This is a genomic window from Shewanella sp. SM20 (assembly GCF_025654545.1).
Classification (GTDB): domain Bacteria; phylum Pseudomonadota; class Gammaproteobacteria; order Enterobacterales; family Shewanellaceae; genus Shewanella; species Shewanella oncorhynchi.
In genome coordinates, this window is the sequence record NZ_JAKKRK010000026.1 from 1 (window position 1) to 56,923 (window position 56,923).

Below are 56,923 nucleotides of genomic sequence, written 5' to 3' on the forward strand. Positions count from 1 at the left end.
GAAAACCAGTTGAACCAGTTGCACTGGGTGCTGGATGTGAGTTTAGGTGAGGATGCGTGCCAGATATACCGTGGTAATGCAGCGACTAATCTTGCCACGATGCGACACTTTGGTTTGAATATGTTACGCGCTGAGAAGCGAAAAATGAGTATCAGAAGAAAGCAGCGTCAGGCATTGATGAATGAGGCTTATTTGGATGCGGTGCTTGAAGCCGGCATGAGTGTGGTTATTAAATGACCACTCGTAATCTCACCCTGATCTAATAATGCCCCAATATGGGTAATTGTGACGCAGGTCAAAAAGTCAAGGACATAATTACTTTAGCATAAATTGTCGGGAATCAAAGTGTATGCATATTTTAATTATATTGCTTTGACTAATAAAGGATCAAATATGATTACCAGAAGAGGAATGCTTAAAGGCGGTATGGGCGTTGCTGTCGGTACAGTTTATAGCGGAACATTAATAAGTTTTCTGACCGGTTGTGGCAGTGACAGTAATAGCCAAGAGATAGTAGAAGTCATGCCTGGTGGACTCATGGTGGTGAACCCTACGGTTTGTGTTAGTTGCAGACGCTGTGAAATTGCCTGTGGTTGGAACCATGAAGGGGATAGCAGTCCGACACTTGCCCGCGTCAAAGTAGAAAGAAATATGAACTATGGCCCACATGGTGTGCAATTTGACTATGAAATACAACGAGGAGTGTGCGGCGATAAAACCGTTGTTCCTTCCACTTGTCGCCACTGCGAAGTTTGCACTGAAGTTTGTCCACAGCAAGCTATTTCAACGAACGAACAAACTGGCGCCAAAGTGATTGATGAAGAACGTTGTGTCGGATGTGGTTATTGTGCAGATAAGTGTCCTCAGCAAGTCATTAAAGTTGTTCGCAGTAAAATGAAAGCCGTCAAATGTGATTTATGTAACGGTAAACCTGCCTGCGCGCAAGTTTGTCCTACAGGTGCAATTAAATTTTATAACTGGGAAGAGGCTGAAGCTGCATTAGAACAATATGAAAAATATACCGGCTTAGTTTCTTAAATTCAGGAGAAATAATATGAGTGATAAAATAGGTGGTTGGGCGGGTAAAGTCCTCAGAGTTAATTTAACAACTAATCATATATGGTATGAGCCAATCAATAAATATTATGACTATATCGGTGGTATGGGTATTGGTTATAAAATATTGTGGGATGATCATAAGGATAATATTACAGCAATCGACCCAGATAATATTATTGTCTTTTCTGCCGGGCCATTAACGGGTTCAGGCGTTATTTGTACTGGACGAACAACCATTACTTCCCGTAGTCCTGTAATTGAAAAACATCTGATTGCCGATGGTCACTTTGGTGGGCATTTTTCACCCGCAATGAAATTTGCGGGTTTCGATGCGATAGCAATAGAGGGGAAAGCGAGCAGTCCTGTGTGGCTTAAAATTGTGGATGATAAGGTCACGATTGAACCTGCCGATGCCCTATGGGGTAAAGGTATATTTGATACCCACGCTATGATCGCGCAAATGATGGGACCCAATGCACAAGTCGCTGCGATTGGCCAAGCGGGTGAAAACCAAGTGCCTCTTTCTGTCATTATGACTCAGGGCGGGCATTCAGCAGGTGGTCATGGCTCGGTAATGGGGTCCAAAAATTGTAAAGGGATCGGCATTATCGGCACTGGTGCCGTTAAAATCGCCGCCAATAATGAAAAGATGCGTGCCTTAGATGACCATATTTTAGGTATTATCGGTGCCAACAATAATGGTGTCGTTCCTTCAACGCCGCAATCTTGGGCTGAGTACTCAGCACCCATCAGCCGCTGGAAATCTCGGCCCGGTTTGAAGTGGGGCGCTGCCGATCAAGAAATCGATTTAGGCGAAGTGCCATGGAATGAACGCAATCGTATTGGGTTTCGAACTTCGATGGCAGAAAGCTACATAGGTGTGGAATATGCCAATAAGTGGATGAAGCGTACGGGAGGCTGTCATTCATGCCCAATACGTTGCTTCTGCGAGCTAAAAGTCCCTGAATTGAAAAGCAAATACGGTCGTAAAACCGAACATATATCTAACGTCTGTATGGGATTCCTCGTACCACAGTATTTAATGGGCACCAAAAATGGTACAGAAGCACATGCGATGGCGGGCGCTTTAGGGGCTCATATTCTCGATGACTATGGTATTTGGTGTAACTATGGCTCCATTTCTCATCTATTTAAATTCCTAAAAACAAAGGATATGTTTAAGCATTTATTACCTGAAGATGAATTTAATAGTATTCCTTGGGCGCTCTGGGATAACCAAGATCCCGCTTTCTTACTTGATTTTTATCGCCGAGTGGCGTTTAAAGAAGGTGAAATTTCCCATATGGCCGACGGCTTATATGATTTGATCAAGCGCTGGGGTTTAGATGGAACCAATCCCAAGTTAGGTAATTGGGATATTCACAAAGAAAGTGCCACTAAGGTATTCAACAAGAAAACCAATGCTGCCGTGCACCATGCTAGTGAAACCGCGGGTCAGGTGGGTACGTTAATCAACGTCGTCTTTAACCGTGATGCTCAGTGCCATTCCCACATCAACATAGTTAACAGTGGTTTGCCACACGATATGACAGTGGCGATTGCCGAGAAAAAATGGGGTGAAGGTGCATTCGATAAGGTGAATTGGTATACCCCAATCAATGTGGCTAAGATCCGTTTTGCAAAATGGTCGCTGGTGAAAAACGTATTACATGACTCTCTGACACTGTGTAATTGGATGTTCCCACTGCTGGCATCACCGGATAAAAATCGCAACTATGAAGGCGATAGCACCATTGAATCGCAGATGTTCAGTTTAGTGACTGGGATTGAAACCACAGAAACGGAATTGGACTTTAAGGCGGAAAGAGTGCTGCATTTACACCGTGCCTTAACCGTATTGCAAATGAATGAAAGCAATATGCGCGAAGAGCATGATGTGCTCAGTGACTGGGTTTATGATTTGAATCCAGATAAAAACTTCGGTCAAGAGGGCACCATCAAGATGGACCGCGCTGACATGCAAACGGCGCTGGACATGTTCTATGAAGCCTTTGGTTGGGATATTCAAACCGGTGCGCCAACTCGGGCCACGCTCGACAAGTTTAGCCTAGGTTTTGTTGCCGATAGATTGGCGGCGCGAGGCCTGTTACCCAGTTGAACACTATAGTTGGACACTATGATTGAACTTGTCGGTTATATCAGGGTATTTAGCCAACACGGACGCTTAGTCACGGCGGAGCAAATCGCCGCCGTGGCAGGGCTCGAGTGGGATAGTGAGCAAACGGTTAACAGTTATATTCGCCTGATCCTCAATGAGGCTTACAAGGATGTGCAGATGCGTTTGTCGGATAAGCGGTATTTCTTCTATTCCGATAGAAGCATAGTTGAACGTTACGCTGAGCAATGGTTAGCGTTGGAGCGGGGTGAAGCGTTTGAGGCGATTATTGCCCAGATCCGTCGCAATAGTTGCCGCCATACTGAGGTCTATCTGGAGAGTGTACTGACGTTTGCCCCCTATCTTTATGATGAGCCTACATTAGCCAATGTGCGTGAGCAATTACCACAACAGCTAGGGGCCGAGGATATCCATTATGCAGTGGACAATCAGGGGAAAGGTTATTACTACTCTACTCTGGGGTTGAGTCACAGCTATGCGGCCGTCCTCGCTAATTATGATCCTTGTGAATGGTCAAACTGAGATTCTGCTACCTTATTGATATTGATTAAGCGCCTTCGGGCGCTTTTTTATCGCAAATATCTCATATAGCTAGCGTGAAATTAGCTTGCCAGCGTTTGAGTGTACTTTTTGATGATTTCGTCAATTTTACCATTGGCCTTCAGTGTCGCTATGGCTTGATTGATGGCAGGAAGCAAATCGGTATGTTCTTTTCGTAACCTAAACACTAAGTCACCATCAGAATGCACTGCCGCCAGTGCGACAGGGATCCGCAACTGAGTCGACCAATACAACGCCGGGTAATTACCTGCAATAACGGCATCGACTCTGTGTTTATCTAAGGCTTTGATCAGCTCCTGCTCGGAGGTGAAGTCGGCGCGGATAAAATCCTTGTCGTCGTGGTATAAATAACCGCGCACAGTGCCGATTTGTTTACCTTTTATCTGGCCGATATCTTTATATTTACTGACATTTTCTGGCAATGTGACCACATACTCAGTGATTTGCATTATGGGGACCGATTTGACAAACAGCGGCCCTAAATCCTGTTTTTCAAACCAACTTGGGCTGACGATATCAAAGTCGAGTTGACCGGTTTCCAGAGCGTTATTAGTGCGCTTTGGCGGCAGGGTGAGGATTTCACCGTCGATTTTCGCTAAGGATAAAATCATCGGGATAAGCTCTGTAATCATCCCCGGCGCCTCGGCTTGATCACCGATAAAATACGGATACCAAGAATAGGAGCCTGTGATATTGTATTTGAGCTGCTCCGCATAGGCGTTTGGTTGAGCAAAGCAAAGGGCGAACAAGGCAAATCGAACTAAGTGTTTATACTGCAAACATCGCTTAACCATATTGCTTTTATCCTTGTTATCTCTGCTTTAGCTAAGGCCTATCCGATGGCCATTCTACCTAAACTATGTGAATGAATTGTTTATTGGATCACAATCAGTCACATCCGCCATATTCAAGCTATTTTCTGCTTTTCGCTATTACACCTTAAGCCAATAGCTGACACAGGGCAGGTTGCTGATTTTTAGGGAAAATTTGATAGGTTTTATGGTGCTTAATCAAGCTAGTTTTTTTATTGCCTTGGCTGAGCAATAACCCATGGGACAGGGCGATGCGCGTTAGTGTCTGTTCATCGGCGCGGACATATAAGTTGATTGGCTTGATCAGCTGATTGTCTTTAATATGTTGATTAAATTCTTTGGCATCAATCACTAAGCTAGATTGACCATCACCATCGAGTTTCAGCTTGGCACTGATTTCAGTGTCAGTAAAGACTAACCAATCGGCTTGTTTTAAGGTTTCTATCATGGCATTTAATGCCGTGCCTAAAGCGGGTTCAGATGTCTCAACTGATTGATATTGATACACTATCCTTTCTAGTAAACGCTTGAGTTCGGCGCCCGCACCTTGGCTGCGAGCCAAACGTATCCAAGCCGTGAGATCGTCGGCTACCAATTTAGAAAAGCGTTTTTCTTTTAAGGACTCGACCATCCAATTACACAAAAAATGACTTTCCTGCGCAGAGGTGCGCTGGGCTTTCTTGGTCTGTGCTGAAGCGGTTAAATCGGCAAGACCCGCAAGGGCGAGTTCGAGCACAGCTTGGTTATAGGTTTGAGAATTCATTATGACTCCGCCGCGGGCTGAAGTGATGTTATCTATTTGAACTTGGACGATATTGATTGCGGCGGAGCTAGTTTAGCAAAGCGGTCGTTAAACCGATATTTATTCTTGCGATCCCACCAAACTCGCGGCGGTTAAAATCAGCTTTGGCGCGGGCCTCACTTTGTAGTTAGGGTTGATATATTGAAAATGAATTAATCCCTTGTCGTCGCTGATATAAATGGCGGGTACAGGTAAGACTAAACGTTTGGCACCTTCAGGGGTGATCCATAAAGGATTCTCGAGCTTAAGGCGTGCGGTATAGGTTTCAGTCACCTTTTCGCTAGTGTAAAAAGCTAAACCAAAGGCTTGGGATGCCAGCATTTTTTCATCGGAAAGCAGCAGATATTTAAGTTCATTTTTTGCCGCCGAAGCCTTAAGTTGAGCTGGCGTATCGGGTGAAATTCCCACTAACTGAAAGCCCATTTTTAATAACTCAGGCTCAATCGCTTTTAGTTGCCCCATTTGATTGTTACAAAATGGGCACCAGCCACCACGGTAAAAGAAGAAAATGGTTGGTTTTTTCTGGGTTAATTCTGCTAAATCGACCGTTTTGTCATTGATATCTTGCAAGTTTACCTTAGGGATTTGCTGACCATTAAGTAGCGGACTGATGGAAAACTCATCCTTAGCGATGGGTTGCGCAATAGCCGTTAGACTTGTTAGTAGTAAGATGGTTGTGCAGTAAAACCTGTGTAACATCGAAGCGGTTTGCATATAAAGTCCTTAATTTGGTTTTGTTTTCTTCGTTTTTTAAGTCGTTGTTGTTAATATTTCCCTCGTTTTAGAAAAAGAGATATTGCGTAAATCTATATTTGTTATGTCTAACTTGCTTAAGAGTGGTTCGAGTTAGCACTAAACGGGTACGAGCATTAAAAGAGCGGCAATTGCCGAACATTCTTACAAGCCAATGCAGATGATTGCACCAATGTGATACTGATGGGGTTGGTTGGTGAGGTATTTATAACGGTAACCATTTGGATTTTATCGCGATTACAGCGTAGTGTTGGAGTGGTTAAAACGAGTGAACGACAAGCTGATGGGGCAAGCCTTAATTGATGCAGTGGTAAAACACGATATCATTACCGTAAAACAGTTGATCAAACAGGGTGTTGATGTCGAATATATCGACTCACAAAATATGACGGCTTTTATTGCATTGCTGCTAACTGCAATTACTCGATATTCTCATGTTACTGGTTGAAGCTGGGGTCGATGTCCATCATGCCAATAACTTAGGTCACCTTCCTGTTGAGCTGGCCCATTGGCATGGCGAGTTTCATATAGGGAGTTATACCGCCACGAGTCAAAAAATGGTGAAGTATTTGGAGCGCTATGGTGGCGTTCAACGTGGTCATCGATAAATTGTATTGCACTTCAATATTCAATCACGGGAGCTGTAAATGGATAAGGGATTATTTAAAATATTAAAGAAAATCTATTTTAAAAAGTCTTATATCAAAGACGAAAATGGATATATGCAAAGAATAGATAATGGAGACCAGTTTGATTGCGAGTCTGGGACTACACACTATTCTAATGACGGTTTATCTAATGCAGAAATACTAACACTTGAAAAAAGTGGTTATCCTGTTAATCAGATAATCAAATATAGTCATGATGAATGTATTAACGCTTATAAAACGTTGCTTGAGCATCCTCACTTATCGATTGAGAATTTGATTTCGGCATATATATGTGGCTTTTCAAGTTTTCCAAGAGGAAGGCAACCCATATTAAGTTATTTGTTCGCTCAAGCGGTTCCTGAACATAAAATGGTCAGCGAAGGGGATGTTTGCCCCGTTTGCTCAATAAGAAGAAATGTTTGGATAGAAAAAGGACATAAAATATTCAGTTGCTATGCCGGGAGTGTATGGAATGAAAGGTGGTGTGGTAATCTCTTTGAATTAGAGGAGTTTACTGCCATTCCCCCTTGTACTCCTACACCAGAGGATATCAGTATATTGATATCGTTAATCGATATGATCCGTCAAGCTCCTCAAGATGAAACACCCGGAAAATTAGAACAGCGCATCAAGAAAGCTAAAATTATTCCTAACTATGAGAAATATAGTTTTCGCGGACAATTAATGGTATTGGCTGAATTGGGGATTATGCCAAATCCTTATGTAAAACCTTTATATGATGGATTCACCCATTTTACCGATATCTGTAGTGTGAAGTACCCAGGAAGTACTCGATCGGATATTATACTTCCTCTCGCGGGGTGGCGAGGCGAAAATAGTATAAATGAAACAAGGCTTCAAGCGTTATTGGGTAACATAATACGGTGAGATAAAGGTTACCAAGGTTATTATTGAGTGAGTATAAAAAAGCGTCCGGTTATGGACGCTTTAAAATCGCTTTTTTATCAATATTGGCAAACACTGATAATATCAATTAACGGATAATTACTTAAGTTTTTTTGCCTTGCTCGGTGCTTGACCAACTTTCATTTTTACGCGGCGGCCCTGCATGTTTTTCTCAGCAGCAACTTGAGCGCCGACGTTGTCGGTTCTTTGTTGCTTTTTGGCAAAACTGCGGCGGGTTTGCAATTGCTTTAATAGCAATTCGCGGCTGCCAACTTCATAACCTGGCACAGTGACGCGGCGAATCTGTTGGCCAATCAATTTTTCGATATCGGCTAACGTGCGCTCTTCTTCGCGGCTCACAAATGAAATGGCTACGCCAGTTTTACCCGCACGGCCTGTACGACCGATACGGTGTACATAATCTTCTGCGAGGAAAGGTAAGTCATAGTTGACTACGTATTCAAGGCTTGGGATATCAAGACCACGGGCGGCGACTTCGGTGGCAACTAGTACGCGCACATCACCCGCCACAAACTCACGCAGGGCGCGGCGACGACTGCCTTGGCCTTTTTCACCGTGGACCACTTCAGATGGGATACCATCTAAGTTTAATTCTTTGACTAGTGTATCGGCGGCTTCACGGGTCGCAGTAAATACCAATACCTGTTGCCAGTTTTTCTTGCCGATAAGCTCAGAAAGCAGTTCGCGTTTACGGCGTTGTTCAACCGGATAAACTACTTGGCTAACGGTGTCGGCTGTAGTGTTTTGTTTATCAACGCTGATCACTTGCGGTTTAACCATCATGTCGTTGGCGAGTTTTTTCACTGCACTTGAGAAAGTGGCCGAGAATAACAAGTTTTGACGTTTCTTATTTACCGCTTGAAGAATTTTTTGGATATCGGCGCTAAAGCCCATGTCGAGCATTCGATCGGCTTCGTCTAGCACTAAAAAGTCGACGTTCGACAGGCTTAAGTTACAGGCGGTAAGGTGCTCAAGTAAGCGACCTGGGGTGGCAACAATCACATCGGCGCCGCGTTTCAACTTTTGCGCTTGAGTCTCAATCTTTACGCCGCCGTAAATGGTTAAGACACTGAAGTTTAAGTATTTGCAGTAAGCCGTAACGTTGTCAGCCACTTGAGCTGCAAGCTCACGGGTCGGCGTAAGGATCAATACGCGGGCATTCGACTTTAGCGTTTCGCTTGGCTTTTCAACCATCTTTTGCAGGATCGGCAGCGCGAAAGCGGCGGTTTTACCCGTACCGGTTTGGGCACTGGCTAAGACATCTTGGCCGCGGCGGATAGCAGGTATCGCTTGCTGCTGAATAGGCGTCATTTGTTGATAACCGCAATCTGAGATAGCGCGCAAAATCTCGGGGGAAAAACTAAAAGATTCAAATCTCATTTTGGATTCCTATCGTTCACTTATTCAAACATTCAAGCGCCACTAGCCTCTTTATCACTCGTCTAAAGGAGAGAGGTGTACCGGCTGGCTCATTCTTCCACACAGATTTTATAAGAAAAATGGCGGGCGCGGAGTATAGCAAAAATTTCGGTTAAAACCTGTACTTTTTAGTGTTTTGGCATTTTATCTGCATCATTTCATCAGGAGGGGATAAAAGGCTTGGCACTGGTTCAGGTGGGCTAGGTCTTATTGATCTATACAAGGGTTGAGTAAAATATGGACTCAACAATACGGATTAAAGCTCGCTACATTAGAAAATACCGCAACCTAGGCTGCGGTATTTTGGATCTTGTACTTATGTTTAACCGAAGGTGCGCCTCAGGCCGAGGGCTTTTTCGGCATTGTGTTTAAGAAGATGGGCTGCATCACCAATCAAATGGGTTGCGGCTAAGTTCTCGGCGCTGGCATGGGTGATGGAGTGAATATTACTGGCGATCTCATTGACCACTTGACGCTGTTGATCGGCTGCCACTGCATTTTGTTGGGCAAAGGTGTGGATATCACTCACTTCTTGGTAAATGGTGTTTACATTGTCGGCGGACAGTTGAATATCGCTGGCACAACGCTCCGCATGTTGACGGCTTTGTTCCATTTCTTTGGCCCATGCGTTGAGCATAGTGAACATCTTATCGACACTCTTAGAAATACTGTTGGTCGATAGCTGGGTTCTGCTCGATAGGGCGCGAACCTCATCGGCGACCACGGCAAACCCACGACCTTGTTCACCCGCACGGGCAGCTTCAATCGCGGCATTGAGGGCGAGGAGATTAGTTTGCTCGGCAATAGAGTCAATTTCGCCCATCGCATTAGCGACTAGCTCGGCTTCTTTATTTAATTGATGGGCATTGTTGGTGGCATCGGCAACAGACTTTGCCAGTTGCTCCATTTTTTGAGTGTTGGCCTTCATGTTGGCACTGCTTTTAAGGCAGAGATCATAGGCGGTATTGATGCTGGTGGAGGTGAGATGTGTATTCTGCGCCACTTCTGTGATGGTTGAACTCATTTCTTCCATCGCGCCAGAGAGCTGTTCTAGCTGACTTTTTTCTTGATCTAGGCTGACATAGGTTTGCTCGGTCGCGACCACTAATTGATCGGCAATTGCATGTAATTGATTGGCTTGATCTTGGGTGCGCCCAAGTACGCCATTCATTTTGGCCTGTAGCATGATGAGCTGGAAATCGAGGATAGAAGAGGTATCTGCACCCGAGTAAATGTAACGACTGATAGAGTCATATTTGTTTTGCATTTCAATCAGTTTAGCGGGAATACGAAAGGCCTCATCGTAGAAAATGGCGAGGTTTAAACTCATCAGAATCGCCCCTGCGATAATTACGCCCCAGCCCCAAAAGTAGCCAGCGATCAGTAAACCTGTGGAGGCTACAACCGCAGATACGATACGTTTTTGCATTAAACTTAAGGGTTTAGGAATGGATTTGTCTAATTTGAGTCTTTGGTAAATCTCATTAGCTTTCGTGACGTAGGCGACTTGAGGCTGAATGCGCACCGATTGGTAACCGATAATAGTGCCGTTTTCAAACAAGGGCGAAACAAAGGCATCAACCCAATAGAAGCCACCATTCTTACAGCGGTTCTTGACTATGCCGCGCCAAGATTGGCCTGACTTAAGTTTTTCCCACATTTCTTTAAAGGCGGCGCTCGGCATATCCGGATGGCGCACCATATTATGGGCACTGCCAATTAATTCTTGATCGCTATAGCCTGATACTTCGGCAAAGCGGGCATTGACGTAAGTGATGATACCGCGAGTATCAGTGGTGGAAATGAGTTCATCTTGTGGTGTTAAGCGGATTTCTTGATCTGATCTCTGTGTATTAACTATTTTATTCGCTGAGGCGTTACTCTGGCTCATTTAGTGTGTCCATTCAGGGCCGATGTGGTTCATTAGGGTTCAGGACGCGGTGTTAGGCGCGAATTTTCTTGTGCTGACTCTCATCGGAGTAAGCTTGTTATGTGATAAGAGTATCATTTTTGTGTGGGTATAGGAGAGCGGTTTCTCATGGCTGACTGGTGAAAATCAATCGTTCGTCGTATTTATAAGCTATTGCAATATATAAAGTTTTTAAGTAGTGAGAATATGGTGTTAAACAAGCGTTTATCCTGTTAAATCGTTAATTCTAGTATTTTGTATAGGGTTATTCTTTTATGTCTTGAGTGGGTATTTGTCATTCATCTTAAATATAAATTATGTTCGATGATATTGGACTAATGTCGTTGATTCGGCTTGATATCGCAGTATTCATGGAGCGCTTTATTGGCCTTAGTCTATTCTTTAATGGGCAACAAAAAATGGCTTATTTTTCCTTGCTTCAGTGGTGTATCTTGATTTTGCTCTTCTAGTTTATTAGCTCACAGCGGGAATGCTACATAAGAGGAACTTCCCATGGCGATATCACTTAGGCGTGGTGTAACTAAATTAGCCACAGCGTCCTTGGGAACAGCGGCGGCACTGCCACATTGGCGACGTTTGATTTTTGAACGTTTATTTGGCTTTCTAGCGATTCTCTGCGTGCCTGTATATATCACTAGTGTGTATTTATGCGTCATCGCCGATCTCTGGTTTATGGTGGTATTTGATACGCTGGCTTATCTGTTTTTACTGCTTTTACTGTATTTTCCTAAGCTTGCTGATAGTACGCGTTTTGGCTGTGGCTGCTTGCTGGGTTTTGCTATCGGCATCGGTTTTTTAATTGCGATTGGCCCTTCGGGAGCTGGTTTTTTCTGGTTATTTATTTTCCCGCCGTTAGTCGGTATTTTTTTAGGCAATCGAGCCAGCTTATATGCCCAGTGTTTGAATGGGCTAAGTTTGGTATTGATTGGTTTTGCCTATCATTTTAATTGGCTCAATTGGCCTGAAACCCAAGGTTATAGCATCGGTATTTGGGCCGTTGTCGTGGTCAATTTTATCGTGACCAATGCTATGTTGACGTTAACCATCACTTATTTATTAGGTAAGTTGGCTGATGCACTCGATTCAACCTTAGCATCACGCCAAGCTACTGTATTAGGCTTAGCTAAACTCGCCGAATACAGAGATAACGAAACGGGCGCGCATTTGCTACGTATGCGGCAGTATTCGAAAATGCTCGCGTCGCAGCGACTACTGGCTGCCAATCCTCCTGCAGAATTGAACGAAGATTATATTCAAGACATTAGTTTGTCGGCCATTTTGCACGATATAGGTAAAGTCGGTATTGCCGATGCGATTTTGCTTAAACCGGGTAAATTAACGCCGCAGGAGTTTGAGCAAATTAAAGCTCATCCTGTGATCGGGGGACAAGTGCTACGCAGTTTGTTGGAATATGCGCCCCAATGTACTTTTATTCAGATGGGCCGCGATATTGCTTCGGGTCACCATGAAAAGTGGGATGGTAGTGGTTATCCCCTTGGTTTGAAAGGTGAAGATATTCCGCTTTCGGCGAGGATAGTGGCCCTAGTTGATGTTTATGACGCGCTGACTTCTCCCCGATGTTATAAGCGGCCCTTTAGCCACCAAGAGGCTATCGACTTAATTATTGAAGGCAAAGGTCAGCATTTCGACCCTGAATTAGTCGATTGTTTTATTGAAATTCATCAGGACTTTGAAGTGTTGTCTAAAGCATCGCTGGATGATGCTTATCAGCCGATGGCACAACCTACTATGGTTTAGCGACTCATGTTTTTAAATCGTGTTTTGAAATCATGGTTTTGAAATAAGGCGTGGGTTTTAAAACACACAGATAGCGCTAAAAAAACGCCCAATGCTAATTGCCTTGGGCGTTCTATTTTATAGTGTCTAAGTGACTAATATAACGACTTAAATCGCTACTTATCAGCGGAGTGCTAAATTGCTTTAGTCACTTGAGTTAACCAAGCCAGTTCATCACCCGACATTAACGGAGAAAGTGTATTGAATACTTGCTGATGATAAGCATTAAACCAGTCTATTTCCGCTTGCGTTAACAGGCTCTTATCAATAAGGCGCGCATCCATAGGGATCATAGTCAACGCATCGAATTCATACATTTCACGCTCAGCCCCTTTAAGTGCTTCACAGTGTTGCACTACGACGAGGTTTTCTAAGCGAATGCCAAAACTCTCAGCGCGGTAGTAACCCGGCTCATTGGAAAGCACCATGCCGGGCATCAATGCGATACCGTTGACATTTTTACCTATGCGCTGTGGACCTTCGTGCACACTTAAAAAATGACCCACACCATGGCCTGTACCGTGATCGTAATCAAAACCATATTGCCATAAATATTGGCGGGCGAAAGCGTCGAGCTGCTGGCCTGAGGTGCCTTTCGGGAAGCGAGCTTGGTCGAGGGCAATATGACCTTTTAGCACCAGCGTAACCATTTTTTTATGCTCATCGGTCACTTCACCTATCGCAATGGTACGGGTCACATCTGTCGTGCCATCAATATACTGAGCGCCAGAATCCACTAAGTAGATGCTGTCCATTGTCATCATGGCTGGTGTGCCATTGTTGTGATTGTAATGGCACATAGCGGCATTAGGACCGGCAGCTGAAATCGTGTCGAAACTTGGCTCGCGGTAACGCTCATCTTCTAGGCGAAAGCTTTCCAATTTATCCGCAAGGGTGCCTTCATCGTGCATACGATTGGCTGCCACTTCGGCATCGAGCCATGCAAGGAATCGACTCACGGCGACGCCATCGCGGATATGGCAGGCACGTATGCCGGCCAGTTCTGCGGCGTTTTTCTGCGCTTTAGGTAAAGCGACTGGATCGATTCCGGCAATTAATTTTGCTCCTGCCTCACGGGCAATGTTTTGTGCCCAAGCGTTAGCAGAGTTCGGATCGGCCAGCAGTTTTACGTCCTGCATGCTGGCGAGTGTATCTGCAAGAGATGCCTCGCTTTTAAAGCTGACGCCAGCACCAACATGCTCCTCAATGCCCCCTGGGAGTTTGCTTAAATCGGTGAAGAGCTGCATATCGCCATTGGCGTGGAGCAGAGCACTGCCGAGTACAACTGGTAGTCGCGGTACATCATTGCCGCGAATGTTGAGTAGCCAGCAGAAAGAATCTAAGGCGGCGATTAAGGCGACATCACCACCGGCTTTTTTTACTAATGCACCAATTTCAATGCGTTTTTGCAGGCTGGTTTTACCAGCACTCTCGTTGCTAAACAAAGTGATAGGAGCGTTCGACTGTGCTGGCCGATTCTGCCAATACAAATCGATGGGGTTTTGTTCAACTGCAACTAATTCGATTTGGGATTTATTTAAGGTTGCTTTGGCATTTTCATACCAAGCTAAGGTGTGTAAGCGCGCATCGAAACCAACGCGAGACCCTGCTGGTAGCGTGTCACATAACCACTCAATTTGTGGTGTATCGGTTAGGCTTTCATAACTGAAAAATGTGGCATCGACTTGTAAACGAACTTGAACCGTATAGCGGCCATCGGTAAATATTGCGGCTTTATCTTTCAATACGATAGCCATACCCGCCGAACCGGTAAAGTTGGTTGCCCAGTACAAACGTTCGTTATGTGCTGGCACATATTCGCCCAGATATTCGTCGGCACGGGGAATAATAAAAGCATCGAGATTCGCAGATGTTAATTCGTTACGAATAGCACCGAGACGGTTAGCGATTGATTGTGACATATGGGCTCCAATAGAGACTGGCATGCTATGCGAGTCGGTAGGCGAAGATCGCCTAAGGATGAGTAGGTTTATGTTGATTTGAGTTTTAACCGGCTCGGATTATCGCAAGTCTAGCGCGCTAGATGCAAGGGTAGCGAATAAAGGATTTTGTATACAATCGTGAATTTGTGCAGGTAAGACGCTTGAGGTTATGGGGTTTGTTGTTAATTTATTTATGTGATTTTGAGCATGAAAAGTGAATTAAATAAAAGGTTGGTCATGTTTTAATTAGGACTTGTTCCTTAAAAATTAGCAACTTAAGTTTTATTCAATCGCTAACATTTGGACCCTATGCTAACATTTGCCATCTCTACTCGGGGTCAGAGTGGGGCACATGTATCAGTGGAGTAAGCGATGCAAATACTAACAATAGATGTGGGCGGTACCAAAGCCCTGTTCGAACTTCAGCTCGCGGGACATACAGAACAATATAAAATCCCCACAGGTGAAGGTTTTAAAATTGAAGAGTTAAATAATCAAATCGCGGCGTTTGAACGTGATTATGATTTACAGCATTACCAATTAGCTATTGCCGTACCTGGACTGGTACAAAATAATCGTTTGGTTTCTTGTAAATCTTTACCTGGACTCAATGGATTGAGCTTCGATACAGTCAAAACCCAGGGTGAGCTTAAGTTTATCTGCAACGATATCGATGCGGGTATGCAAGCGACTTGTGATGCCAAATATGCCTGTGAGTTATTGGTCATGTGCGGCACTGGGATCGGTATGTCTATTGCCTTTAATGGACAAGTCTTTACGGGAGCGACGGGCGTGGCGGGGGAGTTGGGGCCTTGTCGCGTGATGACAGAATCTGGCGAGTTTAGTTTAGAGCAACTGGCCAGTGGCGATTCAGTGCGCAGCCGCAAAATCTCCACTCAGGATGATTTATATCGCGCGGGCAGTTATCTCGGCATGGGATTAGCGTGGGCGGTTAATTTATTTAATCCCAATCGAATTTGGCTTGCTGGCGGTATGATGAATAGCGCTCCTTACTACAAAGGCTGCCTCGAAAGCTTAAAGCAAATGGCATTGAGCGCGCCCTTAGCTGAGATGAAAATCAATCGTGTCGATGATATGGAAACCTTGGTTTGCCGCGGTTTATCTGTGATGCTCGCAAGGGACTATCCTCGTGCATAAGGATCATAAATAACCCCGCGCATAAAGATAATAAATGTTGCTCGACAATGGTTTGCGCCATGAATGTTTAGTGATTGAGTTTTAGCTGCATAAGCGACGTAAATTGTGAAATATAAAGCAGGACTTATGATGTCTTTGGCATATCGAGTCCTGTTTTTTTATTTTTAAAGTATTTAGATAATCCTCATTACCCAAAGTAAATATTAGCGATAGTTTAATTTGCATAATTCCTTTCTTATCAGATGACTAGTTCTATTTACGATTCTTGCCAATAACACAGTTGATAATATTTTGTTGCAATTTTATTGCGCTTACGCTTATGCTGATATTTGCAATGACAACGTTGTCATTGTGTGTAAAAGGCAAACCAGTTGAAAAACTGGGACGCAAAGCCTCCGGTCTAAGGGTTCGTCTGTACCTATGATAGCGGGGATACCACAGGTTTTTCTTCGTGCAGTTGTCAGTCGTTTTGCATGGTTTTAAGAGAGTGCTGTTTCCTGTCTACGCTTTGTTTGCCTTATTGATTCATATAAAAATTCAATAGGGATATCTCATGTTCAAGACTCAAATTTCAACATCAGCCTTGCTAGTGGCATCAGCACTGGCATCTACCGTGAGTGCCAGCGTTTTTGCAGCGGCGCCCGGTAAACCGACTTTAGGTTGGGGCGAAACTAAGTTCGCTATTATTGAAGTGAATCAAGCGGCTACTGCTTACAATCAATTAGTTACGGTGAAAGATGCCGCCGATGTCTCCGTCAGTTGGAACCTTTGGAGTGGCGATGTGGGCAATAGAGCCCAAGTGTTACTCAACGGCAATGTAGTTTGGGAAGGCCCATCTGGCGCGTCGGGAACCGCTAACTTTAAGGTGAACAAGGGCGGCCGTTATCAGATGCAAGTACAACTGTGTAACAGCGATGGCTGTACGGCGAGTGATGCTAAACAAATCCTCGTGGCTGATACCGACGGCAGCCATTTAGTACCACTCAATGCTCCCCTAAAAGAAAACAACCGTCCCTATGCGAATAAATCAGGCAAAGTGGTGGGAGGTTACTTTGTCGAATGGGGCGTATACGGCCGTAAATTTCCGGTCGATAAGATACCTGCGCAAAACTTAACCCATATTTTATATGGCTTTACCCCAATTTGTGGTGGTGATGGAATCAATGATAGCTTGAAAGAAATCGAAGGCAGTTTCGAAGCGTTGCAACGTGCCTGTAGTGGTCGTGGTGATTTTAAAGTTGCGATTCACGATCCTTGGGCGGCGATTCAAATACCGCAGGCGGGAGTGAGTGAGCATTCAGATCCTTACAAAGGTAACTTTGGTCAATTGATGGCACTTAAGCAAGCACATCCAGATTTGAAGATTTTACCTTCGGTTGGTGGTTGGACCCTCTCGGATCCCTTCTTTTTCTTCGGTGATAAAGCAAAGCGCGATATCTTTGTCGCTTCGGTGAAAGAGTTTCTACAGACCTGGAAATTCTTCGATGGCGTAGATATCGACTGGGAATTTCCAGGGGGGAATGGCGCTAACCCAAATTTAGGTAATGCCAATGACGGTGAAACCTATGTGACTCTGATGCGTGAACTGCGGGCGATGCTTGATGAACTAAGCGCCGAAACGGGTCGTACCTATGAGCTGACCTCAGCGATTAGCGCTGGTGACGATAAAATTCAAAAAGTCGATTATCAGGCTGCTCAGCAGTACATGGATTACATCTTCTTGATGAGTTACGACTTTAATGGTGGTTGGACTAATACTGAACTCGGCCATCAAACCAATCTGTATGAAGCGAGTTGGGATCCCAATACCCGTTACACCACAGCTAATGGCGTTAATGCGCTGTTAGGCCAAGGCGTGACCCCTGGGAAAATTGTGGTCGGTGCCGCTATGTATGGCCGCGGCTGGACAGGTGTCAATGGCTACAGTGGTAATAATCCTTTCACGGGGACGGCAACGGGCAAAGTAAAAGGTACTTGGGAAGCTGGTGTGGTAGATTATCGTCAGATAGCGAATGACTACATGGGAAGCGGTTGGACTTACAGCTATGACGAAACGGCCGAGGCGCCATCTTTGTTCAAGGCATCTACTGGCGATTTAATTACTTTCGATGATGCTCGTTCAGTTAAAGCCAAGGGGCAATATGTGCTTTCTAATCAACTTGGTGGGCTTTTTGCGTGGGAACTTGATGCCGATAATGGTGACATTCTGAATGCCATGCACGAAGGTTTAGGCCATGGTGAAGGCACCACTCCGCCAGTGAATAAAGCGCCCATTGCCAATGCGGGCGTGGATGTGAATGTCACAGGTCCCGCCGATGTGACGCTCAATGGTAGCGGTTCGCGCGATCCTGAAAACGCTGCTTTAAGCTATCTCTGGACTCAAGTCTCTGGGCCAAGTGTTGCCATCGCGAATGCAGATATGGCGAATGCGACTATTCAACTGGGAGCAACCCAAACCGATGTCGCCTATGGTTTTAGCCTTAAAGTCACCGATCCTGAAGGGCTATTTACCAGCGATACTGTGCTGGTGACGAACAAGGCTGATACGCCTAATCAAGCACCTGTAGTGACTCTGGCTCCGACTACGACAGTTGAAGCGGGTAAAATCGTCAGTATAGTGGCGAATGCCTCCGATGCAGATGGTGATGCCTTAACCTACGCTTGGACTGTGCCCGCAGGCGTGTCGGCAACCGGGCAAAATAGTGCCACGTTAGTCGTTACTGGCCCCAATGTTACCGAAGCGACCCGCTATGGTTTGAGTGTGCTGGTTTCCGATGGTGCCTTAGATGCAAGCGCATCGACTAATCTGACCGTGACGCCAAAAGTGGTCGGCGGTGGATGCGATGCAACCGATCCCAATGCCGGTAACTATCCTGCTTGGCAAACCAGTGTGGTATACAACACGGGTAATACAGTGAGTCATAGTCAGTTGGTATGGAAAGCAAAGTATTGGACTCAGGGCAATACGCCATCTCGCACCGCAGACCAATGGCTGCTACTCAGCCAAGTTGATCTCGGTTGGGATGCAGGTGTGGTGTATAACGGCGGTCAAACCACCAGCTATAACGGTCGTGTATGGAAGGCGAGTTACTGGACTAAAGGTGATGTACCGGGTGTTGCAGCAGTATGGGTTGATATTGGCGCGGCAACCTGCCAGTAATCATCCAAAATTTTGACATTATTGGTTAAAAAATAAAGCCCTGCGAAGATTCAGGGCTTTTTTCTTTATTAAGCGTTAGGTTTTTTTATGAATACAGCCGAATGCGTTAAGACAGACTCATTGAAGACTGATTTAATCAATCTTAAGCAGTTCCACATCAAAAATTAACACAGAACCACCACCAATCTTGCCCGTGCTACGGTTACCGTAGGCGAGTTCACTGGGAATAAAAAAACGCATTTTATCGCCAACAACCATAAGCTGTACGCCCTCGGTCCAACCTTTAATCACCCTATTAAGCGGAAATGCGATGGGTTCGCCGCGATCAACCGAACTGTCAAACACAGTACCGTCAATCAAAGTGCCATGGTAATGGACTGTCACTGTATCGCTGGCTTTAGGATGAACTGTGCCATCGCCCTGAGTTAATACTTGATATTGCAAACCTGAAGCTGTGGTGATCACACCTTCTTTGGTTTTGTTTTGTGTTAAAAACTCATTGCCTAAACGGATATTTTCTTGGGCGGCTTTTTGGCCGTTCATCGAGGTAAAGAAGTAAAAAATCACCCCAGCAATCACCACAACGGCAAGTAACATTTTCATATAAAGAGCACCTTAGTTAATTTTTGCCATATTATCAGTTTTTTAGCATCAGATGCTATCGGCACTCGCGTGTGCGTTGAGCGGGATATCTGGTGCTACCAGTTCAAACCGTTAAAAACTCCTTCAAGACTTTATCCTGCTTTAGAGATCGCTTAATCTGTGGGCTTAAGACTCAATAAAAATTCAATAAAAACAAATAAGAACTAGGGCGTGTTGACGTTTTAGTTCAGATAATAAACAAGGAAAGTCTATGTTAAACAAAGCGGCAAAACCTCTGGTCAAACTCGTTGACCGATATTTACCCGATCCTTATATTTTCGTGCTTTTACTTACCTTAGTCGTATTAATTGCTGCTGTGGTCGCTGAACATAAAACCCCGCTGGAAGTCATCAATTATTGGGGCGATGGTTTTTGGACGCTGTTAAGTTTTTCGATGCAGATGCTGTTAGTGCTGGTGGCAGGATTTATGTTGGCAAGCTCGCCGCCGATTAAAAAGATGCTCGATGCCATTGCTGGATTGGCTAAGTCGGCACCACAAGCCATTATTTTAGTGACTTTGGTGTCACTGGCCGCCAGTTGGATTAACTGGGGTTTTGGGCTAGTGGTGGGTGCGTTATTTGCCAAAGCCTTAGCTCGCAAAGTAAAAGTGGATTATCGGCTGCTGGTCGCCAGCGCCTATTCCGGCTTTGTGGTTTGGCATGGTGGGCTTGCGGGTTCGATCCCATTAACCATAGCGACGGTGGGGCATTTCTCTGAATCACAAATCGGTATCATCCCCACCAGTGACACCATTTTCGCGAGTTATAATTTATTGTTAGTGGCAATTCTGTTTGTGGTCATGCCCTTAGTGAATCGCTTTATGTTGCCAGAAGAAAAAGACAGTGTTTATGTTGACCCAAGCGCCCTTGATGACAAAGACGCTGAACTTGATGCTTCGGCGTTAGAGCTTAACTCTGCAAATGTGAGCGAGCGTCAGTCTGAAAGCCGTCCTGCGGATAAGTTAGAAAATAGTCGTTTACTCGGCTGGAGCGTCGGTGGCGCTGGGCTTGTATACTTAGGTTATTACTTTTGGGTGCAGGGCGGCAGCTTAAACCTCAATTTAGTGAACTTCTTATTTTTATTCCTCGCCATACTGTTACATCAAACACCACGCAGTTTATTAACCAGTTTGAATGAGGCCATTAAGGGCGGCGCAGGTATTGTTATCCAATTTCCCTTTTATGCGGGCATTATGGCTGTGATGGTGCAATCGGGTTTAGCTCAAAGTATTTCGGAAGGTTTTGTGGCCATCGCTAGCGCCGAGAGCCTGCCATTTTGGAGCTTTATCAGTGCAGGAATTGTGAATATTTTTGTGCCATCGGGAGGTGGCCAATGGGCGGTGCAGGCACCGATTATGCTACCCGCCGCACAGGCTTTAGGTGCAGATGTCGCTCGGGTCGCAATGGCCGTTGCTTGGGGAGATGCGTGGACTAACTTGATTCAACCTTTCTGGGCACTGCCCGTGCTGGCGATTGCAGGCTTAAAAGCGCGGGATATTATGGGCTTTTGTTTAATGCAATTGATGATCACTGGCGTGATTATCAGTATCGCGTTGAGTTGGTTCTAAAGGTAAAGTACAGCCAATTTTGCATTTTAGAGAAAGTGTAGGGCAATTTAAAATTGCCCTTTTTTATTGGCGATGAATGATTAAAACCACTTTTGTGGGTATTGCCGGCGGCAAAGTAAGTTGTGATACAGCCAACCAAAAGCCAGAATGAGCGCAACACCACTGGCGACGGGCATATACAGAAAATCCCAGTGCTGCGCCGTGAGCATAACGACCAGAGGATTCGCTCCCGCGGGTGGATGCACAGTATGAGTTAACATCATGACCGCTATACCTAATCCGACCGCAAGCCCTAAGGCTAGCGGGGAGACTCCTAAAGTATTTAGAATGATCAGTCCAACCAAACTCGTGAGTAAGTGGCCGCAGAGAATGTTTCTCGGTTGAGCGAGTGGACTTTCTGGCAAGGCAAACAACAACACCATAGTGGCACCAAAGGGGGCCATCAACCAAATGGTTTGCGGTGTTAGCTGTTCAAGCGTCGCTAAACTACTGATACACAACGTGGCTCCACACCCTGCGAGCAAGGCCATCTTTAGATTCTGTGGATTGATTCTTTGCATCTTTTCTCCCATTAATGGCTTGTGTTAAGCCCTTATTTTGATAATGAATTGTGGACGTGAATGTTCAGCAAACCATCGCCGCTAACATGCCGTGGTGTTCCGTGTTCACTCTTGATTTCACTATTAACTTAATTTAGTTACCGAAGTAGACAAATTTGTCTACCGATGTGAATGTTCTCACGGGTAGACTGATTTGTCTACTCGTGAGAAGATAGGACTCATATTTGTTAGCTAAAATTTGCTAACGAATGTTTACCAAAGAAGAGGAATGAGTTGATGCAGGGCACTGAGATTCAGACAGGTACGCCATCGGATAAACGGCAGCAATTGGTCACTACCGCATTTAAACTGTTTTATTTTCAAAGTGTGCATGGGGTGGGGATTAATCAGATTTTGCAGGAATCGGCGATCGCCAAAAAAACTCTGTACCACCACTTTGCCAGTAAAGATGAGTTAGTTGAAGCCGTGGTTCGCTATCGTGATGAGGTATTTTATCAATGGCTTAGCGAGCGAGTGAACGCATTGCCAGCGGGACGGGAGGGCATTGGTGGGTTATTTATCGCGCTCGATGATTGGTTTAATCAAAGAGTGCCGCAACTGTGTGAGTTTCGCGGCTGTTTTTTTATCAATGTCAGCGCCGAATTTACTGAGCCGAGCCATCCAGTGCACCAACTCTGCGCCCTGCATAAACTGCGAGTGGCGAGTTTAATTGAACAGCAAGTATCGGCATTGGGCTTGCCAGAAGCTAAGACCCAATTTCTCGTTGCGGCAATAGGTTTACTCAAAGAGGGTGCGATAGTGTCGGCGCAACTAAAAGGTGACACTCAGTCTGCACTGTTGGCGTTGTCTGTGGTAGATCAGTTGATCGATGCCGCGACTCATGCTGCTTAGACTGCCACCCTCAGATGGCGATTCTTAGATAAGGCGCCTTATATAAAAGCCTTTGTATAAAAGCTCTTACATAAAAGCCCTTAAATAAGAGCATTAGATAAACATATCTACGGCGCCAGTTTTTATGCCATAACCCAGTACGGCTAAGTTGGCGACAACGGTGAGCCAAAAGACGTTTCTAAATGAGGCTTTAATGGACTTGTGTCTTAACAGGTTTTGGGCAAATAGAGCGCCGGGCCAACCGCCCATGAGAGCGAGCAGATGTAATGTGCTTTCTTTAGTGCGCCATTTATTACGTTTAGCGGCGGATTTATCAATGGCATAGGCGATAAAGGTGAGCAGGCTTAGCGTGAGGTACATGCCCGCAATCCCGACTGGCAGCATATGTTGCTGTGCTGCGCCGATTAAGCTAGCAAGAAAAATCACCACCAATAACAGCGGCATAAGGCTTGAGCCTGAAGCGGCTGTATTGGATTTTTGAGCGCGACTACTTTGGGCGCGATTGTTTTGTGTGCGACTGTTCTGAGCGCGACCGCTTTGTGCTCGATTCTTTTGCGGGCGATTGGTTTGAGGTGAAGCGCTGTTGCCCGTTTTAGTAGTTTTTTTGTTCGTCATTATCTGGTATCAATCTCGTGTCAGTGTTTTTAAGCTTGCTTATGTACTTGTGTTGTCGTGTATTTTTTAAACGCGAGGTGGCGCCACAGTTTCTCTAGCGGCCCTTGTTTGAAATAGTGTAAGTACAGGCTGGCTAACAGTAATTGCACTACTGAATAAACCAGCGCCATGGCCATGTATCCCCATCTATCTAAGCTCAATAGCAATTCGGGAGCTAAGTGTCTAAACACTAACACGCCAACGATGGATTGCAGAATATAGAGACTAAACGCGAGTTTGCCAACATTTTGCAGCGGAGTCAGTATATTAGGATTATTCTGGCAAACCTTTACTATAATATGGATGTAAATCAGCGCCATAGGAATAGCACTTAGCATGATTAACACATCTGAAAACGCAACGAGAATAGTATTTTTCGTTAAACCTAAGATGGTATCAAGCAGTGATAGCGTTACGCTTGCTAGCACTAACTTTACCAGTACCGATTTGCTAAAACCTTGCTCAAAAGTCCCTTGTTGATACAAGGCCATGCCGAGCAACATCAAGCCAGCCGTAAACCACATTATGGTAAAAGGGATCACTAGTGCCATATAGCCAACTTGCATCAATTGCAGTAATAGTTGGTCGGCATAGCCAGAGGTCCATGCACTGTATTGCTCTGCAAATAGACTCGATTCTCGAGTGAAAGGTTCATCGCTGCCCGTAAGGCTAACCAGCGTAATGATAACTAAGGCGCTTAAAATAAAAATATTCGCTTTGCGCTTAAGGGCTTCAACACTTAAATCTTTGTAACACAAAGCTAAAAATCCGCTGATGCCATAGGTGAATAAAATATCACCTGACCAAATAAAAATGCCGTGGAGTAGGCCAAATACAATTAACCATTTTAAACGTGATCGCAGTAGGGAATAAGCTTCTAGGCCTTTGGCGCTAAATCGCTGATATTGAATAAAAAGCCCGACACCAAACAAGATGGAAAACAGACTGATAAAGCGTGCCTCGATGAAAAAGTTACTGAACACTTTGATAATGTGATCCGACAGCGGCTGTGTTTCATGGGGCGCATAGCCAAAAAAAGTAATGCCCATAAAATAGATATTCATAAAAAATATCCCCAACACGGCTAAGCCGCGAATAGCATCGAGGTTGGCATTACGCTGTGCGGGTATCGTCATTACAACAGGCTGCGTGGAGTCTGATCTTGACCAAGGGTCTTTAGGTAAGTTGGCTGGCACGTTAGCTGAGTTCCTTTCGCTAGTAGACATGTTCCACTTTTCACTGGGATTTGGGAGGGCTAGCCTAGCAGGCGCTAGCCTCCAATGAAATACAGTCAACACAAAAAGTAAAATACAGGAAAGGTAGAAGGTGAACTAGCGCCAACGTAAAAAGTGAAATACAAAAATGCAGAAACGGATTGAGAAGACTGTCGAACCATTACTCGCCGATATCTTCGTTCCAGAGTGTGGGATTGCTGGCGATAAAGTCCTGCATCAATTGTTTGCACTCGGCATTATCGACCACAGTGACATCCACACCGCGCGATTTTACATAGGCTTCAGGCCCTTGGAAGGTAGCGTTTTCACCGACGATGACTTTTGGTATGCCATAAAGTAATACTGCGCCGCTGCACATATCGCAGGGTGATAGGGTGGAATACAAGGTCGCCCTTTGGTACTCGGCGGCGCTAAATCGGCCGGCATTTTCGAGACAATCCATTTCGGCATGCAGTACTGAACTGCCTTTTTGTACCCGTTTATTGTGGCCGCGCCCGACGATTTTGCCATCGATCACTAATACCGAACCAATGGGGATGCCGCCCTCGGCGAGTCCTTGTTTGGCTTCTTCAATGGCTGCCGCTAAAAATTCATCCATCTTGATATCCTTAAAATATGAACCCTGAGTATTGAACTCAGCATAGCACTCGTTTGGGAGACAATCTAAATGGTTTTGATTTGTTGCTTCAATAAGTTCCTCAGGCTATCGAGAATTGGCAGCGAAGCCATTTCTGGCCGATAAATCAGGCAGATATCGGCGGGGATGGTTTGTTTTAATTTAATAAACTTTACCCTAGGCCAAGGCTGTGATGCATAACTTTGTGGCACTATGGATACCCTGTTATCGCCAGCGATGATGGCCATCAAGCTATTGGGCTCGACCATTTCCTGTACTAATTGCGGCATAAATCCTGCGGCCTGACAGCTGGCGATAATCAAATCGCTAGAGGCGGAATTGGCACGGCTGAGTAAGGTAAAAGGCTCATCTTTGAGTTCACTCAAGTCGATGCTTTTGCGTCTGGCTAAGGGATGCTTACTTGCCAGTGCTAACACCATAGGTTCGCTGGTGATGGTTTCGTCGAGAAGGTGCGGCAAATTTAAGGTATCGGCGTAGCGCACTAGGCCAAAATCGATTTCTTGATGTGCTAAGGCGACTTTTTGAGTTTCGGGTGATAACTCTTGAAATATCAGCTCATTATTAGGGCATTGCTTACGAAAGCTTTTCAGTATGTCACCAAATCCCATCCAAAACAGCGAGCTCATGATGCCAATCCGAATATGGTTTCTATCGAGTCGCCCAAGCTGAGCCACTTGTTCCAATGAGGTATTCACCAGCTCGAATATTTGCTCGCACTTCTCTCTTAACAATTGGCCATAGGGCGTGAGTTCGACCTGACGAGTGCTGCGGGTGAACAGGTCAACGCCAAGGAGCGATTCTAACTCTTTGATTTGTGCGCTCAGCGGAGATTTCGATAAATGCAGTTGCTCGGCGGCAGCGGTAAAGTTTTTCACTTCAGCCACTCGATGGAAATACCGCAGCATCTTCAAGGTGACGAGTTCAGGTGCGTTTATCTTGCTCATCTTAGGCTCACTATTTTCAGCTATTGTCCTTTTTATCAGCGCAATAGTGCGATTAATCGCGATTATTTGCAACCCTAAGCCCGCTTATACTGAGGGTCGTTTACTCTTTCATTCCCTTGCTATGAGGTACCTTGTATGAGCCATGATCCCGTTATTAATGCCCTTGCGACGATTCGAGCCCGTAAACCGAATTTCTCTCCCCGCGCCGCTATGATTTTGGGCTCAGGGCTTGGCGCGTTTGCCGATAATTTAGATAATAAAGTGGTGATCCCCTATGAAGAGTTAGACGGCTTTCCTGTGAGTACCGTCGTCGGCCACTCTGGAGAGCTTGTGCTCGGCAGCTTACATGGCATCGATATAGTGTGCATGAAAGGCCGCGGGCATTTTTACGAGCATCAAAGCATGAAGGTGATGACGACGCCTGTGCGTACTTTCAAACGTTTAGGGTGTGAATTGTTACTCGTGACTAACGCTGCGGGGTCATTACGGCCAGAGCTGATCGGCGTGGGATCATTAGTGATTTTCAGCGATCACATTAATACTATGCCGGGTACGCCCATGACGGGCGCAAATGATGATAACTACGGTCCACGCTTTTTTAGCCTAGCCAATGCTTATGATAAAGACCTGAGATCAGAAGCCTTAAGTGTCGCAAAAGCCGCAGGCATTGAAGTGAATCAAGGGGTCTTTGTGTCTTACTCTGGCCCGTGTTTTGAAACCGCGGCTGAAATCCGCATGATGCAAATTATCGGTGGCGATGTAGTGGGAATGTCCGTGGTGCCAGAGGTGATTTCGGCGGCGCATTGTGGTTTGCCCGTGTTGGCTGTGTGCGCTATTACCAATATGGCAGAAGGATTGGGGGACGTGCAGTTATCCCATGAACAAACCTTAAAGTGTGCCAAGCTTGCTGAAGCCGACTTTATCCGTTTAATTGAGCGTTTTACTGCAAGCCATTTTGCTTAATATTTTGCATCACTGGGCTGCTATTTTAATAGCTCGTATTTAAGCATTTCGGATTTAAAAGAACAGATTTAAAAGTTTGTACTTTTATGCGAGCAAGGCGCCGCGCAATTCAGTTCACCGAATGTTTTTGCGAAATACGGCGGGAGGTTAAAAAGTAAAGGGAGCGAAGCTCCCTTTTTTAAATGCTGACATTAAGTGTAAGTCTTGATTCAAAGCGTTTATTTTTGCGGTTTTTCTGAAATCCACAATTTGATATGTCCTTTCACCACAACCACTCCTTGGGTGTCGTAGGCGGTAACGGGGACCAGCATATCGCCAGGAATCCATTGCTCTGGTGTCACTTCGGCGACACATAAAATATCGCTGCCTGCTTTAGCCGTATAATCCAAACTCATGCCCTTAGGGATCCAACGTAAATGTTTTGGAATAGAGGCTTCGGCCATCACGCCCATGGCCATTTCTAGACCATTACAAATCGCAATCACATGCACAGTTTTTATATGATTATGAACGGCATGGCGTTTTTTAATTAAACAGGCGCAATGATTAAGGCGTAATTCAGTGATCAGTGGTTTGATGGTGCCGAAATAGGGCGCCATGCGTGAAACCATGATTGAAAACAGTTTTTGGCCGAAGGGATAACGGCGAGTTTTGTGGTAGAGCGCAAGCACTTTATTAGGTTTTTGTTCTGCAGTGCTAGAAGAGTCTGTCTGGCTCATGGTCATCCTTAATAATGGTGCAAAGGGGTGTTGTTATCTTGAGCCTGTTCCAAGTTGAGCTTGGGTTGCTCTGGTCGGATGAGTGTAACATTAGGATAACAACAAATACCAGTCGGCTTAATTAAGTAAACTTCATTTCGCGGTTTTAAGTGTAACACCGTATAATTGCGGCCAATTTGTCGTGTAGCGGCAATGGCATGTTGATTTAACTACAAGGACTCACAGTGAAATATTTGCTGACGTATTTTAAGGGAATGGCCATGGGCGCTGCTGATGTTGTGCCTGGCGTTTCGGGCGGCACCATAGCGTTTATTACCGGTATTCTCGATACTTTGCTCGATAGTGTAAAACGCATTAATCCTTCCCTTTGGGGCGTAATCAAGTCGCAGGGCATAAAAGGGGCATTTGCCCATATTAATGGTGGCTTTTTAGTGAGTCTGCTGGCGGGGATCCTGACCAGTATTTTTACCTTTGCGAAGCTGATTTCTTGGTTATTGGCGGTACATCCCATCCCGATCTGGTCGTTCTTTTTTGGGCTTATTCTTATCTCTGTCGTGCATATGCTTAAGCAAGTGAGTGGTTTCACTGTGGCACGTTTAGGGTTATTTGCTCTTGGTGTGCTGGCTGCATGGGCGATTACTGTACTGAATCCGGTCGCGGTAGAAGCCAGTTACATGAATATCTTTTTCGGCGGCGCGATTGCGATTTGCGCTATGGTATTGCCGGGAATTTCAGGCAGTTTCATCTTATTATTGTTAGGGTTATATCCTGTGGTCCTCGCTGCCGCTAAAAATATTCAGCTGGATATTTTGGCCTGTTTTGCTGCTGGTGCCGTGATGGGATTACTGACGTTCAGCCATTTATTGTCGGCGCTGCTGCGTAAATACCATGATGCCACTATCGTGTTTCTAACCGGATTAATGTTAGGTACCTTAGGTAAAATTTGGCCATGGAAAGAAATCTTAACTTGGCGGACCAACTCCCACGGCGAACAAGTACCTTTGCTAGAGCAAAATATTTCCCCGCTTAATTTTGAGCAAGTAACGGGTCAGCCCTCACAACTGATGTTAGCCATTGTGTGTATGTTAGCGGCGATTGCACTGGTTTGGGGGTTAGAGAAAGTGGGCAAAAGAGATTAGCCCTTTGTTACCTCAACATCATATTCAATAAAAGCAGCGAGATACGCTGCTTTTATTTTTTTGCTCATATGCTCATCTTACTTGAATCAGGTCAGCTTTCGACTTTAGGGCAATGTCATTTTAGCCCTGTTTTGGTTACAATCACAGTTCACATTTAGCGTACTCAGTCGACGTTATGTTCCAGTTTAAACTCAGTGAGAGTTTGCAGTTACGATAAGGATATACTTGTGGATAAAAAACAGGTCTCGTGGGGCGGTGTAGCGCTGGCGATTTTTGCCTTGGGTCATGTGGTTAACTTACTCATAGATAAACAAGATTCTGATATATCGCCCGAATTAAAACAGCAAATTTCTGACACGATATTGGCTCACAGATCACCATCCGCCGCGAATAATTCATTAACGTCCATTCCGAGCAATCTTGAGGTGGCCGACGATTCTACCAAAATCCCTATGCCTGCCCAGTTAGCCCAAGTGAGTCAAATCTACAGTAATCTCAGTGCATTTGCGGCACTCAAGCAAGACGGTACTGTGGTGGCATGGGGCGATGCTGAATGTGGTGGCGATATCAATAATGCCGCAGAGCCTCTGGTTAATGTAAAAGAGTTATACGCGGCGGAGAATACCTGTGGTTTTGCGGCCTTAACCCGTGATGACAAACTTATCCCTTGGGGGATGGGGATGAAGCAAGTGCTGACAGGCGTTCGTTCTTTTGTGTTGGCAGAAGGGCTTTATGCGGCCATCAAACAAGATGGTAGCGTAGTCAGTTGGTCTAATCTGGATTCAACACCAGCCGAACTGCTCTCGGGTCAATATGCTGCGCCTGCGATGACCAATATTGATTTTGTGTTGATTAATAAAGGTGCCTTTGCTGCCTTAAAGCTGGGGGGAGCAGTAGTGACTTGGGGCGATGCCGCTTATGGTGGCGATAGTCGTCACGTGGCCTCTGAGCTTAACCATGTCGATCTGCTCTATGCCAACAATAATGCTTTTACCGCGAGGACTGCGACGGGAAAATTAGTGTCTTGGGGCGGGGTCAGCGATGATCAAAAAGGCCACGAACAACTGGCAAAACTCAGCCAATTAGCGCCTGCCGTGAAAGTTGTCAACACGGATCATGGGTTTGCGGCGCTGCTGGCGGATGGCAGCGTATATACCTGGGGTGAGGGCGAATTGACTGAGTATCACGTCGCGTTTCCAGCGCGTTTATCTACTACAAAACGCGCCAATAAAGTGATTGATATTTATGCAAATCGTGGCGCATTTGCCGCCTTAACCATCAGTCGTCAACTGCACGTATGGGGCAGTAAATTCAATGGTGCCGATACATCAGTCCTACAGGATAAGTTGCAAAAAGTGTACAAGGTTTATCCCTTTGAGGAGGGTTTTGTCGCGTTACGCAGGGATAATACGGCCATTGCTTGGGAAGGTTGGGACTTGGTAGACAAGCAACCACGCTATCAAGAAGTCACTCAGGTGAGCAAAGTGGTGACTTATGAGCGGGAGTTTGCCTTTTTAAAACAGGATGGCACTGTGGTTGATGGCCACTCTGGACCCAAAACTGAAATCACCCAAGCAACGGATATTTTCCCGACAGGCTTAGGGTTTACGGTTAAACGCCAAGATGGTTCGATTGCGGTGTGGATGGGAGGCGAGGCTGCGTTAACATTAGATAAACAAGCCGTTGATTTGAGCCAAATGCGCGACATTCGTAGTAATTTGCTCGATGCCATTGCTTTAATGGCCGATGGCACAGTGCAGGCATGGAATATGATGGGCTTTAGCGGACGAGCTGCGCAATAACAAGCGCAATCACAAGTGCAAAAATAATAAAACGAAAGGGCTAAGGTTATTTACACCTTAGCCCTTTCTATTTAGGCGAGTTTTTTCTCGCTTTAAGCTTGATTGGCTTTGATTTCCCGCAGATAGCGATAAATCGAATGCACTGAAATCCCCAATCGAGTGGCCGCGACTTGGGCACTGTCCTTGAGTTCGAAAATCCCTAACTCATGCAATTGATTGACGATTTCGCGACTCTTTTGTGAAGGTGAAATCGCGGGATTCGCGCGAACCTCATGGTTCACACTGTCGATAGTGCTATGGAGCGCTTCATCGATATTGCGGGCAAACACCTCGGGCGAGCTGGTCAGTTCGCTGCCAAGGAGTTGCTCTGGCATCATAGTGCGCAGTACTGATTGCAGTGGTGCATCCATGTCGCTGTTAATACACAGTAACCCTATGGGTTGATTTTTACTGTTACGGATCACCGTCGTAATTGATCTTAGCGTCTTACCATTGGCACATTTAGTCAGGTAAGAGTTGGAAATATCCTGACCGGTTTTGAGCTTGAGCAAGGCAAGGTTGGTTATTGGAGCTCCGACTTCACGGCCTGTGACATGGCCATTGGCAATTTTGACCACAGACGGATGTTTCGCATCTAGGCTGTGCAATACCACTTCTGTGTGTTGACCATACATGGCAGCGATGCCATCGACGATATTTTCGATGGATTTCAGAATATCCAGATCACTTTGCGTTAAATCTTGCAGTTTCACAATTTCAACCTTTAGTTATTAACCCGCCAATATTCAGCGGGTTAAAATCATCATGCCGACATAATATCGATAATAGTGACATCTGTGGATGACATGCCATTGAGGATCATTTTGCCAATGTTTTTAATGGTTTTCTCTACATCGGTAGCAATAATACCTTGGCCTGAGACATTGTGACTACTGAGCGCCATCAAAAATGAGCGCACGGCCGCACTGGATGAAGTGCTAACCTTCATGGCGCAAGACGCTTTAGCGCCGTCACACACCATGCCAGAGCTGTCGCTGATCACGTTTTGAATCGCGAAACAGGATTGTTCGAACGAGCCACCAGCTAAATACACCATGGCCATAGAAGCTGCTGCGCTGGTGACTGTATTGCCACAAAATGCCGACAGTGGTGGGTAATGGGACTTGATATAAATCGCCCCTAGATGGCTCATAATCAAGGCGCGGGCGAGTTTCTCTTCCGAAACCTTATAGCATTGTGCCGTCAATACCACAGGGATAGTTGCCGCTATGCCTTGATTACCACTACCAAGATTGCTCATGGCGGGCAAGTTCGCCCCGCCCATGCGAGCATCGGATGCTGCAGCAGTTAACATGACGATTTTATTCAGTAAGTCTTCACCGATAATGCCGGCGGCTATGCCGCTTTTCATGGTGCGGCCGACTTCAAGCCCATAGGGATTCGCCATGCCTTCATCGGATAATTTGCCGTTTAGCTCAGAGGCTTCGAGGATGAATTTGATCTCTTCGAAGGGGACTTCTTGGGCGAAGCGATAAATGGACTCGATAGTGATATCCACGCCTTCACAGATGGAACCAGTGGCTTTAGCTTGCGTGCTATCGACACTAAAGACGGATTCGCCGTTGAGGCGCTTCTCGGCGATCAGTGTATGGCCGCCGCAGATTTTCACTAGGGCTTCGCGGTCGCCTTTTTTCGCGATGACACAACAATAGATAAATTCTGCTGTTTCGGTGCGCTCGACCGTCACCTTGCCCGCATCGATAAGGGCCTGTGCTCTGGCGACTTGTTCTGGCTTGATCACAGCCAATACTTCTAAGCCCGCATCCGGATTACCCGCAATGGCGCCTGCTGCAGCGGCAATTGCCAGACCGATTTTGCCTGTGCCAGGCACAAACACGCCCATAGAGTTTTTATAAAGATTGTCAGACACTTGTACTGCAATTGAATCGGGTTCAACACCCAGCAAGGCGCGGGCGACGGCGGCGGCGTAAGCGGCGGCGATGGGCTCTGTGCAGCCTAATGCGGGCTTAACCACTTGTTTAATGATTTGAATATACTGCTGCCATTGGGGTTTCATGAGCTTACAACCTTATGTTAATGCTTAAATTTTAACGTGTGCTATCGCTTCAACTTCTACTTTAACGCCCAGTGGAAGGTCCTTCACCGCAAAACAGCTACGAGCTGGGCAGTCGGTTTTAAAATAGGTTTTATACACTTCGTTAAAGGCGGCAAAGTCACTGATCTCTGCAAGATAACAAGTGGTTTTAAGAATCGTGTCTAAGCTGCCACCACCTGCTTCGAGCACGTATTTGAGATTCTCTAATGATTGAATCGATTGCTCAGTAATCCCACCGTCAACTACGCTGCCTTTCTTTTTACAAACAGGGAGTTGGCCAGAGGTAAAAATGAGGTTGCCATAGGCTGTGCCATGGGAATAAGGGCCAATGGCCGCGGGAGCACGTTCTGCGTGAATAATAGTTTTCATTGTCTCTCCAACTTGCAAATAAAATTGAATGCCTAGGTCGGCGTATGTGCAACATTATTTGTATTTTTATGTTTTATTGCAATTATTTTTTAATGAATTTCATTTTACACTGCGGTTTGTGCGCTATTTATCTCGTTTTCAGTCAAGTTGTGAGCTTTAACTCTTTGTTCAACAAAAGTTGAGTATTTTGATTGCTGAGTTTGTTTTGTTCAAATATATTTGCACAAAATAATACCAACTAGGTAAAGGTGAAATGATGGATGCAACAATTACTGCTGCACAGTGGAAAGCAGATACCCGCTTCGATAGTACGGATTGGGGCTGGATTATCATGAGTATCGGAATGGCGATTGGCGCGGGGATCGTATTCTTGCCTGTGCAGGTCGGTTTGATGGGGTTATGGGTTTTCTTACTGTCTGGCATTATTGGCTATCCTGCCATGTATATGTTCCAACGGTTGTTTATCAATACCTTAGCGGAATCTCCAGAATGTAAGGATTACCCGAGTGTGATTTCGGGTTACTTAGGTAAAAACTGGGGTATGTTGTTGGGTGGTTTGTATTTCATCATGTTGGTTATTTGGGTGTTCGTTTATTCAACGGCCATTACAAACGACAGTGCTTCATTTTTGCAAAGTTTTGGGATCACCAAAGCGTTATTGTCAGAAAATCCTTTCTATGGTTTAGCCTTGATCTGCGGTCTTGTTGCTTTAGCCTCCCGCGGTGAGAATCTTTTGTTTAAGATCTCTACTTTTATGGTACTGACTAAGTTGGGCGTTGTCGCCGTGTTAGGGTTATTGATGGTGGATAAATGGGATATCAATAATATCGGCGCTATCCCAGCAACGGGAGATTGGTTGAAAGATGCGGTCGTTATGCTGCCCTTTACGCTAACATCGATTCTGTTTATTCAAAGTTTAAGCCCTATGGTGATTTCATACCGTTCGCGGGAAAAATCCCTTGCGGTAGCGCGCTTTAAAGCGATGCGCGCCATGAACATTGCCTTTGGCGTCTTGTTTGTCGTGGTGTTCTTTTATGCTGTGTCATTCACCCTAGCAATGGGACATGATCAGGCTGTGCGTGCATCGGAAGAAAATATCTCGGCTCTTGCTATGGTTGCCCAAGGTATGCAGGGACAAACACTTAAATTGCTGAGTTTAACCTTGAATATTTTTGCGGTGATGACGGCTTACTTTGGCGTATATCTCGGTTTTAGGGAAGCTTGCCAAGGTTTGACCATGAACATGCTGCGCCGTTATATGCCTGAAGATCGTATCAACAAAAAGCTTGTTGGTTACGGCATTATGATTTTTACCATTCTATTATCTTGGGGCGCGATTGTGTTGAATGCGCCAGTGCTGAGCTTTACGTCGATTTGTAGTCCAATTTTTGGTTTAGTCGGTTGTTTGATCCCCGCTTATTTAGTGTACCAAGTACCTGCATTACATAAGTACAAGGGTGTGTCGCTGTATATCATTATTATCACAGGCTTATTGCTGTGCGTATCTCCCTTCTTAGCGTTTAGTTAACACGGATGTTTAGTTAACACGGATAAAGTGGTACAAAAAGATAAGCTTTAAGGAATTAAAAACCGGTATTAAGTGTAAACTCAATACCGGTTTTCTATGTTGAGCAATCATTTCGATAATGCTCTATGGTCAAAGTTTGAATTGAGATGTGGCGTTTTTTAGTTCATCGGCAAAATCGACTAATCCCTCAGAAACATTGCGAACCTGCGACAGAATTTGTAATGTCTGTTCGAATGAAGCGTTCATATTGACGACGTTATCGACCACTTGGGAAGCGACCGAGGCTTGTTCTTCCGTTGCCGAGGCAATGTGGGTATTCATACTATTGATACTGACAATCTGCTGCTGAATTGATTTCAGCGCACTCCCTGTATTTTGAGCATTGGTTTCATTTTCCGATGACTTCGACATCGCCACATTCATGGTATTGACCGAGGAAATGGCCGCCGTTTTAAGGTTTTGTAACACATGGCGAATTTCAGTGGTTGCATCGGCTGTTTTAGAGGCGAGAGCGCGGACCTCATCAGCGACTACGGCAAAGCCTCGTCCCTGCTCACCCGCGCGGGCGGCTTCGATGGCGGCATTAAGTGCCAACAGGTTGGTTTGCTCGGCAATAGAGGTAATCACATTTAAGATAGAAGTGACATTTTCAGTATCTCTGGCGAGCTCATTGATCGAGTTAGAAGCCGCCTGAATTCCTGTATTTAATTGCTGTGAAATATCGATGGTACGCTGAACGACTGTCATACCTTGCATCGCTTCTTTCTCCGCGACCTGTGCTGCACTGGCGGCTTGGCGGGCATTTTGCGAAATTTCGATGACAGAGTGACGCATGTCTTCCATTGAGACTTGTACTGCGCTGGCATCATGGCTTTGCCGCTGGGTGGCATGCGTCGCATCTTCCATGCGCTGTTTGAGTGAGCGCGAGCTATCAAGTAAGGGATCGGTAACATTCACCACCCTTCGAATAGAATCTCCGAGCAAGCGAAGAAATCGATTGAAGTTACTTGATACTTGGCCGAGTTCATCGCAACCAGACACTTTGAGCTGATGACTAAGATCGCCTTTTCCATCGGCCAGCTCACTCAGTGACTGGGCGACATTACGCGCAGATGAGCTGATAGCGCGTGCTATGGCAATAGTGACAATCAACATCACGATCAGTAAAGCGATGCCGATGGAGAGGGTGAGCCACAAACTTTGCGCAGATCTGTCGCCAGCTTCTTTTATCGATTGTTTAAATTCGAGTACTTTGCTTTGTTTGTAATCTTGTATTTCATTAAGTACAGCTTCATAGGCTTGGGATTTTTCTTGGCTGATCTGGCCAATGTTTGCCATATCAATCGTACCCGCCAACATGCCTTTAGCCAGCTTAATCGTCATGTCGTTATAGCGGGTTAATTTAGCGGATAGATTACTGAGTTTATTGGCTTGCGAGGGATCGACACTATCTAATTGTTGTAGGTTTTTACGTAGAGATTCATACATAGTACCTGCATTCGTTAACAGGTCTTCGTCGGCAAAAGAAACCGATTGAGTGTAAAGTTCATCGAGTTGTTGGATAAAAAACACGTTTTGATTGGCGAGTTCAACTCTTTGGTAAACTTGCTGCTCCATATAATTAAGTGTGGTGCGATTTTTATTTATGGAGATGACACTAATGCTTAAGTTTAAAGCGAAAATGATGACAGCTAAAATAAATATCGCGATAACTTTTTTAAAAATAGAAATATCATTAAAGAAATTCATCCCTTGCCCCCAAGTTGTGCCGAGCTTGAGCTCGGCACTCCAATCTAAAACTCGGCAATAACTTTTACCGAATCATTGGCCTCACTACTATCAATATAGCCAATAATATTGGGGTTCGATGCAACTAATTTTATCATCTCCGCCCCACTAGTGACTTCCTTGGGTGGCGTTCCTTTGCCTGTAAATACTTTTTGTGACCAATATGACTTAAGTTGGCTGGATGACTTGCCCAGCACTTTAGTATCAAAGGTTTCCCTTAAGGGCATTGCACTGTCAAGATTGACCGGCACGGCCTGCGCTCCACCAGGAAAGGTCTTTGTTTTCCCTAGAAAAATATTTTCAATAACCTTTTGGTCGACAGTGTCTGCATTACTGGGATGAACGATGACAACCACACCAGCAAATAGTGGCATTGAGACTAAGCTGAGTAGGATTAAGCAAAGTAACTTATTCATTTCTCTCTCCTAAAATACTAAGTCAATGCCAAGACTGATTGATTTCGAATCCCCTGCGACTTTCATACCTGGGCCACCGTCATCTTTAACGTCATCATACTGAATTTTAAAGGCCGCCGAAGGATGGAAATCCCAACGTATACCTGCAGAACTTGTATGGTGAACTTCACCGCCTTCACCATCATTGAAGTCCGAATAGGAAATGTAAGGCATCACTGAATCGATACGATAGCCGAACGAGAGAAGATAAGTATCTAGATTACTCCCATCGAGATCTAAGCGGTTAAGCTCAGATAAAAAAAGGAAATTCTCATAATCTATATTAACGGATAGGCCATAAAACTTACCCGTACGTTGGTTGCTACCATTCCATTCCTGCTGAATACCACCAATATAACGTTCGTTAGTGTATTGCATATGCGTGAGGCGAATATCTAACCAATCTTTATTGAATTGAACAACAATACCGCCTATATCCTTCCATACTTCTCGGGTATTTTCGAGGAAGAAAAAATCAGATAAAAGCTTATTAGGTTCGCTATCTTCGCTACCGTAATAAACTTGTCCAGACATAGTCCAGTCGCCAATTAAATAGTTATATAAGGCGCTGACACCTGTGTAGTTAAATATTTGCCATGTGTAATTATCTGCGGGTGGACGTATCCAAGGATAAGCATATCCAACATCAAAAAAGTCACTGTAATAGTAGAGCGGTAAGCGTTTTTTACCTCCTTGTACTGTCCAATGATCATTGATCTCATAGGACAGATAAGCCCATTCAAAACTTGCCGAAAAGTCATCAGCCCCCCGGGAAACAACCTGTGCAGTAGCAGATAAACCTTCGAGCAAATCCGCTGAGAATTGAATACCAAATAAGGTATCGGGTTTGAAACTAATATCTTCATCATAGGCGCCAACGAGTGGATAGTCGGCGAGAAAGGTGGGGCCTAAATCAAACTCTGCAACGCCCGAACCTTCGAGAACTTGACCAGCAACAACTGAGGCAAAACCTGAAATGTTGACTTCTGCATAAGCGGTGGAGCTGAGCAAAAGTGAGCAAAGACCTAATGAAAGCTTATGTTTCATAAAAAAGCCCTTTAAGTGAGTATATTCGTTTTTAAGCCTAGAACAGGCACAAACATACGCAAACTTTTATTAAACATTTTTGCAACATAGTGGTCTGGCTCCCATTTTGAAAGATAAGTTTGATATTTTATGAGTAAAAAGCGTTAGGTAATTCGAGCTAACTTAAGTCAAAACTGTAAGTTCAATATTCTAAATTTGGAATGATTACTCAGCCATACCATTAAACTGTTCAGGTGAGACTGTGTTCTCCCTGAAAATTGTTTCGAAAATTCGCCAAAGAATATTATTGATTTTGCTAAATGAGAGACTCAAAGCTTGAGTGAAAAGTGGTGAGATAATTATCTTTATTAACAATATTAGCCAAAGCTAAATGTGGTTGTTATTTAGCCTTTAGATTATAAAAATAACGCAATGGATACTTTTTATTAAACTAAAATTGGGCTTTTTACATAAAAATACTCTAAATCTATCATTGATTATGCTTGTTAAGTCAACGTCGATATTTATTCTATTTCGTGAGTATGCCAGCGCTGTAGTATATTTTCCTGAGTCTTTTTCTCCGATGTAGTGGTTTTATACTGTATGGTTAGCGGCTTGATTGCTGCACAGTGCTATAGCACCTATAATCTTGCTCTCTTATGTTGAGTTTCTCTTCTTTCTAAACATGATCCAATAAAAGGAATGTCATAATGCAAAGACGCAATTTTTTAAAAAGTGCGGCTATTTTGTCGACTGCGGGTTTTATCACGCCAGTATTGGCATCTTCCTCTAAATCGAGTGTCGTTGAACCTAGCTCAAGCGATGGACGCCGCCGTTTTATCTTAACCAACACTTACCATCTTGTTGCTCCTGAAGGCTCTGAGGGCGTGGTTAAGTTATGGATACCTTTACCTGAAGACACGCAATTCCAATTGGTGAGTCAGTTGAATTTTACGGGCAGTTTTAAAGACGCCTATATCAGTTCAAACAACAGTTATGGCGCCAAAACCCTGTTTGCGACTTGGCCCGATGCCAAAGCGAACATGACAATAACGGTTGAGCTTGATATTGAAACGATAGATTGGGAACCCGTTAAAAGCGGCGCCTTAACCCATTACCGCACTCCAGAGCAGATACATTATCCTGCAGATGTTGAACGTTATTTGCTGCCGACTAAACACATGCCGATTAATGGTATTGTGAAGCAAACAGCAGATAAGATCGTTGGCAGCGAGACTGAACCACTGAAGCAAGCACGACTGATTTATCTTTGGGTTAGCGCTAATATGTTTCGCGATAATAGCGTGATTGGCTGTGGTACGGGTGATGTAGCAAGTATCCTCGAAAGTGGCAAGTTAGGCGGTAAGTGTACTGATATTAACTCAGTATTTGTGGCGCTAATGCGCGCAGTGGGGATCCCTGCCCGTGAGATGTTTGGGATTCGCTTAGGTCAGGCGATCAAGATGGGCGAATACTCTAAAAAGGCCTTTGGTAGTGCCGATGACAAAGGGGTTGCCGATGTCAGTGGTGGTCAACATTGTCGCGCTATGTTCTATTTAGCGGGTTATGGTTGGTTGCCAGCCGATCCTGCTGATGTGACAAAAATGCGTTTGACGGAGAAAAAAGAACACAGCGATCCCGCAGTTCAGGCCGTGAATGATTACCTCTTTGGCAATTGGGAAATGAACTGGGTTGGCTTTAACTATGGCCGCGACTTTGATTTATTCCCTACAGCCGAACAGACACCACTGAATAACTTTGGTTACCCGTATGCCGAAGTTGATGGCGATCCCGTGAACTATTATGAGCCTAAAGTGTTTGCCTATGACTACCAGTCAACCGAACAACGCTAAGGGCCTCTTAGCGACTATGGCCGCCGCAGTGGTTGCTGCGGTTGCTTCAAGCCTATGCTGTATTGCACCGCTTATTTATCTGGTGTTCGGGGTGTCGGCCGCAAGTCTGTCGGGGATTGAGCAACTGAGCTGGCTGCAAGTGCCCATGTTGATACTGTCGACTGGGCTGATTCTGATGGGATTTTGGCGGCTCTATTTTGCTAAAAAACCACTGTGTACCGCGACGTTGAGTCGTACTCAGATGCTGTGGCTGTACTGGTTAACTGTACCTGTTGTGCTGGCATTTCAGTCATATCCTTTTGTATTACCTTGGTTATTAGAGGTGCTTGAATGAAGTTAGTGTTATTTCTCGCCTTAAGTCTGTGTTCAGCGTCGAGCTGGGCGGCAAACGTGCTGGTCACCTTAGATGTTAAGGGCATGACTTGTCCGCTGTGTGTCACTGTCGTGAATAAAGCGCTGCGTAAAACCGATGGGGTGATTAAGGCCAAGGCTTCGTTAAAAACGGAGCAAGCCTTAGTGACAGTGCCAGAGGATTTTAATCTAGATAGTTTGCTTAAGGCCGTCGACGAAACTGGGTATAAGGGCAGTATTAATAAGGTAGAAAAACAATCCTAAGCGTCGGTGTCTTTAGTAACGGATTGAGCGACATTATAAAATATCAGTCTAGCTTCAAATGATTAGACTGATATTTCACCGAGAAAATACACTCTGTATCCCACCTGTTACTTCCTTCACTGCCTACTTTTTCCTTTGCGGGTCATTTCTTCGTTAGCTGTAATACACCTCGGGCTCGATACGACGTTGCCGCTCTTCATTTTTCTCCGATGATTCTTTAATCAGATCCAATTTTTGCGCTTGCAGTAATTCTAGTTGCTTGGCTTTTTGTTCTTCAGATAGATTTTCATCGGCTGCAACTTTCGCCATTTCTTCATCTATCTTATTAATTTTATCCCTATCGACTCCTGTACGGTTATCTAAAATAGCCTGCATGGCTTTGTCCAACCTGTTGATGCTTTTGTCTGGTTCAGGCGTGCCTGCAATGGCTTGCACATTACTCGTGTAGCCTTGTTTAGCGTTAGGGGCCAGATGGCTATAGGTATCGGCAGTCGTTACCGATGCTGCAGAGGAGAGCGTTACAGTATCTTGGCTTATTGATGAAGTTAGATTCGCCGCCGTTATTGAATTTGCACGGGTTCCTAGGCCATTTGTGCTCGGCTCGACTTGCTTGAGTGGCACATTGGCATAACTTTTCGCAAAGGTATTGGTATAACTATTGGGGTTAATTGTGCTCATATTCGACTCCTTTATATATGAATCTGTCCCTTGGCCACCTGCGGTTTAAAATGTTGAGCGGTTAACTAATGGGTGTTGCTGGACGTTTCAATATTATCTGATGACAACTTTGCAATTTGAATTAGCAAGTTATAGGCCAAGTTAGGTTTATTTGTGGTTGATTTATCAGGAGTCACTGTTAAACGATACTTTTAAAAAATATTTATACAAAAACTTGATCCTTGTACAACTATGGTCCGTAATTAGAAGCATAGTGATACAAGGAGTCGACTTATGTACAAGTTTAACCCGCAGCGAATTCAGATTGGGATCAGTGCTTGCTTATTAGGGGAGAAGGTTCGTTTTGATGGCGGACATAAAAATTCGACCTATTGTAATCAAGAGATTAAGCAATTTTTCGATTATGTGCCCATCTGTCCTGAAATGGCGATTGGCTTAGGTGCACCCCGGAAAAGTATCCGACTAGTCCGTGATGGGGAAACCATCTTAGTTCAGAGTGGTGACGGTAGCTTAGATGTGACCGATAAGCTCAATGAATACAGCGAAAATAAGGTTGAAGAGCTCGATTTCCTTGGCGGATACTTGCTTTGCGCTAAGTCGCCAACCTGCGGCATGGAGCGGGTAACAGAGTATAAAATTGGCACTAACAATGGTTCTAAGTCTGGCATTGGTGTATTTGCTCGCAAGTTGATGGAACGATATCCACTATTGCCCGTGGAAGAAGAAGGCCGCTTGCATGACATGGTGCTGCGGGAGAACTTTTTCACCCGCGTTTATGCCTATCACGATTGGCACCTGATGAAACATGAAGGGCTGACTAAGCATAAGTTAGTGAAGTTTCATTCCCGCTATAAATACCTATTAATGGCACACAGCCCGACATGGTATCGCGAGCTTGGTCCGATAGTGGCCAATATTGAGGATCTTGAGCAAAGCGCGACCCGCTACTTTGAAGGTTTTATGACGGCGCTGAAAATTAATGCGACCCGTAAAAATCATACCAGTACGCTGCAGCATATTCAGGGTTACTTTAAAAAGCATTTGAGCAAAGAGCAAAAGACAGAACTGTCTGAAGCGATTATGAAATATCGCCAAGGTCTATTGCCGTTATTAGTACCTATCACGCTCATTAACCATTATTTACGCGAATTTCCAACACCTTATATTGAAGAGCAAGTGTACTTAAACCCTCATCCTGAGGCGTTAAAGCTGCGCTATGCCTATTAACGTTTACCTAATCGCATTCAGTTGATTTTAGCTTTTGATTTAGTGAGTTATTACTGAAATATGAAACAAACTATAGAGAACACGGCCCACACAGAACCCAATGGTGAGATATTACTCCCCATCGGTGAAGTGTCGGCCTTAACTGGCGTGAATGCCGTGACCTTAAGGGCATGGCAGCGTCGTTTTGGTTTAGTGATCCCTGCACGTACACCCAAGGGACACAGATTATATACGAGTGAAAATATCCAAGAAATCCATGAGATTAATGCATGGCTAGCTAAAGGTGTTGCGATCAGTAAGGTTAAACCTTTGCTGATGAGTGCTGCTAAATCTTCATTTACAGAAATAGTTCAAACTCAAGCCATTGATTTATGGTGCGAGCAAGTCACTGCGCTCAATACGGCATTATTCGATTTCAATCAGCACAAATTACAGCAGATATTAGATGATGCATTTGGCTTATATCCTTTCCAATTGGTGAAAGAAAAGTTGCTACAACCTTGGCTTAATCAACTCGAGGACTTAGTGAATGAGCGGCTCGATGCCGAGTTGATTATTGCTTGGTTAAAGAGCGAGTTACTTAACCGAGTGGGTGGACGTCATGCCTTTAATGGGCAGGCCGTGACGGCGAGAATCGCTCTGGTGAGTCTATCCCGTGGGGCACATACCTCGCTTAATTCCACCCGCACTAACATTTTATTTTCTCTACTTCTATCGCTCGAGTTAGCGTCGCTGCGGGTATCGGTTATTGATCTTGGCGAGCAAGCCATGGGCAGTTTACCTTTGCTGCGAGGCAGGCTTAACGTCGATGCACTTTTGCTTATTCCCGACTCAAATCATTCGGGTTCTGAACAGACTGAAATGCTGACTGTATTGGAACAAATGACTTTCCCATGCTGGTTTATGGGGCCTTTTGCGCCAACGTTAAGCTTTTTATCTGCTTTTTTGGCGTCTTCGACGACGGACTTGATTGGGAAAATACCATCTCGTTTAGCGGGGAAGGTGAATAGAAGTCGTAAGCACAGTGGAAAGATGAATACCGTGAATCAAAGCGAGCAGATAAATAGCGAGAAAAACAATGACATTAGCTAACGATTCAATGCCAATAGATTCAATTCCAATAAAAGTGCAGGGCAATAATGCACTGATGTGGTTTCGCCAAGATTTACGCCTTGCCGATAATCAGGCATTAACCGCCGCTTGCGATTGGGCGCGGGAGAATGGCGTGGCACTTAAGGCCATTTACATTGCTACGCCAACCCAGTGGCAGCGCCATGACGTTGCGTCAATTCAGTTGGATTTTATCGAACGTCATATCAATCTACTTGCCCAAGGGCTGGCGAGTCTTGGTATTGGATTCGAGTTAATTCAGTTAGATACCTTTGCTGATGTACCTGAGTTTATCGGTCACTATTGCCAGCAACAGGGGATTGGTCGAGTGTTTGCTGGTCGCGAGCCTGAGATTAACGAGCAACAGCGCGACCAAGCCTGTATTCAATCGGGGATTCCTCTGGTGTTAACCGATGAGCATTGTTTGCTTAAGCCGGGCACTGTGCTGAATTTGTCCGGCGACATGTACAAGGTTTTCACTCCTTTTAGCCGTAAGTGGCGAGAAATTGCCGCCCGCTATGCCATTTTGCCGCTTCCTGTTCCGGCGCCACTTGGACCTGTGTTGGCCGAGCCAAAGCCGCTTTTGTTTAACAATGTCACTAAAGTGTCGAGTGAACTTTGGGCTGCGGGAGAAGGGCAGGCAAAGCGTTTGCTCTCGGCATTTATTCAGCAGAAAGTGCAGGATTATAAGCAAGATAGGGATTTCCCCGCGATTGATGGTACTAGCTCAATTTCACCCTATCTGGCCATTGGTGTGGTTAGCCCAAGACAATGCGTTGCCGCGCTGCTGCATCAATTCCCTGAGGTGATTGTCGACGACACTAGCCCTGCTCGTACTTGGTTAAATGAGCTTACTTGGCGTGAGTTTTACCGTCACTTACTGGTGGCATTTCCCGGTTTATCTAAGAATCACAATTTCAATCGTCAAGCCGACCATGTGCAGTGGCGCAATAACCCGCAGGAGTTTGCTGCTTGGTGTGAAGGTCGTACTGGCTATCCGATTGTGGATGCCGCAATGCGCCAACTCAATCAAACGGGTTGGATGCACAATCGGCTGCGTATGGTGGTGGCGAGTTTCCTGACTAAACATCTGCTGATTGACTGGCGCTGGGGGGAGCGTTATTTCCGCCAAAAACTGATTGATGGTGACTTAGCCGCGAATAATGGCGGCTGGCAGTGGTCTGCTGGTTGTGGCTGCGATGCTCAGCCTTATTTCCGTATTTTTAATCCTATAAGCCAGAGTGAAAAATTTGATCCAGATGGCAGCTTTATCCGTAAGTATTTACCAGAGCTCGCATCTTGGGGAATTAAGCAATTACATCAACCCAGTACAGCGCAGACACCGTCCTTGTTTGAACAGCCGTTATTCAACACTAAAACGGCTTATCCAAGTGCGATTGTCGAGCACAGTGCAGCAAGAGCAAGGGCATTAACCGTATTAGGCGTATTGAAAAAGGCCACGGCCCAATAAATAGGATCAGGAGCAATAACAAGATGATAAACCAAGCGACGACTGAGACTAATACGCTTGTTGATGATTTTATTCAGCTTTATCAAGCTTTGAATAAAGATAACTTGCATCTGTTAGGTCGGGTTTACGACGACAGTATTAGTTTTACCGATCCTATGCATCAAATCACAGGGCTAGCGTCGTTAACTCAGTACTTCGCGAAGTTATATAAGAATGTTAAGCATATTCAGTTTGAGATCAAAGAAGTACAGCAGGATGCGAATCAAGCCGCGCTGTTCTGGCAGATGGAATATAGCCACCCTAAGTTGAATAAAGGCGGACTTATCCGTGTTGATGGCATGAGCCAACTTAAATTCAACGACAAGATTTATTTTCACAGGGATTACTTCGACTTAGGGCAAATGTTGTATGAGCATTTGCCTTGCATGGGCGGGCTTATCCGCTTGCTCAAAGACAGGGCGGCAAAGTAATGGACGCTGTTAAGCCGATGAAAATAAATACAGTGCTGATTACAGGTGCAAGCTCAGGCATTGGGTTGCAACTGGCGCAGGATTATTTGTCCTTAGGTTGGCACGTCATTGCCTGTGGCCGCTCGCTGCAAAGGTTAGAGGCGTTAGCCTTGAATGAACTAGTCGGTGCTACGTTGTTTATCTTCGATATATCCCAGCGCGACCAAGTTCATCAAGCTGGCCAAAATGTAGCTGAGCTATTGGCGAAAACAGATTCTCAGCTCGATTTGGTCATTTTGAATGCGGGCAGTTGTGAATATATTGATGATGCTAAGGCTTTCGATGATGTGTTGTTCGAGCGCGTTATCCATACCAATCTAATTGCAATGGGATATTGCCTCGGGGCATTTTTACCTTTAATGCCTAGGGGTTCACGTATTGGCTTAATGAGTTCTAGTGCTATTTATTTACCTTTCCCTCGCGCTGAAGCTTACGGCGCCTCTAAAGCTGGCGTGCAGTATTTAGCCTCGAGTCTCGCGCTCGATCTTGCCAAGAACGACATAGGCGTGAGCTTGATTTGCCCTGGTTTTGTGGCGACACCATTGACCGCAAAAAATGATTTTTCTATGCCAATGCAAGTGAGTGTACAAACCGCTTCTAAGGCGATACGTAATGGGCTGAAAGGTGGCAAGCGCGAGATCCATTTTCCGCGACGCTTTACTTATCTATTGAAGTTGATGTCGTTTTTACCTGCCTTTGTGTGGCAAAAAATGATTGCAAACGATACTCAAGCCAAGCCGCTAAAGGACAAGAGTTTATGACAAATATCGCCATCGTCGGCACCGGCATTTCTGGATTAACCTGTGGCCATCTATTAAGTGAGTCGCACAGGGTTACAGTGTTTGAGGCCAATGACTATATCGGCGGCCACACGGCGACAGTCGATGTGGAGCATCAAGGGCAAACCTACGCTATAGATACAGGTTTCATCGTGTTTAATGACAGAACGTATCCACGATTTGAACGTTTATTGGCTCGCCTTAATGTCACCATATTACCGACTGAGATGAGTTTTAGCGTGCACAATGCTCTGACTGGGCTTGAATACAACGGCCACAATTTAGGCAGTTTGTTTGCCCAAAAGCGTAACCTCCTGAATCCACGCTTTTGGGCCTTTTTAAAAGAGATATTGCGCTTCAATAAAGGCTGTAAGGCACTCTATCAACAGGATATTTATCCCGAAGGTAACTTAGGTGATTATTTAGACAATGAACACTTCTCACCATTTTTCGCTGAGCATTACATTTTGCCCATGGGCGCGGCGATTTGGTCTTCGAGCATAGAAGATATGCGCGCGTTTTCGTTGAAGTTTTTTATTCGTTTCTTCCAGCACCATGGCTTATTAAATGTCAGTGATAGACCCCAGTGGTATGTGCTAAAGGGTGGCTCGCGTAGCTATATTCCTGATCTTATTGCGCCCTTTAAAGACAATATCCGCCTTAACTCACCCGTGACAGGTATTGAGCGCCATGGCCATGGGGTGAAGTTACAAGTCCACGGTGAATGGTTGGAATTTGATGAGGTGATTTTAGCCTGTCATAGCGACCAAGCACTGCGGATGTTAAACGATCCTACGCCAACAGAACGCGCCATTTTAGGCGACCTCAGCTACCAGAATAACGATGTGGTGCTGCACATGGATACACGTATTTTACCGAAGCGAAAAGCCGCTTGGGCGAGTTGGAATTATAGGTTAGATGGTAATCTAAAACGTCCAGCGTCAGTGACTTACAACATGAACATACTGCAACAGTTGCCAGCCAATGCGCCGACCTTTTGTGTCACCTTGAATCAGTCAGAGTTGATTGATGAGTCGAAAGTGATACGCCGCTTCAATTATGCCCACCCAGTGTTTAACGAAGCCAGTCTTAAGGCTCAGGGCCGCCGTGAGGAAATATCCGGGCAAAATCATACTCATTTTGCTGGCGCCTATTGGCACAATGGTTTCCATGAAGATGGCGTTCGCAGTGCACTTGATGTGTGTGCCCATTTTGGTGTCAGCCTATGACAGAGCTCAATAGCGGTATTTATTACGGCACTGTATCCCACAGCCGTTTTACACCGATTAAACATAGCTTTAGTTATGCCATGGCGCTGTTGGCGATTGATTTAGATGAAGTCGATAAGATCAGTGCCATGGGGCGAGTTTTTGCCAGCCAGCGCCGCGCTTTACTAAGATTCAATCCTAAAGACTATTTAACTTCTTTTACGACTAAATCCAATGACAGTGGTGAAGTGGCTGTTGTCGATCCGAGCGCAGCTGCACTTAAGAGTCGCGTATTGACTCAAGTGGCAGCGTTAGGCGCAGATAAACTGTGCGATCGAGTTTTGTTTGTGGGTCAGATCCGCCATTTGGGCGTGTATTTTAGCCCAGTAAATTTCTACTTTTGTTATCAAGATCAAACGCCTTTATACATGTTGGCCGAGGTGAGTAACACGCCTTGGGATCAGCGCCATTGCTATTTAGTCGATTTAGCCGCGCCAAAACCTTCTGACAAAGTGTTTCACGTGTCTCCCTTTATGACTCTCGATATGCGTTATCTCTGGCATGTGTCTGCGCCGAGTGAAGACTTAAACATCGGTATTGAAAACAAGTCGATGCAAGAGAATGGCAAAAAACTGTTTAATGCCAATTTAGTGATGAAACGCCAACCGATCACGGCGGCCAATTTACGGACGCTTTTGTTTCGCTTCCCTTTTATGACTCTCAAGATCTTCTTCGGGATTTATTGGCAAGCGCTAAAACTCTTTTTTAAACGTGTGCCCTTTGTGCCGCATCCAGCTCAGATGGAGAAATAACATGGAAAATACGGCTTCGCAAACCTCAGTCACCACAGGGAAACTGCCCGACAGTATTGCGCGTAAAGTATTGCTTAAGGCGCTGGAAAGTCTCCCACATGGCTGCTTGACCTTGGTTGAGGGCGACAAGAGTTATCGTTTTGGTGAGAGTCATACCGATTTACACGCCACGCTTGTGGTTAAACACCCGAGTTTTTATCGTCAAATCATGCTTTCAGGCTCCATTGGCGCGGGTGAAGGTTATATTCAAGGCCATTGGACGAGCCCAGATCTCACCAAAGTCGTACAACTGTTTGCCCGTAATTTAGCCTTACTCGATAAGATTGAAGCCAAATTCTCTTGGTTAACTGGCACGATAAACCGTGTGAAGCATGTGCTGAATCGCAATTCTCAAGAGGGCTCAAAGCGGAATATTCTTGCCCACTATGATTTGGGTAATGCTATGTATGAGCAATTCCTCGACCGTGAAATGTTGTATTCGAGCGCGCTTTATCCCCATGAGGAAGCCAGTTTGCAGGAAGCGCAGTTGTTTAAGCTGATGACTATTTGTGAACGACTCGATTTACAGCCAGGTCAAACCTTGCTTGAGATTGGTACTGGCTGGGGCGCGCTGGCTATTTATGCGGCTAAGCATTATGGCGTGCACGTGACAACAACAACGATTTCAGATGCGCAATACGCCTATACCAAAGCCCGTGTCGAACGCGAAGGGCTAAGCGATAAAGTGACGCTGCTGACAGAGGACTATCGCAATCTCACTGGGGAATACGACAGGGTTGTTTCTATCGAGATGATTGAAGCTGTGGGGCATGAGTATTTACCAGGCTTCTTTAAAAAGCTGGAAACATTGTTAAAACCCAATGGGCGCATGCTGCTACAGGCGATAACGATTGCCGATCAACGTTACGACAGTTATCGCAAAAGTGTGGATTTTATTCAGCGTTATATTTTCCCCGGTGGCTGCTTACCCTCAGTGAGCCAAATGGTCGGTCACATTGCCAAACAGACGGACATGGTGGTCTGGTCGCTCAATGATATGGGGCTCGATTACGCTAAAACCTTAAAACATTGGCATGAGAATTTTGATCATGCGATAGGCGAAATCCAAGCTTTAGGTTATGGCGATGATTTTATTCGGATGTGGAAATTTTACCTAAGTTATTGTGAAGGTGGATTTTTAGAACGTACCACAAGCACAGTGCATTTAGTGGCTGTGCGTCCGGACTATCGCATTGCTAGCCATCATCTCCCAAGCCATAGCCCTAATGCGACGTAATTTGTTTTGATTAAGCAGTCACTTTAGTGGAAATAACCATTTTCGTTGGAATGAGCCGCTTTGTTTACAGCAAGATAAAAGTGAGGCAAAGATGAAGTCCATGTTAGCTAACTCTCGGGTTCCTTTTAAACATCAGGGCTTTATTCTCTATAACGCCTTGAGTTTTCAGGCTGTATGGTGGTCTAGTGTACTTTGGCTTAACACCTCTCTGTTGTTAACTATCCCTTTGTTATTATTTCACTTTATCCTGCTAGCTTCCTTAAGTAAGCCCGGGTATCGCAAAGTTGATTTGCTATTGATGCTAAAGGTTGCAGCCTTAGGAATAGGCGTAGATACAGTACTCTCTGTTTTAGGGGTGTTTGAGTTTGCTCTTTTCCCTTGGTGGCTTGGTTGCCTGTGGCTGCATTTTGCTTTGACTCTGAATCATAGTTTGGCCTTTATGCGACCTTTACCGCTGATATTTCAGGCGTTACTCGGGGGCGTATTTGGTGGGTTAAGCTATTTGGCTGGCGCACAATTTAATGCCGTGAGTTTGCCCTATGGCAATGTTATTTCTGCTGTGGTGTTATTTTTGGTTTGGCTAGTCTTGCTGCCATTTTTAATCCAACTTGCTAATCCCTATGGATTTAATCGAAGCACTAAAGCGCGTTCTTTTACTGTGTTTGGGCGTTAATTATTGAGTTGTAGGAATTGATCGCGGTTAAGTCATTATGCCGTTTTTAGTTAAGTACCTGTTGTAAGACATTATGCAGTAAAAGGGGGATCCCATGTCGTCAGTTCGTAATCGTAGCCCAAATCTTGGTTTTTCATTTTTGAATTCAAGCTGCTTAAGTATATTGGCCCTCAGTTTATTGGCCGCACCTTTAAAAGCGTTAGAGGCGAAAACGCCTGATTTTGAAAACATTACTATCGAACTGAATGATGCCACCGATGTGACGCAGACTTTTCAGGAAGTGGGCCGCGGAGAAATGGATTGGCTGTGGTTTAGTTTGTATAAGGCCAGACTGATGACGGTAAATGGCCGTTATCAACAGGGGCAATATCCTCTGCTGTTAGATATTGAATATTATCGAGATATTGAGTCAGAGGATTTGCTCGAAGCGACAAAAGATCAATGGAAGCATCTAGCGTTTGCCGAAAATGATATCCAACGTTGGTTGGGTTTATTAAATGCGACTTGGCCCGATGTGAAGCAGGGCGACCATTTAAGTTTTAAGGTGATAGATGGACAAACGAGTCAGTTTTTCTTTAATCATCAACCACTCGACATTATCCATGATGCTAATTTTGCTGAGGCATTTTTAGCGATTTGGTTATCGAAAGCCACTAGTCGTCCTAGTTTGCGGGCGCAATTACTCGGAGAAAAACCATGCGATTGTTGAAACGGCTTGTCGGCCGAAAGTTATTTTTAGGTTTAATAATGATAGGGCTGTTGTCGAGTTGTTCATCGGTGGAAGTGACTGATTATAAAGACACTCATCCGACATTGGTTTTGGAGTCATTTTTTAATGGACCATTAAAAGCCTCTGGGGTCGTACAAGATTTTAGTGGAAAAGTAATCCGCAAATTCAATGTCATTATGGAAGCCAGTTGGCAGGGAAGTGAGGGGGTCATTAATGAATGGTTTGTGTATGATGATGGTGAAACTCAAACGCGTGTATGGCGCATTAAGGCACTAGGGGAAGGGCGATACTCAGGAACTGCAGGTGACATTATCGGGACTGCCGATGGCCAATCTAGCGGCAGTGCGCTACGTTGGAAATACGATATGTTATTGCCTGTGGATGGTGAGGAATATCAAGTTCATTTCGACGATTGGATGTTCTTAGTGAATGATAATACCATTATAAATCAGAGCGATATTATTAAGTTTGGCATCACAGTTGCTAAAGTCACTTTAGTTATTCAAAAATAGTCTCAGCAATTTTTAGTTAAGTTGGCTTACCCCAGCTTGTCTTGGATTCACTCTGTTGATTAAGGCTTAAATGTTGATTAAGACTTAAATTGGCTTAAACAGTATAGCTTGGCTAATAACCCCCTTTTTTCTGCATTAAAGTGTTGAAGTCAAACCAAAGTTGCAGCTAGGCATTTTTGCTAGTGGCATAAGTGATATATGGGGGTAAGGTTATTGCAACCCATTGTTTAAATTTAATTAATCTGAACTTAAGTCTAAGTCTAAGTCTAAGTCTAAGTCTAAATAGATAGGGGGTAGTCGATGAAAAAACACGTTGTTTTATGGGGAGTATTTTTAAGTCTGTCGTTAACTGCTTGTTCATCTTTTGACTTTAAGTTTGAGGATCATTCTGAGAAACAAGTCGATCCTCATCAACCCGCAAGCGATCCTATGGTGCAAGATAATGAACGTCGTATTCGAGATGCGAGAAAAGACGGTCAGTTAGAATCCGATTTTCTAAAACCTAGGTATCCAGTTAAGTTTAAATAAGAAAATGCCTTAGGAACTCACTTCAACCTCAATACTTAACTATCAATAGCAAGTATTAAGGTTGCTAGGGGAGAGGCGAAGAACTAACCCGCTTGACGACTGTTATCTATCGATTTTTTGTCATAATATTCAAACGGAAACAGATTACGAATCCTTTGCTTTACATTGTCACTCACGTTGGCAGAAATATGTAAGCGTACATCTCCTGATTTTTCAGCCCTAACAGTACAAGTCAGTTTTTCGGTTTTAGCGATTTGGCGGCATTCCCGTTCGAATCGTTCGGGGATCTTGCCCTTATGCTGAGTCATACGGCCATCTTTAAAATGCATTTCAAAAATAGTCAGACCTTTCTTGCCACCAAATATCAGTTTGTAAACGAGAAATATACCAATAGCGACAAAAATGAGTTTGAAAATATCGGCTGTCATAACGCCTCCTATCTTATGTTTATAGAACCAAGATACTCCCGAGTTAGTTGTTTTAACAGTGCGCTAACGCGCAATTTTGAATTGGCAATAAAATGATTCCAGCCTAGACTTAACTGGCTAAGGAAAAGTAACCCCTCAGTTAAGGAAAACGCCATGTACTTATCAAATGCAGATCGTTGGTCATTATTGTGTAAGAAGCAAATCGATGTTATCGAAAAACTTGCTACACATTTCCCCGAGAGAAAAGCACATCTAAGTGAGCTCACTCAAGGGTGGCGCCATGTTCAACATCAAGTTCAAGCAGGTGATAGGCCTATGCCACTCGAGCTCATCAAATAAGCACGATTGAGTCATTTGGAACTAGATAGTTTGTATAAGAACGCAAAGCCACTCAATAATGAGTGGCTTTTTTATGTGGCGAATATAAAACTATCATTTATAGGGGTAAAGGATGAAGTGATTGTCTGTTGCGTGAAGTCAATAAATTATCTTATACGCTCAATTTGAGCGCTTATTGTGCCAGTATTGAGGGCGCTATCGTTATTATTGAGGAAAGTCAGTTGTGTTTTGCTTTGAAACGATTCAAATTTCATATACAAAAAACAGATACAAAAAAGCCACTCATTGAGTGGCTTCATTGTTTATATAGTGCGGGCACCAAGAGTCGAACTCGGGACCTGCTGAAATTATCGAGAGTAAGTCAGTTGCGCTTTGTACTGAACACTTCAAATTTCAGATACAAAAAAGCCACTCATTGAGTGGCTTTTTTGTTTATATGGTGCCGGCACCAAGAGTCGAACTCGGGACCTACTGATTACAAGTCAGTTGCTCTACCAACTGAGCTATGCCGGCGTAAAGCACAGTAATAAACCCAATCGAATTCATTACCTTAAAAGTGGTGCCCGAACCCGGAATCGAACCAGGGACACGAGGATTTTCAATCCTCTGCTCTACCGACTGAGCTATTCGGGCAACTAAACTAAGCGTTAGTTAACTACTTTGAACTAAGTCGTGAAGACCTTGTTCGTTCGAAGTGCGCGTATAATATAGTGCTCGCTTTAGCTGTGCAAGCCCTTTTTAAGTGACTGATTAACTATTAAACAAAATGCGCTTATTTATTTGATTCTTTCGTTTTACTCTTATTTTACCGCTGAAAGTTTCAGCACTTTAACGCCAATAGGTGTTCCTTATGGCTGTTTATCCTAACTTCCTCATTCATTTATCTGCTATTGGGGAGAGAAAAATTAAGGTTTAAGCTCATCTATTGCAAGCAAGGAGCTGTGGAGCGCAGTGGGTATTGTTGAGTTTTGATTGATGGCTGGCTGATATTTATGGGGTGTAACTAAGCGGAGCAACTAAGAGTAAGCGAGTGGCTTGTTTATTGATATGGTGCTGGTATCAAGAGTCAAACACGAGGCCAACTGTTCTGTTGTTATCGAGGGTAAATCAGTTGCTGTTCATTACTCACATCTTGTGTTTTTATTCAAATTTCAGATACAAAAAAGCCACTCATTGAGTGGCTTCATTGTTTTATATGGTGCTGGTATCAAGAGTCGAACTCGGGACCTACTGGTATTATCAAGAGTAAGTCAGTTGCGATTGGCCACAGACTTTGTGAGTTATTATTCAAATTTCAGATACAAAAAAACCACTCATTGAGTGGTTTCATTGTTTTATATGGTGCCGGCACCAAGAGTCGAACTCGGGACCTACTGATTACAAGTCAGTTGCTCTACCAACTGAGCTATGCCGGCTTAAATCTTTACTGCAATTTTTACTACAGAATAATGGTGCCCGAACCCGGAATCGAACCAGGGACACGAGGATTTTCAATCCTCTGCTCTACCGACTGAGCTATTCGGGCAACTAAACTAAGTGTTAGTTAACTACTTTGAACTCGTTGGCTAAGCCGTATCGTTCGAAGTGCGGCTATATTAGCTAGGGTGTTTGACCTCTGCAAGTGCTTTTTCCTGATAAATCACTCGTTCGGCTGTTTAATGCACATCTTGGGTGTTTTTTATCTCTTATTCTGTGAACTCAGTTCAATTTCATTCGTTGGCTGTATTTTTCAAGTCAGAGGGATACTGATGTTTACTATAGCTTTGTGCTCACAGATCATGATTTTTGGCTTACTTTCTAAAATTTAGAAAGATATAAGCGATTTTTACTGATTTTAGTTTTTAAATTTAGATTTATGATAATGAATATTATTTCATGGATAGCATGAAGAAAACGCGAGTACGGAGTCGCAGTATGTTTCGAAATTGTCAGTTTGCTTATGGAATTACCGCCATTGTGACCCATTGGTTGAGTGCGTTCGTCGTGATTGGGTTATTTGCAGTCGGTGTGTGGATGGTGGAGTTAACCTACTACAGTACTTGGTACAAGACTGCGCCGCATCTACATAAAAGTATTGGGATTCTGTTATTGGCTGCGACAATATTTCGTTTGGTATGGCGCTTAGTTAATCCCAAGCCTGTACCTGAGGCGAGTCATAAACCGTGGGAAAAGACGGCCGCACATTTGGCGCATTTTATTATTTATGTCTTGCTCTTTGTCATTATGACTGCTGGCATTTTGATCTCAACCGCAGATGGCCGTGGTATCTGGGTGTTTGATTGGTTTGAACTACCAGGATTGGGACTTTTGTTTGAAAACCAAGCTGATATCGCGGGTGATATTCACCAGTATGCGGCTTACAGCTTGATCGCGCTGGTCGTTATTCACGCGGCGGGCGCATTAAAACATCACTTTATCGATAAAGACACTACCCTACTTAGAATGATTAAATTTAAACGAGGATAATACAATGAAAAAGCAACTGTTAAGCGCACTGATTGGTGTATCTCTATTGGCTCCTGTGGCGGCTTCAGCTGCTGACTATGTGATTGATCATGAAGGCGCTCACGCTTCTATTACATTTAAAGTGAATCACTTAGGTTATAGCTATGTGGTGGGGCGTTTTAATGATTTTAGCGGCGATTTTAGCTACGATGCGGCTAAACCAACTGCGATGAAAGTGAATGTCACAGTGAATACATTAAGTGTCGATTCAAACCATGCTGAGCGTGACAAACATATTCGCGGTGAAGATTTCCTTAATACTGGCAAATTCGCTAAAGCGACCTTTGCATCTACTTCGGTGGAAGATAAAGGAAATGGCGATTTAGTGATTAACGGCAACTTAACTTTAAATGGTGTGACTAAACCATTAGCGATTAAGGCCCATGCTGTGGGTGAAGGTCAGGATCCTTGGGGTGGCTACCGTGCCGGTTTTACGGGCACAACTACCTTTGCGATGAAAGATTTCGGTATCAAGATGGATTTAGGTCCAGCATCTAGCCATGTTGAGTTAGATCTAGTGGTTGAAGGCGTGCGTAAGTAACTCTTTATTCTGCCATTTAGATACAAAAAAGCGCCGAAAGGCGCTTTTTTTGTAAGCTTTATACTGAGAGCCGACTAACGACCAGAATTAATCTTGGTCTTTTTCTGGTACAAAACCTTCAATTTCAACATCTTTACCTTCAAATAGGAAAGAGGTCATTTGTTCTTCAAGAAATTTACGATCATCAACATTCATCATGTTGAGTTTTTTCTCGTTGATCAGCATGGTTTGCTTTTTTTGCCATAGGCCCCAAGCTTCTTTGCTGATGTTATCAAAAATGCGCTTACCTAAATCACCTGGATACAGTTGAAAGTCTAGGCCGTCGGCTTCTTTATTTAAATATACGCAATTGACTGTACGCGCCATGATTATTCCTTACTGACTGCGGATTGAACGAGTGATCCCAAATTGGCTAGCACGCGCTCGGTGGCGGCGGCGAGTCCCACTTTGGAAGGATGACTTATGTTATACCAGAGAGACTGGTTTTGTTCCATGACAGCACCCACGCTCTGTTTATTGCCGAGGGTTTTATCGCCGTGAGTTTTATCTAAGTTAAGCATCATGGGCTGAATATCTAAATGAAAGTGGCTAAATGTGTGCCTAAAGCCAGTTAACCATTCGAGTTGCTGCGCATCAAACCCTTGCTCTTCAAGATGAGTTTCAAGGGCAGCTTGGGTAGCGAATTCAGGGAAACACCAGAGCCCGCCCCAAATTCCCGCTGGCGGACGTTTAGCTAGAAAGACTTGGTTGTCTTGCATCATCACTAACATCCACGCCGCTTTGGTTGGTATGGTTTTTTTAGGCTTTTTGCCAGGGAAATCGGTTTGTCTGCCAATCAGTTGAGCTTTGCAATCAATCGCTACAGGGCAAGCGGCGCAGTTAGGTTTGCTACGAGTACAAATACTGGCGCCGATATCCATCATGGCTTGATTATATTTCTGAATATCTTGCTGCGGTGTGAAGGCATTCGTCAGTTGCCAAAGTTG

General features: G+C 44.6%; 57 protein-coding genes, 4 tRNA genes and 1 riboswitch (1 of these 62 cut by a window edge). Of the genes, 34 read left to right on the plus strand and 27 right to left on the minus strand.

Annotation, left to right across the window (positions count from 1 at the left end):
- The 4 genes from L5M18_RS12170 to L5M18_RS12185 all read left to right on the plus strand — a co-directional run.
- The coding region (locus tag L5M18_RS12170; protein WP_411569272.1) for a transposase at positions 1-237 on the plus strand (237 nt) is incomplete at its 5' end.
- Positions 238-393: 156 nt separating this feature from the next.
- Positions 394-1,038 carry a 4Fe-4S dicluster domain-containing protein gene (locus L5M18_RS12175; protein WP_263197105.1) on the plus strand — a complete coding sequence of 215 codons (645 nt, stop codon included), beginning with the start codon at positions 394-396 and terminating at the stop codon, positions 1,036-1,038.
- Between the two features lie 16 nt (positions 1,039-1,054).
- Positions 1,055-3,178, plus strand: coding sequence for an aldehyde ferredoxin oxidoreductase (locus L5M18_RS12180; protein ID WP_263178123.1), 2,124 nt, complete (start codon positions 1,055-1,057; stop codon positions 3,176-3,178).
- Between the two features lie 18 nt (positions 3,179-3,196).
- The gene (locus L5M18_RS12185; protein ID WP_028761343.1) at positions 3,197-3,718 is read left to right on the plus strand and encodes a hypothetical protein; all 522 of its coding nucleotides are present in this window, start codon (positions 3,197-3,199) and stop codon (positions 3,716-3,718) included.
- Between the two features lie 80 nt (positions 3,719-3,798).
- Here the strand turns inward: L5M18_RS12185 and L5M18_RS12190 are convergent, their stop codons facing one another.
- The 3 genes from L5M18_RS12190 to L5M18_RS12200 all read right to left on the minus strand — a co-directional run bounded on the left by L5M18_RS12190 (position 3,799) and on the right by L5M18_RS12200 (position 6,085).
- Positions 3,799-4,551, minus strand: a complete 753-nt coding sequence (locus L5M18_RS12190; protein ID WP_263197107.1) for a substrate-binding periplasmic protein — start codon at positions 4,549-4,551, stop codon at positions 3,799-3,801.
- A 145-nt stretch (positions 4,552-4,696) separates the two neighbouring features.
- Positions 4,697-5,332: a DUF2913 family protein gene (locus tag L5M18_RS12195; RefSeq protein ID WP_131523605.1), complete on the minus strand. Its 636-nt coding sequence runs from the start codon at positions 5,330-5,332 to the stop codon at positions 4,697-4,699.
- Between the two features lie 99 nt (positions 5,333-5,431).
- Positions 5,432-6,085 carry a peroxiredoxin-like family protein gene (locus tag L5M18_RS12200; RefSeq protein ID WP_263165668.1) on the minus strand — a complete coding sequence of 218 codons (654 nt, stop codon included), beginning with the start codon at positions 6,083-6,085 and terminating at the stop codon, positions 5,432-5,434.
- A gap of 307 nt (positions 6,086-6,392) precedes the next feature.
- On the opposite strand from L5M18_RS12200, the gene L5M18_RS12205 reads away from it, so the two are divergent.
- The 3 genes from L5M18_RS12205 to L5M18_RS12215 are packed head-to-tail and all read left to right on the plus strand — an operon-like array spanning position 6,393 to position 7,662.
- Positions 6,393-6,572, plus strand: coding sequence for a hypothetical protein (locus tag L5M18_RS12205; RefSeq protein ID WP_263197108.1), 180 nt, complete (start codon positions 6,393-6,395; stop codon positions 6,570-6,572).
- On the plus strand, positions 6,559-6,732 hold the full coding sequence (locus L5M18_RS12210) for a hypothetical protein (protein ID WP_263197110.1): 174 nt from the start codon (positions 6,559-6,561) through the stop codon (positions 6,730-6,732). The genes L5M18_RS12205 and L5M18_RS12210 overlap by 14 nt, the downstream gene beginning before the upstream one ends.
- Before the next feature lie 39 nt (positions 6,733-6,771).
- Positions 6,772-7,662: a hypothetical protein gene (locus tag L5M18_RS12215; protein ID WP_263197112.1), complete on the plus strand. Its 891-nt coding sequence runs from the start codon at positions 6,772-6,774 to the stop codon at positions 7,660-7,662.
- 117 nt (positions 7,663-7,779) lie between these two features.
- Here the strand turns inward: L5M18_RS12215 and L5M18_RS12220 are convergent, their stop codons facing one another.
- Positions 7,780-9,081, minus strand: coding sequence for a DEAD/DEAH box helicase (locus L5M18_RS12220; protein WP_028761337.1), 1,302 nt, complete (start codon positions 9,079-9,081; stop codon positions 7,780-7,782).
- A gap of 361 nt (positions 9,082-9,442) precedes the next feature.
- Positions 9,443-11,011, minus strand: a complete 1,569-nt coding sequence (locus L5M18_RS12225) for a methyl-accepting chemotaxis protein (RefSeq protein ID WP_263197113.1) — start codon at positions 11,009-11,011, stop codon at positions 9,443-9,445.
- 531 nt (positions 11,012-11,542) lie between these two features.
- On the opposite strand from L5M18_RS12225, the gene L5M18_RS12230 reads away from it, so the two are divergent.
- Positions 11,543-12,808 (plus strand): HD-GYP domain-containing protein, encoded by a 1,266-nt coding sequence (locus L5M18_RS12230; protein WP_263197115.1) that lies wholly within the window; start codon positions 11,543-11,545, stop codon positions 12,806-12,808.
- A 173-nt stretch (positions 12,809-12,981) separates the two neighbouring features.
- Here the strand turns inward: L5M18_RS12230 and L5M18_RS12235 are convergent, their stop codons facing one another.
- Positions 12,982-14,769 carry an aminopeptidase P family protein gene (locus L5M18_RS12235; RefSeq protein ID WP_263197116.1) on the minus strand — a complete coding sequence of 596 codons (1,788 nt, stop codon included), beginning with the start codon at positions 14,767-14,769 and terminating at the stop codon, positions 12,982-12,984.
- A gap of 393 nt (positions 14,770-15,162) precedes the next feature.
- Here L5M18_RS12235 and L5M18_RS12240 point away from each other — a divergent pair, with 393 nt between their 5' ends.
- Entirely contained in the window at positions 15,163-15,948 is a 786-nt protein-coding gene (locus tag L5M18_RS12240; RefSeq protein WP_028761333.1) for an ROK family protein, read from the plus strand.
- Between the two features lie 351 nt (positions 15,949-16,299).
- Positions 16,300-16,388, plus strand: a riboswitch (cyclic di-GMP riboswitch).
- A gap of 113 nt (positions 16,389-16,501) precedes the next feature.
- Complete coding sequence (locus L5M18_RS12245; protein WP_263197118.1) at positions 16,502-19,108, plus strand: glycosyl hydrolase family 18 protein; 2,607 nt, start codon at positions 16,502-16,504, stop codon at positions 19,106-19,108.
- Between the two features lie 132 nt (positions 19,109-19,240).
- Here the strand turns inward: L5M18_RS12245 and L5M18_RS12250 are convergent, their stop codons facing one another.
- Complete coding sequence (locus tag L5M18_RS12250) at positions 19,241-19,711, minus strand: FKBP-type peptidyl-prolyl cis-trans isomerase (protein ID WP_028761331.1); 471 nt, start codon at positions 19,709-19,711, stop codon at positions 19,241-19,243.
- 250 nt (positions 19,712-19,961) lie between these two features.
- On the opposite strand from L5M18_RS12250, the gene L5M18_RS12255 reads away from it, so the two are divergent.
- A complete protein-coding gene (locus L5M18_RS12255) occupies positions 19,962-21,317 on the plus strand; it encodes a short-chain fatty acid transporter (protein WP_263197120.1) in 1,356 nt (451 codons plus the stop codon).
- A gap of 80 nt (positions 21,318-21,397) precedes the next feature.
- On the opposite strand, the gene L5M18_RS12260 is transcribed toward L5M18_RS12255, so the two are convergent.
- Complete coding sequence (locus tag L5M18_RS12260) at positions 21,398-21,877, minus strand: HPP family protein (protein ID WP_131523614.1); 480 nt, start codon at positions 21,875-21,877, stop codon at positions 21,398-21,400.
- A 276-nt stretch (positions 21,878-22,153) separates the two neighbouring features.
- Between L5M18_RS12260 and L5M18_RS12265 the strand changes: the two genes are divergently transcribed.
- Complete coding sequence (locus L5M18_RS12265) at positions 22,154-22,768, plus strand: TetR/AcrR family transcriptional regulator (RefSeq protein ID WP_173497561.1); 615 nt, start codon at positions 22,154-22,156, stop codon at positions 22,766-22,768.
- A 93-nt stretch (positions 22,769-22,861) separates the two neighbouring features.
- On the opposite strand, the gene L5M18_RS12270 is transcribed toward L5M18_RS12265, so the two are convergent.
- The 4 genes from L5M18_RS12270 to L5M18_RS12285 all read right to left on the minus strand — a co-directional run bounded on the left by L5M18_RS12270 (position 22,862) and on the right by L5M18_RS12285 (position 26,238).
- Complete coding sequence (locus L5M18_RS12270; RefSeq protein WP_263197121.1) at positions 22,862-23,383, minus strand: DUF1294 domain-containing protein; 522 nt, start codon at positions 23,381-23,383, stop codon at positions 22,862-22,864.
- 29 nt (positions 23,384-23,412) lie between these two features.
- Entirely contained in the window at positions 23,413-24,618 is a 1,206-nt protein-coding gene (locus L5M18_RS12275) for a DUF418 domain-containing protein (RefSeq protein ID WP_263197142.1), read from the minus strand.
- A gap of 199 nt (positions 24,619-24,817) precedes the next feature.
- On the minus strand, positions 24,818-25,255 hold the full coding sequence (locus tag L5M18_RS12280) for a nucleoside deaminase (protein WP_028761325.1): 438 nt from the start codon (positions 25,253-25,255) through the stop codon (positions 24,818-24,820).
- Positions 25,256-25,320: 65 nt separating this feature from the next.
- Complete coding sequence (locus tag L5M18_RS12285) at positions 25,321-26,238, minus strand: LysR family transcriptional regulator (RefSeq protein ID WP_263197122.1); 918 nt, start codon at positions 26,236-26,238, stop codon at positions 25,321-25,323.
- Between the two features lie 135 nt (positions 26,239-26,373).
- Here L5M18_RS12285 and xapA point away from each other — a divergent pair, with 135 nt between their 5' ends.
- The gene (gene xapA / locus L5M18_RS12290; RefSeq protein ID WP_131523619.1) at positions 26,374-27,201 is read left to right on the plus strand and encodes a xanthosine phosphorylase; all 828 of its coding nucleotides are present in this window, start codon (positions 26,374-26,376) and stop codon (positions 27,199-27,201) included.
- A gap of 218 nt (positions 27,202-27,419) precedes the next feature.
- Here xapA and L5M18_RS12295 read toward each other — a convergent pair whose 3' ends face one another.
- Positions 27,420-27,920 (minus strand): hotdog fold domain-containing protein, encoded by a 501-nt coding sequence (locus L5M18_RS12295; RefSeq protein ID WP_131523620.1) that lies wholly within the window; start codon positions 27,918-27,920, stop codon positions 27,420-27,422.
- 224 nt (positions 27,921-28,144) lie between these two features.
- Between L5M18_RS12295 and L5M18_RS12300 the strand changes: the two genes are divergently transcribed.
- Together L5M18_RS12300 and L5M18_RS12305 are read left to right on the plus strand one after the other, a co-directional pair.
- Positions 28,145-29,059, plus strand: a complete 915-nt coding sequence (locus L5M18_RS12300; RefSeq protein WP_028761321.1) for a DUF368 domain-containing protein — start codon at positions 28,145-28,147, stop codon at positions 29,057-29,059.
- 227 nt (positions 29,060-29,286) lie between these two features.
- Complete coding sequence (locus L5M18_RS12305) at positions 29,287-30,861, plus strand: hypothetical protein (protein WP_131523621.1); 1,575 nt, start codon at positions 29,287-29,289, stop codon at positions 30,859-30,861.
- Positions 30,862-30,953: 92 nt separating this feature from the next.
- Here the strand turns inward: L5M18_RS12305 and L5M18_RS12310 are convergent, their stop codons facing one another.
- The 3 genes from L5M18_RS12310 to L5M18_RS12320 are packed head-to-tail and all read right to left on the minus strand — an operon-like array spanning position 30,954 to position 33,346.
- Positions 30,954-31,613 carry a transcriptional regulator gene (locus L5M18_RS12310; protein WP_113939392.1) on the minus strand — a complete coding sequence of 220 codons (660 nt, stop codon included), beginning with the start codon at positions 31,611-31,613 and terminating at the stop codon, positions 30,954-30,956.
- A gap of 50 nt (positions 31,614-31,663) precedes the next feature.
- Positions 31,664-32,938, minus strand: coding sequence for a serine dehydratase subunit alpha family protein (locus tag L5M18_RS12315; protein ID WP_263197124.1), 1,275 nt, complete (start codon positions 32,936-32,938; stop codon positions 31,664-31,666).
- A 24-nt stretch (positions 32,939-32,962) separates the two neighbouring features.
- Positions 32,963-33,346 carry a RidA family protein gene (locus L5M18_RS12320; RefSeq protein ID WP_168823011.1) on the minus strand — a complete coding sequence of 128 codons (384 nt, stop codon included), beginning with the start codon at positions 33,344-33,346 and terminating at the stop codon, positions 32,963-32,965.
- A 256-nt stretch (positions 33,347-33,602) separates the two neighbouring features.
- Between L5M18_RS12320 and L5M18_RS12325 the strand changes: the two genes are divergently transcribed.
- Positions 33,603-34,874 carry an amino acid permease gene (locus L5M18_RS12325; RefSeq protein WP_168823082.1) on the plus strand — a complete coding sequence of 424 codons (1,272 nt, stop codon included), beginning with the start codon at positions 33,603-33,605 and terminating at the stop codon, positions 34,872-34,874.
- A gap of 129 nt (positions 34,875-35,003) precedes the next feature.
- Here L5M18_RS12325 and L5M18_RS12330 read toward each other — a convergent pair whose 3' ends face one another.
- Genes L5M18_RS12330 through L5M18_RS12340 form a run of 3 tightly spaced genes read right to left on the minus strand, consistent with a single transcriptional unit; the run spans position 35,004 to position 38,164 of the window.
- On the minus strand, positions 35,004-36,623 hold the full coding sequence (locus tag L5M18_RS12330) for a methyl-accepting chemotaxis protein (protein WP_263197126.1): 1,620 nt from the start codon (positions 36,621-36,623) through the stop codon (positions 35,004-35,006).
- A gap of 44 nt (positions 36,624-36,667) precedes the next feature.
- Entirely contained in the window at positions 36,668-37,078 is a 411-nt protein-coding gene (locus L5M18_RS12335) for a phosphate ABC transporter substrate-binding protein (protein WP_105251847.1), read from the minus strand.
- Between the two features lie 9 nt (positions 37,079-37,087).
- On the minus strand, positions 37,088-38,164 hold the full coding sequence (locus L5M18_RS12340; protein WP_168823015.1) for a porin: 1,077 nt from the start codon (positions 38,162-38,164) through the stop codon (positions 37,088-37,090).
- Positions 38,165-38,853: 689 nt separating this feature from the next.
- Between L5M18_RS12340 and L5M18_RS12345 the strand changes: the two genes are divergently transcribed.
- From L5M18_RS12345 to L5M18_RS12355, 3 genes are read left to right on the plus strand one after another with little or no spacing between them, the layout of a single operon-like run.
- A complete protein-coding gene (locus L5M18_RS12345) occupies positions 38,854-39,996 on the plus strand; it encodes a transglutaminase-like domain-containing protein (protein WP_263197127.1) in 1,143 nt (380 codons plus the stop codon).
- 16 nt (positions 39,997-40,012) lie between these two features.
- The gene (locus L5M18_RS12350) at positions 40,013-40,330 is read left to right on the plus strand and encodes a hypothetical protein (RefSeq protein WP_049821785.1); all 318 of its coding nucleotides are present in this window, start codon (positions 40,013-40,015) and stop codon (positions 40,328-40,330) included.
- Positions 40,327-40,611, plus strand: coding sequence for a heavy-metal-associated domain-containing protein (locus L5M18_RS12355; protein ID WP_028761311.1), 285 nt, complete (start codon positions 40,327-40,329; stop codon positions 40,609-40,611). Before L5M18_RS12350 ends, L5M18_RS12355 begins: the two co-directional genes overlap by 4 nt.
- Before the next feature lie 153 nt (positions 40,612-40,764).
- Here L5M18_RS12355 and L5M18_RS12360 read toward each other — a convergent pair whose 3' ends face one another.
- Complete coding sequence (locus tag L5M18_RS12360; protein WP_219254048.1) at positions 40,765-41,289, minus strand: hypothetical protein; 525 nt, start codon at positions 41,287-41,289, stop codon at positions 40,765-40,767.
- A 273-nt stretch (positions 41,290-41,562) separates the two neighbouring features.
- On the opposite strand from L5M18_RS12360, the gene L5M18_RS12365 reads away from it, so the two are divergent.
- The 12 genes from L5M18_RS12365 (at position 41,563) to L5M18_RS12420 (ending at position 52,124) form a co-directional block, all read left to right on the plus strand.
- Entirely contained in the window at positions 41,563-42,516 is a 954-nt protein-coding gene (locus tag L5M18_RS12365; protein ID WP_107946875.1) for a YbgA family protein, read from the plus strand.
- 60 nt (positions 42,517-42,576) lie between these two features.
- Entirely contained in the window at positions 42,577-43,608 is a 1,032-nt protein-coding gene (locus tag L5M18_RS12370; protein ID WP_173243593.1) for a MerR family transcriptional regulator, read from the plus strand.
- Entirely contained in the window at positions 43,595-45,097 is a 1,503-nt protein-coding gene (gene phrB / locus L5M18_RS12375; RefSeq protein WP_263197129.1) for a deoxyribodipyrimidine photo-lyase, read from the plus strand. The genes L5M18_RS12370 and phrB overlap by 14 nt, the downstream gene beginning before the upstream one ends.
- Before the next feature lie 23 nt (positions 45,098-45,120).
- Positions 45,121-45,567: a nuclear transport factor 2 family protein gene (locus L5M18_RS12380; protein WP_219251282.1), complete on the plus strand. Its 447-nt coding sequence runs from the start codon at positions 45,121-45,123 to the stop codon at positions 45,565-45,567.
- The gene (locus L5M18_RS12385) at positions 45,567-46,367 is read left to right on the plus strand and encodes an SDR family NAD(P)-dependent oxidoreductase (protein ID WP_028761305.1); all 801 of its coding nucleotides are present in this window, start codon (positions 45,567-45,569) and stop codon (positions 46,365-46,367) included. The genes L5M18_RS12380 and L5M18_RS12385 overlap by 1 nt, the downstream gene beginning before the upstream one ends.
- Complete coding sequence (locus L5M18_RS12390) at positions 46,364-47,614, plus strand: NAD(P)/FAD-dependent oxidoreductase (RefSeq protein ID WP_263197130.1); 1,251 nt, start codon at positions 46,364-46,366, stop codon at positions 47,612-47,614. Before L5M18_RS12385 ends, L5M18_RS12390 begins: the two co-directional genes overlap by 4 nt.
- Complete coding sequence (locus L5M18_RS12395) at positions 47,611-48,405, plus strand: DUF1365 domain-containing protein (RefSeq protein ID WP_263197132.1); 795 nt, start codon at positions 47,611-47,613, stop codon at positions 48,403-48,405. Before L5M18_RS12390 ends, L5M18_RS12395 begins: the two co-directional genes overlap by 4 nt.
- 1 nt (position 48,406) lies before the next feature.
- Positions 48,407-49,681: an SAM-dependent methyltransferase gene (locus L5M18_RS12400; RefSeq protein WP_131523642.1), complete on the plus strand. Its 1,275-nt coding sequence runs from the start codon at positions 48,407-48,409 to the stop codon at positions 49,679-49,681.
- A 91-nt stretch (positions 49,682-49,772) separates the two neighbouring features.
- On the plus strand, positions 49,773-50,354 hold the full coding sequence (locus L5M18_RS12405; protein WP_212600764.1) for a DUF2878 domain-containing protein: 582 nt from the start codon (positions 49,773-49,775) through the stop codon (positions 50,352-50,354).
- Positions 50,355-50,448: 94 nt separating this feature from the next.
- On the plus strand, positions 50,449-51,063 hold the full coding sequence (locus L5M18_RS12410; protein WP_263197133.1) for a chalcone isomerase family protein: 615 nt from the start codon (positions 50,449-50,451) through the stop codon (positions 51,061-51,063).
- The gene (locus tag L5M18_RS12415) at positions 51,051-51,596 is read left to right on the plus strand and encodes a DUF3833 domain-containing protein (protein ID WP_105251860.1); all 546 of its coding nucleotides are present in this window, start codon (positions 51,051-51,053) and stop codon (positions 51,594-51,596) included. The genes L5M18_RS12410 and L5M18_RS12415 overlap by 13 nt, the downstream gene beginning before the upstream one ends.
- Before the next feature lie 300 nt (positions 51,597-51,896).
- Positions 51,897-52,124, plus strand: a complete 228-nt coding sequence (locus L5M18_RS12420) for a hypothetical protein (RefSeq protein WP_113939410.1) — start codon at positions 51,897-51,899, stop codon at positions 52,122-52,124.
- A gap of 83 nt (positions 52,125-52,207) precedes the next feature.
- Here the strand turns inward: L5M18_RS12420 and L5M18_RS12425 are convergent, their stop codons facing one another.
- A complete protein-coding gene (locus L5M18_RS12425) occupies positions 52,208-52,552 on the minus strand; it encodes a DUF3634 family protein (protein ID WP_105251862.1) in 345 nt (114 codons plus the stop codon).
- Positions 52,553-52,705: 153 nt separating this feature from the next.
- On the opposite strand from L5M18_RS12425, the gene L5M18_RS12430 reads away from it, so the two are divergent.
- Positions 52,706-52,891: a hypothetical protein gene (locus tag L5M18_RS12430; RefSeq protein ID WP_105251863.1), complete on the plus strand. Its 186-nt coding sequence runs from the start codon at positions 52,706-52,708 to the stop codon at positions 52,889-52,891.
- Positions 52,892-53,328: 437 nt separating this feature from the next.
- Here the strand turns inward: L5M18_RS12430 and L5M18_RS12435 are convergent.
- From L5M18_RS12435 to L5M18_RS12450, 4 genes are all read right to left on the minus strand, one after another.
- A tRNA-Thr gene (locus L5M18_RS12435) sits at positions 53,329-53,404 on the minus strand.
- A 44-nt stretch (positions 53,405-53,448) separates the two neighbouring features.
- Positions 53,449-53,524 (minus strand) — tRNA-Phe (locus L5M18_RS12440).
- Positions 53,525-54,230: 706 nt separating this feature from the next.
- A tRNA-Thr gene (locus tag L5M18_RS12445) sits at positions 54,231-54,306 on the minus strand.
- Positions 54,307-54,340: 34 nt separating this feature from the next.
- Positions 54,341-54,416, minus strand: a tRNA-Phe gene (locus L5M18_RS12450).
- Between the two features lie 389 nt (positions 54,417-54,805).
- On the opposite strand from L5M18_RS12450, the gene L5M18_RS12455 reads away from it, so the two are divergent.
- Both L5M18_RS12455 and L5M18_RS12460 read left to right on the plus strand, forming a co-directional pair.
- Positions 54,806-55,357, plus strand: coding sequence for a cytochrome b (locus tag L5M18_RS12455; protein ID WP_028761298.1), 552 nt, complete (start codon positions 54,806-54,808; stop codon positions 55,355-55,357).
- 4 nt (positions 55,358-55,361) lie between these two features.
- Positions 55,362-55,937 (plus strand): YceI family protein, encoded by a 576-nt coding sequence (locus L5M18_RS12460; protein WP_028761297.1) that lies wholly within the window; start codon positions 55,362-55,364, stop codon positions 55,935-55,937.
- An 87-nt stretch (positions 55,938-56,024) separates the two neighbouring features.
- Here the strand turns inward: L5M18_RS12460 and L5M18_RS12465 are convergent, their stop codons facing one another.
- Complete coding sequence (locus tag L5M18_RS12465) at positions 56,025-56,303, minus strand: oxidative damage protection protein (RefSeq protein WP_011788659.1); 279 nt, start codon at positions 56,301-56,303, stop codon at positions 56,025-56,027.
- A gap of 2 nt (positions 56,304-56,305) precedes the next feature.
- Positions 56,306-56,923 carry the 3' portion of an A/G-specific adenine glycosylase gene (gene mutY, locus L5M18_RS12470; protein WP_263191135.1) on the minus strand. Its footprint extends 489 nt past the window's final position, so 618 of the gene's 1,107 nt are visible here — the last part of the coding sequence; the start codon falls outside the window, past its right edge; its stop codon occupies positions 56,306-56,308.

Coding starts and splice junctions, on each gene's coding strand:
- L5M18_RS12315 (WP_263197124.1), bottom strand. CDS start 32,938: ATGAAACCCCAATGGCAGCAGTATATTCAAATCATTAAACAAGTGGTT.
- L5M18_RS12345 (WP_263197127.1), top strand. CDS start 38,854: ATGCAAAGACGCAATTTTTTAAAAAGTGCGGCTATTTTGTCGACTGCG.
- L5M18_RS12330 (WP_263197126.1), bottom strand. CDS start 36,623: ATGAATTTCTTTAATGATATTTCTATTTTTAAAAAAGTTATCGCGATA.
- L5M18_RS12180 (WP_263178123.1), top strand. CDS start 1,055: ATGAGTGATAAAATAGGTGGTTGGGCGGGTAAAGTCCTCAGAGTTAAT.
- L5M18_RS12430 (WP_105251863.1), top strand. CDS start 52,706: ATGTACTTATCAAATGCAGATCGTTGGTCATTATTGTGTAAGAAGCAA.
- L5M18_RS12245 (WP_263197118.1), top strand. CDS start 16,502: ATGTTCAAGACTCAAATTTCAACATCAGCCTTGCTAGTGGCATCAGCA.
- L5M18_RS12295 (WP_131523620.1), bottom strand. CDS start 27,920: ATGAGCCAGACAGACTCTTCTAGCACTGCAGAACAAAAACCTAATAAA.
- L5M18_RS12385 (WP_028761305.1), top strand. CDS start 45,567: ATGGACGCTGTTAAGCCGATGAAAATAAATACAGTGCTGATTACAGGT.
- L5M18_RS12380 (WP_219251282.1), top strand. CDS start 45,121: ATGATAAACCAAGCGACGACTGAGACTAATACGCTTGTTGATGATTTT.
- L5M18_RS12405 (WP_212600764.1), top strand. CDS start 49,773: ATGAAGTCCATGTTAGCTAACTCTCGGGTTCCTTTTAAACATCAGGGC.
- L5M18_RS12400 (WP_131523642.1), top strand. CDS start 48,407: ATGGAAAATACGGCTTCGCAAACCTCAGTCACCACAGGGAAACTGCCC.
- L5M18_RS12210 (WP_263197110.1), top strand. CDS start 6,559: ATGTTACTGGTTGAAGCTGGGGTCGATGTCCATCATGCCAATAACTTA.
- L5M18_RS12235 (WP_263197116.1), bottom strand. CDS start 14,769: ATGTCACAATCAATCGCTAACCGTCTCGGTGCTATTCGTAACGAATTA.
- L5M18_RS12350 (WP_049821785.1), top strand. CDS start 40,013: ATGGCCGCCGCAGTGGTTGCTGCGGTTGCTTCAAGCCTATGCTGTATT.
- L5M18_RS12250 (WP_028761331.1), bottom strand. CDS start 19,711: ATGAAAATGTTACTTGCCGTTGTGGTGATTGCTGGGGTGATTTTTTAC.
- L5M18_RS12355 (WP_028761311.1), top strand. CDS start 40,327: ATGAAGTTAGTGTTATTTCTCGCCTTAAGTCTGTGTTCAGCGTCGAGC.
- L5M18_RS12175 (WP_263197105.1), top strand. CDS start 394: ATGATTACCAGAAGAGGAATGCTTAAAGGCGGTATGGGCGTTGCTGTC.
- L5M18_RS12255 (WP_263197120.1), top strand. CDS start 19,962: ATGTTAAACAAAGCGGCAAAACCTCTGGTCAAACTCGTTGACCGATAT.
- L5M18_RS12325 (WP_168823082.1), top strand. CDS start 33,603: ATGGATGCAACAATTACTGCTGCACAGTGGAAAGCAGATACCCGCTTC.
- L5M18_RS12370 (WP_173243593.1), top strand. CDS start 42,577: ATGAAACAAACTATAGAGAACACGGCCCACACAGAACCCAATGGTGAG.
- L5M18_RS12240 (WP_028761333.1), top strand. CDS start 15,163: ATGCAAATACTAACAATAGATGTGGGCGGTACCAAAGCCCTGTTCGAA.
- L5M18_RS12360 (WP_219254048.1), bottom strand. CDS start 41,289: ATGAGCACAATTAACCCCAATAGTTATACCAATACCTTTGCGAAAAGT.
- xapA (WP_131523619.1), top strand. CDS start 26,374: ATGAGCCATGATCCCGTTATTAATGCCCTTGCGACGATTCGAGCCCGT.
- L5M18_RS12420 (WP_113939410.1), top strand. CDS start 51,897: ATGAAAAAACACGTTGTTTTATGGGGAGTATTTTTAAGTCTGTCGTTA.
- L5M18_RS12270 (WP_263197121.1), bottom strand. CDS start 23,383: ATGACGAACAAAAAAACTACTAAAACGGGCAACAGCGCTTCACCTCAA.
- L5M18_RS12200 (WP_263165668.1), bottom strand. CDS start 6,085: ATGCAAACCGCTTCGATGTTACACAGGTTTTACTGCACAACCATCTTA.
- L5M18_RS12215 (WP_263197112.1), top strand. CDS start 6,772: ATGGATAAGGGATTATTTAAAATATTAAAGAAAATCTATTTTAAAAAG.
- L5M18_RS12395 (WP_263197132.1), top strand. CDS start 47,611: ATGACAGAGCTCAATAGCGGTATTTATTACGGCACTGTATCCCACAGC.
- L5M18_RS12340 (WP_168823015.1), bottom strand. CDS start 38,164: ATGAAACATAAGCTTTCATTAGGTCTTTGCTCACTTTTGCTCAGCTCC.
- L5M18_RS12185 (WP_028761343.1), top strand. CDS start 3,197: ATGATTGAACTTGTCGGTTATATCAGGGTATTTAGCCAACACGGACGC.
- L5M18_RS12265 (WP_173497561.1), top strand. CDS start 22,154: ATGCAGGGCACTGAGATTCAGACAGGTACGCCATCGGATAAACGGCAG.
- L5M18_RS12225 (WP_263197113.1), bottom strand. CDS start 11,011: ATGAGCCAGAGTAACGCCTCAGCGAATAAAATAGTTAATACACAGAGA.
- L5M18_RS12455 (WP_028761298.1), top strand. CDS start 54,806: ATGTTTCGAAATTGTCAGTTTGCTTATGGAATTACCGCCATTGTGACC.
- L5M18_RS12410 (WP_263197133.1), top strand. CDS start 50,449: ATGTCGTCAGTTCGTAATCGTAGCCCAAATCTTGGTTTTTCATTTTTG.
- L5M18_RS12465 (WP_011788659.1), bottom strand. CDS start 56,303: ATGGCGCGTACAGTCAATTGCGTATATTTAAATAAAGAAGCCGACGGC.
- phrB (WP_263197129.1), top strand. CDS start 43,595: ATGACATTAGCTAACGATTCAATGCCAATAGATTCAATTCCAATAAAA.
- L5M18_RS12335 (WP_105251847.1), bottom strand. CDS start 37,078: ATGAATAAGTTACTTTGCTTAATCCTACTCAGCTTAGTCTCAATGCCA.
- L5M18_RS12230 (WP_263197115.1), top strand. CDS start 11,543: ATGGCGATATCACTTAGGCGTGGTGTAACTAAATTAGCCACAGCGTCC.
- L5M18_RS12320 (WP_168823011.1), bottom strand. CDS start 33,346: ATGAAAACTATTATTCACGCAGAACGTGCTCCCGCGGCCATTGGCCCT.
- L5M18_RS12285 (WP_263197122.1), bottom strand. CDS start 26,238: ATGAGCAAGATAAACGCACCTGAACTCGTCACCTTGAAGATGCTGCGG.
- L5M18_RS12460 (WP_028761297.1), top strand. CDS start 55,362: ATGAAAAAGCAACTGTTAAGCGCACTGATTGGTGTATCTCTATTGGCT.
- L5M18_RS12415 (WP_105251860.1), top strand. CDS start 51,051: ATGCGATTGTTGAAACGGCTTGTCGGCCGAAAGTTATTTTTAGGTTTA.
- L5M18_RS12390 (WP_263197130.1), top strand. CDS start 46,364: ATGACAAATATCGCCATCGTCGGCACCGGCATTTCTGGATTAACCTGT.
- L5M18_RS12425 (WP_105251862.1), bottom strand. CDS start 52,552: ATGACAGCCGATATTTTCAAACTCATTTTTGTCGCTATTGGTATATTT.
- L5M18_RS12365 (WP_107946875.1), top strand. CDS start 41,563: ATGTACAAGTTTAACCCGCAGCGAATTCAGATTGGGATCAGTGCTTGC.
- L5M18_RS12280 (WP_028761325.1), bottom strand. CDS start 25,255: ATGGATGAATTTTTAGCGGCAGCCATTGAAGAAGCCAAACAAGGACTC.
- L5M18_RS12195 (WP_131523605.1), bottom strand. CDS start 5,332: ATGAATTCTCAAACCTATAACCAAGCTGTGCTCGAACTCGCCCTTGCG.
- L5M18_RS12190 (WP_263197107.1), bottom strand. CDS start 4,551: ATGGTTAAGCGATGTTTGCAGTATAAACACTTAGTTCGATTTGCCTTG.
- L5M18_RS12220 (WP_028761337.1), bottom strand. CDS start 9,081: ATGAGATTTGAATCTTTTAGTTTTTCCCCCGAGATTTTGCGCGCTATC.
- L5M18_RS12260 (WP_131523614.1), bottom strand. CDS start 21,877: ATGCAAAGAATCAATCCACAGAATCTAAAGATGGCCTTGCTCGCAGGG.